This window comes from Alteromonas sp. KUL106 (assembly GCF_009811415.1).
GTDB lineage: Bacteria > Pseudomonadota > Gammaproteobacteria > Enterobacterales > Alteromonadaceae > Alteromonas.
Window position 1 is genome coordinate 57,672 of record NZ_BLIG01000025.1, and the last position, 57,671, is coordinate 115,342.

The following is a 57,671-nucleotide window of genomic DNA, read 5'->3' on the forward strand; positions in this document are numbered from 1 at the left end:
CGAGCTATTTCTAAATGGTAAATCTCTTGGCCGTGATAAACCGGGTAAACAAGCCGATGAAATGCAAGCAGAATGGTTCGTACCCTGGACGCCGGGATCAATACGCGCAGTGGGTTATAAGAACGGCGAAAAGATCTTAGAGAAAGAAATTAAAACCGCAGGCTCACCTGTTGGTCTTAAACACAGCATCGACACTTATACCGCTGAGGATGGTTTCAATACTGCGAAAGTAATCACTACTGAAACCGTAGATAAGGATAACAACTTTTACCCCTATGGGAGTCATAAGACCTATTATCACTTTAGTGAAGGATTAAAAGTAAAAGCACTTGAAAACGGCTCTCCTTATGAACACACCAATCGTGTTAAATCTAATTACAGACATTTATTTATGGGAAAAAACCGCGCGTTTGTTGAAGTTGTTTATCCAGATGCTCGTGAATTCGTAACTATAGCTGCTATCGTGGGTGACGAAGCGTTGAGACTTTCGAATAAAGTGGCTATTGATGTCCAAAATATTGCTATCACTGACACTTCGAGTATCGCGTCCCAACGAATTCAAGTTCTCTATAGCGTGAACAACCCCAATAATGAAGAAATGAAGCCTTATCTTACCCCTTTCGCAGTAAACGATGGTGACACAGTATACGCGAATGTAATTATTAATGGCCGACTAGTCTTGCAAATGAAACAAAAATTCGGACAGGGTGTGGGCCTTTTCTGGGGCGATGAAAACTCAGCCAATATGTGGGTAGGTCGCGGCTTATCATTACAGGGCGAAGACGCAGAATATGGCCAAGGGGCCGCAGCAGTGCGCGGCGCTCATGGGGTTCACGGAGGGGCTTATGGAACATTTAATGACGAAGAAGGCACAATGTATTGGTACCACGAAAACGACGGTGCTGAGGGCACATACACAGCTGTTTTCCGTTACACGCACAACGACATGAGCTCAAAACGGCCTCTTGCTATCTATGTAAATGATAAGAAGGCGGCTATGGTTGAATTTGAGCCTACCGGGAGTTGGGACAGTAAGTGGGACGAACAAGCCGTAAGCTTCACGCTGGTAAAAGGTGCCAACCATATAGAATTTCGAACCGTCGGTGAAAGCGGCCCCAACATCGACCAATTCACACTTGAGTAAACCCATTAAAACGCTACTTCAAACTACATTACCTGTTCAAGTTTGAAGTAGCCGTTTCTTTAGCTCTAAGGTTCTAATTTATGATTGGTGAAGCATTTAACTCACTATTAAGCAAAATAAAAAGCCTAAGTAAACTGTGTTTTACCCTACTTTTTATACCGTTTACTGCAATCTGCAATGATAATCCTCCTAACGTACTTTTGATCGTCGTGGATGATTTAGGGTGGGCGGACGTTGGCTATAATGATCGAAATGATGTTTTTCAAACACCCAACATTGACGCGCTTGCCTCAAAAAGTATGGTCTTTACCGATGCCTATGCCGGAGCCTCAAACTGCGCACCCAGCAGAGCGGTATTAATGAGCGGCCAGTACACACCAAGACACGGAATCTATACCGTATCACCGTCTGATCGTGGCCACCCCAAAACCCGTCGACTAAACGCGACAAAAAATACGGATGTTCTAGACGATTCGGTTGTTACTTTAGCTGAAATGTTTAAGTCACAAGGCTATACCACTGGCACGTTTGGAAAATGGCATTTAGGTCATGACGCCAGAAGCCAAGGGTTCGACCGCAATGTAGCAGGCAACCTAATGGGCCATCCAAAGTCGTACTTTAGCCCTTACAACATGCCATTTTTAGAAGATGGGCCAGAAGGCGAATACCTACCAAATAGGATAACATCCGAAGCAATAGATTGGATTTCCGAAGTTCGAGAACAGCCTTTTTTTGCGTATGTGCCTTACTATACCGTTCATACTCCACTAGAAACTATTGATACCTTCAAGCAGAAATACTTATTCCACCCTAGAGTAAGAAACGAAAGGCACGCTACCTATGCGGCTATGGTTGAGTTAATGGACTTAAATATTGGTCGCTTAATTACGTCACTAAAAGAACTAAACATAAGTAACAATACTCTTATTATTTTTACTTCGGATAATGGCGGTATAAGATCCATCTCTTATCAAGACCCTCTACGAGGTGGTAAAGGCAGTTACTACGAGGGAGGAACGCGAGTTCCCCTTTTAATTCATTGGCACAACAGAATTCCTGCCAAAGAAGTGAATATTCCCGTCATAAACGCGGACTTTTTCCCCACTTTAGCTTCTATTCTAGGGAAGACGAATTTCACTTATCCACTTGATGGTATTGATTTGTCGCCCATTCTTTTGAGTGATTCATCTATTGAGAAACGCAGTCTCTTTTGGCATTTTCCCATTTATTTGCAAAGCTACAATCCCAGCGCTGATCAATCACGTGATCCTTTGTTTAGAACACGGCCAGGCTCTACGATGAGAAAAGACAAGTGGAAACTACATCATTACTTTGAAGATGACAGTTATGAGCTTTACGACTTAGAAAATGATGAGGGCGAACATGTTAATTTAGCTCAATACCTCCCTAAAGTAGTACAAGCGCTTTCTGCAGAACTTCAACAATGGCGAGAATCAATAAACGCCCCGATACCTAAAACTGCAAATCCCCAGTTTGACGAAGTCTTTTCTGCTCAGTTAACAGAAAAGCACCTTAGCAATAAATAACAAGTATCTGACCTAAACTGTTATCCGACCGATTAGTAAAACTGTGGAATCATTATGAAAAACAAAACGGTTAGCCAAAGAACTATCAAGACTTTCGCGATGCTCTTAGGGCCTATATTTTTTATAGGATTTAGTAATTTTGTACAATCAGAAGAGCGTCAAGAAACTCCAGAAAAAAAGCCAAACGTCATTTACATAATTGTGGATGATATGGGCATTGGCGACATAGAACCTTACGGACAGGAGAAGATACGTACGCCAAACCTGATGAACCTGGCTAAAAACGGTATAACCTTTACGCAACATTATGCGGGAAACACTGTTTGCGCGCCTTCTCGAGCAGCACTTGTTACAGGAATGCATTCAGGACACAACCAAATCAGAGGCAATTACGAACTTGGAGATTTCACAGACGAAAAAGAATATGGTCAAATGCCATTGCTTCCAGGAACTACAACGCTCGGGACAGTAATGAAAGATGCTGGGTACAACACTGCATTGATTGGAAAATGGGGGCTAGGCGGACCCAATTCATACGGAGTGCCAACAAAACACGGTTTTGACTATTTTTTCGGATATTTAGATCAGAAGCAAGCGCATAACCACTACCCCACACATCTCTGGAAGAATGAAGAAAAGTTTCCATTAGAAAATGAGTGGTTGCATCCCCATCAATCGCTACCTGATGACGTCGACCCACACGACCCTAAAAGTTATCAAATCTACATCAGGGAAGATTACGCCCAAAATCGAATTACGAATGAAGCATTAAAGTACATCGAACAACAAAAGCAAGCGCCATTTTTTCTCTATTTAGCGTATGCCGGCCCCCATGCAGCGCTCCAAGCACCCGAAGCGGAGATAGATAACTACACGTTCGAGGAAACACCTTACGGTGTTGATTCACGTTATCTTCCTCAACGCCGTCCAAGAGCTGCGCGAGCTGCCATGATTACGAATATTGATTCTGCCATAGGCAAGATAACGACATTGCTGGCTACCCTTGGATTGGAGAATGATACGCTGATTATATTTACAAGTGATAATGGACCAAGCTTTGAAGGTGGTGCCGACTTGGATTTCTTTGATAGCAATGCGCAATTTAGGGGTTACAAACGGGACCTGTATGAGGGCGGCATTCGAATGCCTACAATAGCAAAATGGCCGGGCAAGATTAAGGCGGGGACCCAAACAAGCCATATTTCCGCCTTTTGGGATGTGCTTCCTACTTTTGCGGAGCTAAGCGGCTCTGGCGCGAAGCTGCAAACTGACGGGATCTCATTCTTACCCACACTGACTGGTATTGGGCCGCAAAAACAACACGACCATTTGTATTGGGAATTTCATCGTCCAAACGCAGAGCATACGCAAGCAGTTAGGTTTACCGTAGACAACGATCCTAACTGGAAAGCAATTCGTTTTTATTTTAAAGACAAAACAACGCCACCAAGAATAGAGTTATATCACTTAGGTGCCGATGTTTCCGAAAAGAACAACATTGCTCATTTACACCCCGATGTGGTAAAAAAAGCTCTGCAGCTTTTCGAAATATCTCGCTCTCGGTCTGAGTTTGATGCTTGGAATTTTGATTTTTAATTGACGCATGCTCAACTCATTATTAGCATTTTAAGGTATTAATGATAATTGTTTATGCGCCAGTCATACTCGATAAAGCGGACCTTGTAATTGTTCGGTATCTCAGATGCTAAGTACTGATTAATATATTGAGGCAGGTCTCTTGACTTGCCTGAATCAACAAAGTCCTCAGTATAAAACTCGAGTATTTCTGACACATATGCGTGTTTGCGCTTATTGTCTAAATAAAAATGCTTCGGATTAGCAAAGAACGCCTTAGTTAACGATTCGAGCACCCTATCAAGGTTATGCGCATAGAAAGGCTCTTGAGGCAGTCTCGGACAATCTTTTACCATGCAATTTAGCGCAAAATGTACCCTCGGCTCATCAAGCGGACGAATCACATCGTTCTCGAAGTCATAAAGATTTGTTACTTCCCCCCCAATGACGACATCGCGAAGTTTAAAAAAGCTCGCTCTTGAAAAGAAGTTTGTGAATCCGTCTGGGATCCCTCTTTCAATAACACCATACATAGCAAGCGCGTTATAAGTGTTGATATAAAACGCCAGAACGTCGTCTTTACTGGGAAAGAGTTGAGGAGTGGCACTTGGGCTCACAGCTTCAATAACTGACACCACGTATTCAAGTGGCACAATATCCTTCGCTAAGGCATGAAAATTTGTCCGCCCCTGTTCATCGACATACGTCGTTAACACATAGCGCCAATGCTGCATAGCGCGTTGATAACGCACTTCAAGCGGCTGTTCGCTATCAATTCCTGCATTTGCACTCGTCACTGGCTGCGCGGCTTCGCTATAGCTTGCCGCGGGTACAAGATCAACAAAAAACAATGACAAAAGCAGCAGTAGAAATGGATTACAGTGAAATAGCCTTGGTTGTCGCGTTAAGCTGGTCTTTGCCCTTATCATGATATCTTGCTTCCGGTTAGTTGGGTTGAACTCGCTGCACTTTCGTTTCGGTTGCCGTTTTGCTCGTCGTTCTGATCTCTATCAGAAAGATTGCGAATTGAAATAATGTTGTCGTGTTGATAACGTTCTTTTTTGTAGCGCTCACTCAATGGCTCGTAACGTTTTAATTGCCCACGAGCATTGGTATAAGAAAGCGGCTTTAAAATGTAGTCGTCTCTGCTTGCATTGTGCTGACACATAGACACTGGGCCATCTGCAGTCATCACCATAAAAGAGCACGCATCAATTCGCTCTTGTACTAAGCCATTGGCATCCATGAAATTTTGAACAAAAAAAGACAACTTATGAATTCGTCCGCGACCTTTTACGAGGCTTGCGCGCATTTCAAATAGTTTTTGCAACACAGCTTTGGCAAGTTTAGCTATCCAACGCGGCTGCATAAGAAGCGCTTTTGCGTAAGCCAATGCAATACGCCCTTTTCCGTGCTGGCGGGTAATTTGAATATGCTTGAACGCTTCAATGAATTGAGCGAATAGATGCGCATCGTCAACAACAGAAAAAACCGTATTATTGGTCACTAACGTTGGCATATAGCTATGACAGTCACTATGACCTATGCGCACTTTTTCCCATGGCAACGTTTTGTTTACCGCCGTTTCAATAGCGCCTTTCACCGTCATAGGGTCAACTACATCACTTCTTGCTCCCCATTCCCCTCGCCCGGTTTCGGCTTGGAGCTGAAATGACGCAAAGCTAACTACACTGGCATTGCGGACGAAAAAATCCACCAGCATAGGAAGTTCATGAAAATTGCTGTTATGCACCGTTGTATTGAAGATCACCATAAGACCGAGCCCTTCTGCGCGGGCAATATACTCTTCTCTAATGGCGTTTAATGACTTCTCGCTACTGTACCCTTCACGCTCTTGTGTGGTGTCAACGTGAAAAGCAACATCGTTGAGGCCAGCGTTGGCGAGCTGAGTAAGTAATACCCTCGACGCTGCTATTCCGTTTGTAAATAGCGCGGTATGCAGTCCTAACTGAGTGGCATAAGCCACAATTTCGATGAGTTCACTATGCTTTCTTAGCGTGGGGTCGCCCCCTGTAATCTGTACGCTAGTACCGGCCCCATAGTGCAGCAATATGCTATCTAATCGCAGGTACACCTCTTGTAGTGGAATATCACGAACTGCTTGCGAATGCTCAGACAAATAGCATAAGGTGCAATCTAAATTACATTTTTGCGTAATTTCTACGGCTACACACCCAATGGTATGAGTTCTTCCAAGGAGCTGATTCGGCGTGAAATGCTCGCCCATACGCTGTTTGGTATCGGCCAGCTGTTGTTGCCTTTTTTTTACTGGTGAACACGCCATGACTAAGCGCCTTTAGAAACTGCGTAATATCCCAAAAGACCTTTTGATATGAAAAAAAATTTCACAACATGGTGTTTATTTACGCTCGGGTTAATTGCGTTGCCATTTCTCTCATATGGCTCAGACAATGATTACAGCGCTGTGAGAGACTATTACCAGCGCGTTAAGCAAGCAGTATTTTCAGATCCCTATCCATCTCTGCCGCAATACAAAGTTTCCCGAAAGCACTTCGATAGGGATGGTGAAAACCTGTTACTCAAGCATGCTAAACGAACGCTCTCAAGTACCACCGACTTCATCGAACTTGAAGGTGGTCAAAAGCTGCTACAAGCCAACGGCATTTGCTTTGCCGGCAATTGGCGTATTGGTAAAAACTCGTCGTACACTGGTCTTTATTCGAAAGGTACCAATGTTCCTGTCATTGTGCGTGCATCAGTGAGCTTAAGTGGTACCAAGCAAAATGATAAAAGAGCCTTTGGTATGGCCATTAAATTGTTCTCTGAGTCAGAGAGTAAAGACGCTACTAAACCTCAAACGTACAATCTCTTTGTTATGCATTCTTTAGGGGGCACTCAAACCAAACACGTGCTTAGTTTGCCGATGACTAACGAACCGAGTCTTGGCGAGCTGCCACCTTTCAGTCAGTTTCTCACGGCTTATAGGCTAGAAAATGATCTAGGAACAGCAGATAAACTGTTTAGCCAAGAAAAAGCTAATGCACGATTTCGACCGGTTTCTCATATTGCTCGTATACCCCAAAGCGATCTTACTACTGATACACCTTTGTCACTTAATGGGCCGCACTGGTTAAAGCTTGTTGCCAGCACGGATACAACGCTTGTTGATAAATCAGATTTTCGCGACGAGTTGGCTGTAGCGCATTATCCCAATCATCGCATACAGTGGGATATTTACGCTGCCCCAAATAATGCACAAGGCATCGAGTCAGCAAAATGGCAGCATTTAGGTGCGATGACAGTAAATGAATCAGTCACCTCACTTACCTGTGATACACGACTGCACTTCGCGCATCCTGTCATCCAATAAACGTAGCTTGCTTTATCTTATTATCACGGTAGCTGGATAATTTACTACTATTTAGCAGGTAAATTAGTTTGATCACTCTATATCCGTCACCGTAATATTACCTTCTAGCATTTTTGCCAACAGTGCCTGCCACTCAGAAGTATCCCAGTTAGTACGCATACCCATTGAGATAGCTTTCTCTAGTAGCTCGACTGATTTTTTAAAGTCTCGCTGTGGCCGAAGTCTGTAAGAGATAGAAAGTAAGTAGTGGTATTCTGGATTTAGGTTTTGTGAATTAGAAATAGCGTCTAAATGTCCTATTGCGTCAGAAACATCAATCAACGATTTGTCTTTTGTTGTAAGCTTTATCTTTGCTATATGTAAGGCTGCTGCTTCATCCCCTTTCTCTGCCGCAGACTCAAACCAAAACAGTGCTTTTTTCTCATCGCTAATTATCCAAGGACTTTTGAGAAGTAGTTTGCCTAAACGATATTCAGCCCTAGAAAGTCCGTACTTACTTGCCTCAGTTATCCATTTTATTGCTTCAGGAATGTCTTTTTGTTGCATATATAACTGTAAGCCGTACTCATACATACCACCCGGATGCCCCTTAAGAGCAAGTTCTTTGAGTAATTGTTCTGCCTCACCATCTTCACTCTCCATCCAAGGGAAAATGATCATCGCCATTGCGTATTGATAAAGTGATTCAAGTGTCGGATTGTCTGTTGCCTCTCTCAGGACACGCCGAGTTTCTCTGTACAATCGTGGCAAGTTGTTATTTAAATAGAACTGATCATCTATCGCTGCACCCATAAAGGCGCGATGGACAAACTCGGTCGGCTTCTGACCTAGCTCAGGTTGCCCTAATGGAAACAGCCTGTATGCTTCAAGAAAACGTTTTGTATTTCCAGATTTTTGGATTTCACGTACGTATCGGACAGAGCCGTCGCTCGCGACATCGTTTTCTACGACCAAAAAGCCTGGGTTATTGACCACAATCGCAACGTCTAGCGCTTCTCCTCCGTCTAAATCATCAAAACCACCATCAAAATTCTGAAGTTCATTATCGAAGTTCTGAAACTCACTTAACTCTTCAAAATACACTCTTTGTTCTAGGCTGCTTTCGCCGCTAAAGGTTACTTTTTGACTAATAGTATGCTGGTTAATTTCAGGTAGAAACTGCTTTTGAAAAATAGTATGAGCAGATCTTTCCTCACCTATTGTCCTCATAAGAATTGAAAGTTCGGTTTCGTCTAAAGACGATTTCATCTTTTCTACAATTAACTGCGCATTGTGATACCCCTTTTCTGCAGCCAGAGAAAAGTAAATCATGGATGAAACCACACTTGGCTCTACACCTAGTCCTTTAGAGTACATCACGCCAAGTTGATACTGCGCATGCGCGTTACCTAATTTAGCGCCTTCTTCATAAAGTGAAAATGCTTGCGTATGGTTTCCTTTCTTAAACTCCGTATTGGCTTTTAGGACATTTACTCCATGACTACTGTGAGATACCAATGCAACTAGTACTACCGCAAAACATTTCTTGAGGCGCATAACAGTGCTTCCTTTCTAACGTGAAAGACCTGGTTGGTCAATCTGGTAATTAATAGGGCGCATACGTCACTACATCTGCCGCGGATAGTTTTTCGTATACAGAAATATTGTCGATTAAAGGTTTCTCACCCAGTAATAAGGCCATTTTGTTTATTTTCGGCGCAGCAAGATTCTGAAGCTGCTTTTCAGCGCCGCCGCCAGTGATCTGTTTCCACTTCCACATTTTTTCTCCCAAAATGTACGGCTCCAGAAAACTCATTGCAGCCTCAATGCTTGCACCGTGTTTGCTTTCAAAGTCCATTAGATCAACGGGAGTATGGCGACGGCCTAAATCAGTAATTCGCGTTAAAGCCCACAGATTATTAACGCTGTAATTAACCGATTTAGTTCTCGCTAATTCTAACGGCTGACTTCCATCCGGTTCTATTTGCGCTGCTATCCGCGTTGTTTTTACGGCATTCAACTTCTCTATAGCATCACCTTTTTTGCCTAAATAGATCATTAAACCTATCGCTTGATAATCGTAATTTGTTCCGTGGTTGTTTTTTCTTGTTTCTTCTAACTTTCCGAACTCACTTGTTGTCAACCATACGTAGTATTCCTCAAACCATAACCGCATTTTTGATGCTTCTTTCTCCTGCCATAGCCCTGTACGTTTCAACAACTGAGCGACCGTAGCTACTTTGCCGATGTCAGTCCAATCGATGATTGAAAAGTTGGTACCCGCTGACTTACCTGGAATAGCCTTTCCATAGTCGACGTTTGGATTCATTTTTGTGTCATTGTTGATAAACCAGGTCTCTACGACGTCTTTTGCTTTTTCTAGATAAACGATATCTTCGGAGAAATAGAAAGCAAGAGTGAGTATTTCTAATGAGTTAAGCATCGACTTTCTTCTAAGCCAATCAGTTTCTGGTCCATTAGAAATAGGATTAAACTGCCCATCTTTATAAATCCAGGGCAAACCGTCTTCCTTGGTTTCATCTGGCCAGTAGTACGAGCCCAACGTATAATAATCATGAATATCGCCACTGGCGGGCATCATCGTTTTGTTAGTGACGGGGTCTACGGTTTTTTGTAGTTCAGTATTAGCAAGGCTGAGTAATTCTTTATAAGCAGATTCATAGGCTTTATGACCCTCTGAAAGTCTTTGCTTTGATACAAGTAACCTTTCTTCATTTAAGTAAATAAGTGGTTCGTTTGTGTCTTTTCTCTCAGAAGCGATAACAAACCCAAGTAAAGAAAGAGCCAAAAAGAACGCTACATTTTTTAGCAAATAATGCCAATTACCCATTGTTTTTACTCACTCTGATAACGTGATGCCCAGCCGTAAACTCAAGGTTTTTACTGGTTTGCATTTCATTTTTTGAATCAACGTTAAGTACTGAACCATTTACTGTCATTAATCCGTTCAGTTCCTCTGTTTTACTTGTTGTTTCAGCAGTATTTTTAACGTAAACAACTGACGGCACTTCGACTTTAGCAGTGACATTCGGCGGTATTGTTATTTCCATGCGCAGTTCATCTTTGTTTAAAAACCAAATAGACTTAATTTCGCCATGTGGTGATTGATAAGACGCGCCAGCGTGTGATAAATGGGTGGTCACTACAGGAGCAATGTGAACTTTTTTATAACCAGCACTTAGCGGTGTTATACCTGCCAACCGGTCGTACATCCATTGACCAATAGCGCCATAAGCGTAGTGATTTAACGACCCCGCTTTTTTCGCATAGCCTTTATCATGCGTATATCCATCCCATCGTTCCCACATTGTTGTAGCCCCCTGAGACACTGGGAAAAGCCACGATGGATAGGAGTCTTTGAATAAGAGTTCTAGTGCAAAATCTTCCCGGCCAATTTTTTCTAACACAGGCGCTATTAGTGGTGTCCCTAAAAAGCCCGTTCTAAGGTGCCCGCCGGCAATTTCAAATTGCTCCATTAGGTTAGCTTCGGCAGCTTTTAAAATATCATCAGAGAGTAAGTCAAAGCCTATGGCTAGCAAATAGGAGGTTTGTGTAGATTGACCTTGTTTGATATTGCCTTGTTGGTCGAAGAAGGCTGCTTGAAAGTTCGCTTTAGCTTCTTCAAATAGAGAAGCGTAATGCTTTGCGTCAACTGTTTTCTGCAACACCTTAGCTGTGCGAGCAACTATATCGAGAGAGCGGGCATAAAAAGCTGTCGAGATAAGCCCATGATCAGTTTCGCCACGACGCGAATCCTCGCGCGTTGAATAGGGTTGTAACCAGTCCCCCACTGTCCACATTTTGCTTACGCCATTCTCAAGTTGGCTTTGATGATAAAGGATCCAACGTTTCATCATCGTGTAGTTTTCTTTGAGAACGCGTTCGTCTCCCGTACGCCAGTAAACGTCCCATGGGATAGTCACTGCGGCGTCTGACCAACCCGCTTGCACAATCTCGCCTACTTCGTTAGGTACCACGACAGGAATACCATGGTTATCAAACTGCTCCTCTCTTATCGACTGTAACCAAGCGCTCCAAAATGCGTGACTATCGGCAATGAATAGTGATGTGGGCGCAAAAGCAAGCGCGTCACCAGTCCACCCCAACCTTTCAGAACGTTGTGGACAATCGGTGGGAATATCCAAAAAGTTACCTTTAAGACCCCATTCTATGTTCGACTGTAGCTGGTTTAATTCGGGATCTGACGAGGTAAAATGACCAGTTAATTCAAAATCTGTGTACTGAACAATACCTTCTATCCAATCAAGTTGGGGCGCTTCTTTTTCGTCGAAGCCACTCACTTCAACATATCGGAAACCATGAAATGTGAATTGAGGTTGCCAATCAACAACACCGCTTTTAGCCGCAACATACGTATCTTCCTGTGCAGCACTTCCCAAGTTTTTTGTGTATAGGCTACCGTCACTGTTAATCCCCTCAGCAAATCGTATTTTGATCTTTTCTCCTTCAATCATAGGCAGGTTTACACGCGCGACACCCACCATGTTCTGTCCCAAATCAAATATAATCTTGCCATCAACTTCGTGCAGGGAAACGGGGGTCAACACTTGTTTATTCTTAGAGGTAAAATGACGCTTGGGCGCCAGCAAAACATCTCTATCTATGTTTGAAGATTGTACTGAACGCCATTTTTCAGGAGCGTTTTCTGTTTTATATTGAGGCTCATGCCAATTGGCGTTGTTGTTTTTAAGCGAAAAGTTAGCATCAAACATTTCACCATCGTACAAACTAGAACGCCTTAACGGGCCTTGCTGAGTCGCTTTCCAATTGTTATCCGTCACTACAATTTTGCGCGTACCGTCTGTATATTCAATCTCTAACTGGGCTAGCGCTTTTGGGGTGATGTTCCGTTTTTTGTGCCAGTGACGTTTTGGGCCAAATCGCCCTGCATACCATCCTTCGGCGAGTGTGATGCCTATAGCGTTTTCACCAGAAACAAGCAGATCGCTTACGTCATAAGTGAGGGTCTCGATGCGTTTATGATAAGGGGTATAACCGGGTGTCAGTACATCGTTTCCAACACGTGTACCGTTTATAAATGACTCGAATAGCCCTTTAGCAGTTATGTATAAGCGTGCCGATTTAATATTTTTATCCGCCGTAAACGAAGTTCTTAAATATTGTGGAATATGGATAGGCGTATCAAATTTATCTTGCATAAGCGGGGTGGACGCTTCTATTTCAATCCATTTTGCGCTCCAATCTTCATTAGACAGCAACCCGAGCTCAAACGATGCCAGAGCGCTCCAATCAGAGCTGATGCCTTGGTCATTCCAATATTTAACCTGCCAGAAAACCCGTTGCCGTGATTTCAACTCACTCCCTTCGTATGGAACGAAGTTTGTTGAGTCACTTTTAATAATGTTGCTATCCCACAAATCTGGTTTGTTAGGTAAAAGGTCTGGCGATGACGCAACGACTATTCGATATTGAGATTGCGCTTTTACGGCGGCATCAACAGGAAGCTTCCAAGAAAATGAAGGTTGAGCATCATAGAAACCAATTGGCTCTACAAAGCCTTCACTAACCGATAGTTGTTCAGGTTGCGCTAATGCTTGAACGTTTTTTCCTTTATTAGCACAAGCAAACAATAATGCAGTTGCTAGACATAAAAATGAGAAAGTTCGCCAGTCATGCAAAAAGGATGTTGAGCTTTTAAATAGTGGAAGTTTGAGCATAGGGTAAGTTCTCAATCAAACATTTTTTAGCGCTGTAGTTTTCGTTACTTAACATTAGTTCCAACTCCAGAGCTCCGGCTTATATGATCTATAAAATGTGTTTCTTATGAAGACAGAACTGAAACCTGAACGTTTTTATAAATCGCGCTTCGCGTAAACATATGGCGTAGGCCTATGTGTCCCTTGTGTATATTTGGATGGCTAGCCGTCGACCATTTATAAAGTTGAGTTTGCTCTTCGTTAGATACTTTCATCCATAGTGTGTCATCGTGCTTAATAACCGTTATATGGTGAGGAACTCCAGTCTCAAAGAAACCCGTGTTGGTGTAATCCCCCTTCAGTGCTGTGCCCATTAGGCGTTTGTTGGCAAGTGGAAGGTACCTGCGGGCACGAATGTAGTCGTCGGGTGCGTCCACTTCTCCTAAACCGAATGCTGCATAACTGATGTGATAAGCATCCATATTGTCAAAATAGTGGCGCATGTAGGGCTCGTCGCGGTATTCAGCCCACTCCATTATGTCTGTAGGAAACTCCTTTGTTCCTTCCCCAGAAGCGAGTAAATACAGAATGGTGACGTATAACTCGGCACTGTCGGTGCGGGTGTATTCAAAACTGACTTTTACATCACCTTCAAATGTGCGCTTGGTCCATAACACCATGTGGTGTGCATGATTATCCGCCTCAGGTCCAGCTTTGACATGCATACCCTCGGGCGAATTTTCAACGGTTCCCATTAAGCCGTCTTTTATCCAATTTTCTCGCCAGTTATCCGTTCCTGAATCGAAAAATACCTGTTGCCAATTAAGGCTCCGTAACTCTTCAAACTCTGAACTATCAGAAACAGAGTTATTTAATCCAGCGTCAGTAAAGTACGCAACAGTATCTGCATCGGCCGCTCGATTTTGAGAAAGGTAACTATGCCTATCGCTTACACATCCAGATAAAGCAACAACAATCACTGTAAGCGAAAAAGCACATTTTAAAAGCTTCAACATCGTAGAATCTCTTGCAAAAATACGTTATTTTTTGATTGTTCACATAACATTTATGCAACAATTTGACATATTTTGATTATTATTGAAAGGGGAAATATGAGGGCAGACAGTCGAGCAGTGTTTTCTTATATTCTAGCTCTAGCTACAAGAAGTAAATTTGGCTTTTACGCACAACTAAATAACACGCAATAGGCAGGTGTAAGAGGGATGGCGCCCTCTCACCTAACTTTTGCGACGTAGTCATAAGCATAGCGCTTAGGTTATATTTAAATACCCAAATCAATGACTTGTAAATAAAGCGGTAGCGCATTTCCAGCGCCTTTTTCCATTAAATAGTAGTACGCTTTGCCGTTTTCAATGTGAATAGTGCCATGGTCAAATTTAACGCCTGAGGTTTGCTGATAAACCACCTCAAAATCGTTCGTACCACCTTTTGCTTTTTCTACAAACGGATAACCGTTTTTGAGTCCGATGATGAAAATACTATCACCCGACGTGTAGATTGAATCAGCTCCGGTGAAGTCAGTAGTAATCGTAAAGTCTTCTGCGTTGGCAGGTTTGAAGGCATGTATCGAGACTTCTTGGTAGTCACTTCGCTTCGTATCTGTAGAACGAACGTGAGTTATAAAGTGAATATCGTTGTTTTCAGTAACCGTCCAATCAAAGCCTGTTACAATGTGTACAGAGTTAGGCTCTTTATGACCGATGTAGTCGCCAGGCTCAAAGATTTTAATTTCATCTGAGTTAACCAAAGGCCACGTCATGTCTTCGCCATTTACATTTTTCCATTCACCTAAGCCATTCGGATGATCAGAGTAAGCATAGTAAACACCATTCTGGTACTTATAGCGGTCATTGTTATTTGCACTACGTTGTTGAAACCCTACACGTAACTTGCCGTTTATATACTTCATTTGACCATATAAACCCCAGTTGTAAGGGTTACCGTGGTTTTTTTGGTCTTTATGATTGAAAGGCGTAAAGCGAGTCCACACTTGTTTTTCGGCGTCGTATTTATTGAAATAATAAGCACCATTGTTGTTGCCTCCCCATCGCATGTAATGCAACAGTTCACCATCTTTACTTGTGTAAAACTTAGGGTATGTCAGCGCAGAAAAATTCTCTTTGTCTGCCAAGTTACCGGTCATGGTCAAATGTTTGTAGTCATCGGCGCCTTGACTCACTTCACTGGTATCTTTTACGAACTGTTCTAATGTAAATTCGTCATCCGGTACATCTGCTGCACCGACCACTGAATAAGAGTAGCGGAAAAAGTCGTTAACAAACCGTCCTTTGAACCTGCCACTTGCATCGTCGTCGACATAGGCATGCATGTCGTAAACCATATGAATGGTGCCATTTAACGGGCTCACGGCTAAACCTATTGTGTTGTGAGACTCTCCTACCAGTGGATCGCCACGAAAACCTGTGTGTCGATGAGGAAACTGGATGGTCTTAACAACGCCAGTTTTGGCATTAAACCTTGAAAGCATAACATTGCGTTCTTCCTTGCCGCCTTTGTACCAGGTCATAAAAACATAATGCTTGTAAGGTTTTACGGCATCACCATGAGCCGAGATATTTCTTCCAAAGAAATAATCGTACTCGCGCCCTGACGAAGGGTTTTCAAAGGTTTTATGATTGAGCTTCTTGCCATCAAAATGGAGCGCGCCATCCGTTATTTTTGTCTGGCTCTCGAGAAATACCCCACTCTCTTTGTACATACCAGAAGATACATCCACAGTATCGCTCGAGGTGCAGGCTGTTAACATAGAAAGAGCAACTACAGCTTTTACAAAAGCGCTAATTTGCTGCGTTGAGCTACGTATTTTTAGTTTTAATTTCATCGGAATTACTCGCTATACACTTACAAGCAGTGTACATTTAATTAAAACCATTTTCACTCATTAATAACCAAATTCAGTCATACAAAAGCAATAAATGTAATGTAGGAAAGACCGAAGGTTATCCATATAACGCAAAACCGTTAAGCTTATTACGCTTACATGCTTTTGAAGAGAGGGTCGAAACTTGCTAATACATCACGCAAAAAAGTTTAAAAAACTAGGTATTTTTGTAAAGAACAACCTTGCTCCTCTACTTCTTATTAGTTCTATATCTTTCAGTATTAATATCTACGCTTCTGTAGAGTTAGATACTGAATTACTTGTCACTGACAACGCACTCTTTTTCAATGGGAATAAGGTCAAAGGCTCTTATATAGAAAATAACCCAGATGGTTATGATTATATCTTCGGCAATGCATTATCGCCTCACGGTGACTGTATTAAGGTGTACAAACACTTTGTGTTTATGACGTGGTATCAAGGCGGCAAAAACAATCGGCATGTAATGCTATCACGCCTCAATACAAAAACGGGTGTGCTCAAAACTATTCAGTTTCCTCACCAGCACACAGGATTTAGAGGCAAATGGTGGTTGGGCGAAACACATAACACGATTGCAGTGGGGATAAGCCCCGTAAACGACACCATTCACTTGTTATACGATATGCATCGCAATGGTAGAGTGGAAGCCTTTTCTCAAGATTATCTGCGATACTCTTATTCTCTTGAGGGCGCGGCCTCAGTGCCAGACGACAAGTTTACTTTGGAACAGTTCGTCAACTCACCTGCTGGCCACTATAAGCATTTATCCTTCGATGGCATTGACGACATCGATACAACAAAACTTCTTACCTACCCTGCCTTTTTCACTGGAAAGGATGGAGATTTGTTTATGAAAATGCGTTACGGGTTTTCAGCAAATGGAAAAATGCTTTTCGCGCGTTATGACGGTATAAAATGGCATGGATATTATGATTTCAACCAGGTTTTAGCTTCAGAGCATGGTAGCGAATACAACTGGGGTTTGTACGGTGACTTCAAGTACACCGGCGGTAAGTTTCGAATAGCGTTTCAACGCCGCTCCAAAAACAGTTCAGATAAATACCTATATCAAAACGGTATTTACTACGCTTATTCAGAAAATCCGCACGGGGTGTCGGACTGGAAAAATGCGTACGCTGAACCGATTGAAATTCCCTTAGCTATTTCTGAACGCATCCAAATTGAAGAGCCAGGAGATTGGGCTAAAACACAGAAACAGAACCAGGTTTCCATTGTTCACGGGTTTGACTTTACAGTAACAGACAATGGCGATGAGCACTTTGTAAGTAAAGTAGAAGACCTTGAGTTTAATAAAGAGATAAACCTGCACACATTCCGTAAATCCGGACAAAGAAGCTTTACTACTGTTCGGGTGCCTTTCGGTGGCCAACTATTTAGCAATGGGGATGACGTCTACCTTACCGGGTTGAAAAATGGGCATGTAGTAATCGCAAAGGCTGAGGACAACTCAGAAGCTTTCACTACTATCTACGAACACAAGCAAGGTCCGGTATTCGATAAAGCCGTAGTCTTTTTTAAAGACAATAAGGCCTACTACTACTTAAAGGAAGCGGGTGGTTCAGCCGACGAGCGTAGTCTGTATCTACAAGTATTTTCGTTGAAATAACGCTTCAGAAAATCAGAATAATATTGCTCAACCAATTGGTATAGCAATGTTTACTGTGCCCGATATCGTTTGTAGGTATGCGTATAAATGGCCAACGATTGAGTTATTGGCAAGAATTGGGTTCAGAGTATAGATTGTTTTGCTGTTAGCCTACTGGCATTAGAAATGAAAAATTCATTGCGACAAAGCCCGCTAAATAGTTTAGCGGACTTTGTAATTAATGATTATTCGAACATCACTTCCAGTTCATTGATATTTGGCCATTTACCAATTGCCTTCAACTGAACAAAACGACCTTCTGCATAAAAGTCAGTAACAGTTGGCTGAACGTCATCGTTTTTATTTTGATGTTTCGCTACTTTCATAAATTGTTCATCAAGTGAATCAGAAACATATACTTCATATTTAACGGGCATGCCTCCTGTCGTCCAAAGTCTAGTGCCAAGAATCGTTTTCACTTCACCCAAATCTATTACGACATTTTTTGTGCCATTTCGTGCTGCTGACCAGCTAGAGTCGTCGCTAGTAATACCATCAAATAAATTTGAGGCCTCGTAACCTTCCGCTTCAGAATCAACCGAAATAACACTTGGTTTGACAACAAAAGTCTTTATAACTTCAGAAGAATTACCGTTGTTATCTGTCGCTACTCCTTTAAAGGTATGAGTACCGGCAGCTGCACCAAGCAGCTCTGTTGGATAGTCATATCCTCCCCATGTGTATGGAGCTTCGTAAATGTCACGTACTAGATTTTCGTCTAGATACAAATCAACACGCTCAGTGCTGACCCAGCTAACAACTGATTCAGTCGTCACCGATGTTGATAGCGACTTATAACCAACCGCTAAATCTATTTCATCGTCATTGAAGGCCACATATGGCGCTGGTACTTCCTCAACAATAAGTGTCATGTCTACAGATGTTTGTAAGCCGATATTATCCTCTGCCACTGCGGTGAATGTATGTGTACCAACCCCTAATGGTGAAGGATTGGGTTGATGACATGGTTTCGGTACAGGATCTTGATCGCAGCTTATCCAGCCCATCGCGCCAAATTCATGAGGTGCGTATGGATGGCCAAAGTTCCATGAAGGCCTTGTGTCTACCCGCACTAACTCACCGTTGCGATACAAGGTGACTGATTTGATTGAGCCGTCTAGATTTGGTGATGAAGCTTTTAAAATGATCATTAATTGCGGATAACCTTCATATACAGTAACGGTATCTTCAGGCCATGTGATAACAGGAGGCTTAGGTTTTCCCTTAACAATAAGCTTCATGATCGTTTCGTTTGAATCACCAACACTATCAACAGCAACTGCTTTAAAAATATGTACACCTTCCGTTAGTGGGTTTGGGTTTGGCTGATGGCAAGGACTAGGTACAGGATCTTGATCGCAACTAATCCAACCCATAGCGCCTGTTTCATGGGCATTAAATTTATGACCAAAATGCCAAGAAGGTTTAGTGTCTTTACGCACGAATTTATCGTTAATATATAACGTGACAGATTCTATGGTGCGGCCTTCAATTGGACTGCTCGCATTTACTCTAAATTCTAGTTGTTTGTAACCTTCATCAACCGTCATTTCTGTTTCTGGAAATTCAACAATAGGCCCATTAGATTTGACCGTTAGATACATAGTAGTAATGCCTATATCGCCCTCACTATCGAGCGCTATGGCTTTAAACTCATGCGTACCAGCAGGTAATGGATTTGGGTTTGGTTTGTGCGTATCTAACCAGCCCATAGCGCCTGTTTCATGCGGTTTGCTTGAGTGGCCAAATAAGAATTTATATGAATCGTCAACGCGAACTAATTGATCATTAATGTATAACGATACTGATTCAATGGTACGACCTTCAACAGGTGTTGCGCTAACTTCTAAAATAAGTTTCTCAAAACCCTCATCAACAGTTTTTGATGGCCAAGGGAACTTCACTTCCGGTACGTTTTCATTGCTTTCGAGACCTAAATCAATGATTTGTACATGAACAGGACGAGCACTACCTTCAGCTTTTTCCATAAGGTAGTAATAGAGTTTTCCTTGGCTGATGTATGGAACACCGTGAGAAAACTGCGTTCCAGAATTACCATCGTATACGCGGGTAAAGTTATTAGTGCCACCCTCAGTTTTTTCTACAAAGGGACGTCCTGAGGCATTCAAACCAATAACATAGACATTATTCCCAGAAGTATAAAGACTTTTAGCACCAGTAAATTCTGTTGAATGAATAAACTCTGACGCTCCAATTGGCTTGTAGGAATGAATAAACACCTGTTGAAAATCTGAACGGCCGCGATTAGTAGAACGAACTTTGCTTATAACATGAATGTCGCCGCGATCAGTTACTGTCCAGTCAAAGTTGCCAACCATGAAAACAGAGTTGGCCTCTTCATGACTTACATAATCTCCAGGCTCGAACACTTTAATTTCGTCTGAGTTAACAAGTGGAAAGGTTATGACTTCACCTTCATGATTTTTCCAGCTGCCATTACCTTCAGGGTGATCAGAATATGCGTAAAACACACCATTCTGATACCTATACCTGTCGTCTGTTAAGTCTGTACGTTGCTGAAAACCAACGCGCAATTTTCCTGCGACGTATTTCATATTTCCGTACAGCCCCCAATTGTAGTCGTTTCCTTTATCACGAGCATCTAGTGAATTGAACGTCGTGTACTTAGACCACTTTTGGTTCGCTGCATCATAACGGTTAAATACGTAACGGCCATTATTGTCTCTGCCATTTCGCATGTAAGACAGTAGTACGCCGTCTGAGTTAGTAAAAAATTTGGGGTAAGTTAATCTAGTGTCATCAAGAACGTCCGCTAGGTTACCTGTCATCGTAACATGTTTATAGTCGTCAGGGCCTTGACTAATACTGCTGGTATCTTTAACAAATTGGCTAAGCGTAAAGTCGCTATCAGATACTTCCGCAGCGCCTGGAACTGAATAGCTATAGCGAAAGAAATCGTTTTTGAATGCCCCCTGATCACGATAGCTATGCATATCATATAATAGATGGATAGTGCCGTTAATTGGGCTGACTGCAACCGCTATGGTGTTATGTGACTCACCTATGTGTGTTTTACCGACAAATCCAGTGTGGCGATGCGGGAATTCAATAGTTGCTTTAGTACCGGTTAAAGTGTTGTAACGAGTTAGCATTACATGGCGATCGTATTTACCGCCACGATACCAAGTTGTGAATATATAGTGTTTATAGGTTTTAATACTATCGCCATGGGCTGATATCTGTGGTCCATAAAAATAGTCGTATTTTTCAGTGCCATTGTCGGGCGTGTTAGCACCTACTTTTACACCGTCAAAATGTAACGCATTGTCAGCTATTTTTATTGTCGATTCCAAAGTTACTTCTGCTTTAACTTGGTGGGCTAATGTGCTTAGCAAAAATGTTGCTAGCAATAGGCACCATACCAATGGCGCGTGCGTAATCAATCTTTGAATCATAGTGTACTCGTCTGTAAGTTTAACGTTATGGCTAATAGATTTTACGAATCCTTTGCGTGGCCGTTAAGCAACCGGCAAACAGAGGCATTCAATCTCTCGCTAATTCTCTGCGTGATGTTGGCAGAAACCAACTCAGAACTAACCATCACACAAAAGCTGGTACACACTACATAGCCCTTGTCTAAGACTAGAGAACCCATCCAAATTAACACTAAATAAACAACCCCTTTTCAATCACGCACGATCATTAACAATCTTATAATATTCCAATATACCGTACATTTCAATCAAAAGTAATCATTGAGCCCTGCGACACCCTAAGTGCATTTTGCAATAGAATGACAACTTAGATAGTTGGTAACTACTAGGATTAAAGCTGGATGTTGACAACTAAAGGAAAGTGAAGAGTGCACTCTTATATTTTCGTGTTGGCAAGAAGATGAGGGACAGTTATTAAAAACATTTTGCAAGCGAAAAGTTCATTGTACCGGAAAGCCTCTAAAAAAAAGTCTGATAAATGCTATCATCCGCAGTGCATGTCACTGGCTTAAAATCAAGCGAATATTAGAACAAAGTTTCAGTTTGTAAGAAATTGAGCGGCAAAATAAACGCTTGTTTTAATCGCGCAACTCTTGGGAACAAGCACTCCTCACATTTGAACGACAAATATTCTCTAAATAATAATTGTGATTCTCTTGCTGCGCCATATCGGTCACCGGAAGATACAGCAAGAATGGGTATTTGTAATTTATCAACGCTTCAGAATATACCGCGCAATGCAGCTACATTGCTAACTGATGAACTTATCTTAGTCTACCCTTGTTTATGATCTAATCAGTACTGGTCTTCACTTCCCCACCACCGGTTGTTGGGGTTGTAATCATTGTTCAGGTACTGATCATGCTGTTTATTCATTTTGGGCATAACTTCGCGCTCCAGACGTTCAAGCAATGCTTGACGCTTGGTAGGATCATACTCTGGATTTGGTGTTGGGAATTGGGCATTGGTTGCTAACAACCATGCATCTAATTGCGCCTTTAGTTGAGTGGTAATCAACTGTTGTTTCTTTGCCAAATCGCTTTGCTCGCCAATATCCTTGGCTAAATTGTACAGCTCAACACGTTGATCTTCATGATAATAGATTAACTTCCAATCGCCTTGTCTGATCATCGAAGACGGCTCTCCACCTTGATTACCATAGTGAGGGAAATGCCAAAAAAGTGGTCGCTCGGCTATTTTTTCACCGGCTAAAAGTGGCTTTAAGCTAACACCATCTAGCTGATGCTCAACGCTAGTCGCGATACCGACCAAATCCAACAGGGTTGGATATAAATCTATACCTGATACTGGAGTAGCAACATCAGAACCATTGGCAGCCATACCTGGTGCATAAATGTAATAAGGTACGCGAATGCCGCCTTCAAACTGTCTGCCTTTACCGCCCCGATATGGCAGGCTGGCAGTGCCATAACCATCGCCTGACGACAACCCCCCATTATCCGAAGTAAAGACCACGATGGTATTATTATCTAGCCCTGTCGCTTTTAGCTTATCCAACACTATGCCGACAGCGGTATCCATCGATTCCACTAAGCCCGCAAAAATTGGGTTGTCTTGAATTTGTCGTACGGCGCGGCGACGATCAAACTTAAACCGCTGGTGTTTTTCTGCCAGCCCTTGAGCTTCTGCTTTATCACGATATTTTTGCCAAAGTGTTTTCGACGTTTGGATAGGGGCATGAACCGCATAGAAAGACAAATACGCAAAGAACGGCTTGTCTGCTTTTCGCCTGCCAATGTAAGCAGCTGTCTCCTCTGCCAAACGCAGAGTTAACGATTCACCAACTGGCCCGTCTTCTAGTTTTGGGTTCTGATAAGGCGAAAAATAGCCGCCCTTAGGCGAGCCTGAATCCCAGCCCCCAACGTTTATGTTAAAACCGTGGTCTTCTGGGCTAGAGCCCTCTCCCCCTAAATGCCACTTGCCAGCAAAGAACGTATCGTAACCACTTTTGCGAAACTTCTCGGCAATGGTCACTTCATCTGTTGATACAAAGTGTTGATATAATGCGGGATCGTGACTGTCATTGCGATTGCGTGCTCGCCACTCAGGGCCAGCTTTGTCACCAATCCAGGTAGTCACCCCGTGATTCGTGACGTATTTACCGGTGATGATGGACGCCCTTGACGGACTGCAAACCTGCGAAGCAGCATACCCTTGAGTAAATCGCACACTTTTAGAGGCTAACGCATCGATATTTGGCGTTTCATAATAATTAGAGCCTTCAATACTAAGGTCCTTTATGCCAAGATCGTCAACCAAGACAAACAACACGTTTTTGGGTTGTATAGGCTCCGCTTGGACAGTATTTTTTGTTGGCTCACTAATACTACATGAAAATAAGCTACTACTTATTACCGCGTACAGGCATAACTGTTTAACATTCAATATTTTATAACGTGGCATATGTCACCTTTAAAAAACCGTGCTGCTTTGACTCTCAAATTAATTATCTATCGGCAATGCGTTCGCGCCAAAATCAATCGGCTCTTCTAGACCGGTTTCTTTCGAAAATACTTCGCTGATAACCTCGGGCTTAATCTGCCACTCTGGATTAAAGTCGTCTGAAGTTATATAAGCGACCAAGCTCCTACGCAACTGCCGAGTTGCCGGGCGATTTTGCAAGTCATTTTCCAAATCTATACTGCTGATTAATAATTTACCTTTGCCCACCTTAGCTTCAACAATCAGAGCCAACTTGCGGTTGATCTTCCAAGTATCAATTGGCTGTAACAAAGCACGATAGCCTTTGGGCCATGGATGAATAGAATCGTAAGAATCCAAAATCATGGGTTGCGCGTTGTTCAGAATGTCCCACCAATTCCAGTTTATGTGCGCATCGGTTGGAAAGTGGGCTAATAACGGGTGGTTGGGATCAATTAGCATACCCGATGCCGAAGACTGGCCACCTTTATCGCCAATGGAAGTCCAAAAGTGATTGGTGAACATGCTAGGTAAATCGCCTTTCATATCACCTATATTTGGAAGCAACAACACTGTTCCTCCAGCTTCGAGGCGCTGTTGGGTAGCTTTATTCCATACTTTAGTAACATAAATATTCGCCGGGAAACTTGGAGCTTTGGTATCGGGATATACCCAGATATTCCAGTCGTTTTTCAGGTTATTTTCCGGCGATTCCACCAGCAAATTTAGCTTCGCAGGAGCGGCAATGTCAGCCAAAGCAAGCTCTATCGTGGCAATAGCTTGCGCGCTATCTTGTTGAAAGCTGTTGGCGGGTAGATTCCAGGTCTTAACAACTTCGCCACTTTCAGTACGAAGGCTTGCCACTAAATCGTTCAGCACTAATTTATGTCTGTCAAAGTGAGTCACTTCAATACCCGCGGTAAAGGTCTCGCCCTGAGTAAGCACGCGTTTTGGCATACGCGCTAATAATACTGTTGGTGCGCTCCACTGGCGCACATAATCGATGTCAACGTAGCTATGGGGGTCGTAAAATGGGTCAACCAAACCAACAGGCGCACTACTTTGCCCAGTAAAATCGGCCAGGGAAAGCCATGAAAACCCTGCCATGTCCGGCGTGCGGTAGTTGGCTTCAAAGGTCTCGCGGATTAGCTCAACTTGCCATTTTCCCGACGACTCTACCATTGCAGGTAACAGATCATACATGCCCCTCTCTTTTAGCTGATCGCGCGCAATTTCTAGGTAATCAGGGTTTAAGTACCCCTTGTACTTATCAATCTCGGCATCGATATTGGGATAAGTACAAATTTGGCCAATTTCATGAGAAATAAGCGGAACATCAAAACTAGAGCTAGCTTCGCGCCAATCAATAGCAGTATTAGGAGGCGATAAATTAAACTCTGTGCGATCCGGCTTAGGTGGCCAGCCAAATTGGTGGCGCAGTTTTATAGAGCGCTCAGGCCATATGCCCCGCTGAACTTGAAAATCGGCATTATCAGGGCTCCATGAATTAGCTTTAACAATATATAATTTCGAATCGTCATAGGCTTTCCACTCGTTGATAATGGCTTCGAAAAAGGCATGATCCCCGTCATATTCGTTGCCAAGGCCTAATTGCACAAAACTTGGATGGTGCCCAAAGGTATCCAGAATTCGCTTGGCTTCTGCTCGCATAAAGTCGAACTGTTCTTGAGTTTTCACGGGCCCCCATTCACCGACTTCAGGTTTTAAATAGATCCCTACTTCGTTTGCTGCTACAAACGCGGCTTCAGGTGGCGCCCAAGAATGAAAGCGCGCCAGATTCAAGCCAAACTCTTTGTAGGTTTGCCAAACCTTGCGCCATGATGCTACATCCATCGGCGCATATCCTGTGGCAGGCATTACCGCACAGTCATCAACAGAGCGTATGTAGGTTTTAAAGCCATTTACCCGAAAATGGCGGCCATCCGTGGTCATGTCACGTAAACCAAAGGTAAGTTGACGAGAATCGTTTACCGTGGCAGTTTCCAGTTTTGCGTCGATAGTGTATAAGTTTTGCTCGTATTCGTCCCATAACTTGGCCTGTGCAGTCATAGGGTAATCAATGCGTAGTAACTCATCATTCAGTTCTGCAACATCACCTTCTATCACTAATTCTTTTGGGTCGTGATTGTTACCCTCGCTAGCACCAATTGCGTCCAAACTAAGACTGTATCTACCTGTAGCGGCATTAGTTTTACCCAGCTCAAGGCTTACTCTTAACATTCCATCGACAGGTTTAGGCGAAACCGTAAAACGCTCAATCCACACATCGGGGTGAGCTGTCAACGTGAGGGCACCCACCACTCCATTCCAAGTCCCTGCGGTTTGCTCAGACACTGAATGCGCGTTGTAACCCATGTGCACATATTCATCATTGTCTACGCGTAATGTGATCTTATGCGTTCCCGGTTCGAGAACCCCGAGCTCATATTGATGCGGGGCCGCTAAACTGGTTTGTTGTCCTAGATGTATGCCATCCAGCCAAAGTTGCGATACCCAATGAACACGCTCAAACGAAACGGAAACTGGTCTACCCCGCCAAGCTTCGGGAACTTCGAAAGTACGGGTAAACCATGCCGCACCAATGTAGTGACGATCAGGACGCAAAAAGTGATGCATTCTGAACACCCCTTTCTTCTTATAGTTGTCCAGCCACTCAGGCCCCCAACCATTTAACCCCCCCTTCCCGGCCCACTCGGCGTTGCCATACCATTCTGTATCAGGGCCGGGAACGTTACCATAACCTTGCGCTTGCAAAGCTCCTGGCAACTGGAAAGTGTCGGAAAATGTTTGATCTTGCCAGTTCTGTTCGATACCCACATTATCGGGGTCGAGTTTAATTTGCCATGTGCCCGCCAAATTAATGGTATGCGTAGTTTGAATTGGCGCTTGTTTAGTGCATCCGGTAAGTTGCAGCATTACCGCTATTATCACCCAAGCAACAACCTGCAAACTTGTGACTTTATATTTCATTATTTTGGTTCTCCACATAAAGAAACCTGCTCCAATCCTTTGTTCGCCAGCAGTATCAGATTATTCATTTGCTGTTGCTTAATTAGCTCTAAGTCATCTTCAAACACCAACAGCAATGGTAACGATGTCGCAAAATAATCAATCTTTGTCGGTTGCTGTAACTGTTTTTCTGCGTATTGTTTTAGCTGGATAAATAGTGCAAAAGCTTCTTCTTTTTCCCCCATCGCCAGCAATGACAGCCCACGGAAATATGACAACTCAGAGTGTTCAGAGACCGCCATCGAAACAAAGTCTCCAGCCTCGTTGGCACTGTCGGTGAAGCAAACGAGGGCCTCTTTTTCTCTGCCTAACATGCGTAATGCTTTACCTTTCCAATAGTTCACATCAGCCTTTGCCTGCAGCAAATGATAGGCCTCACCGAGATTTTCTTGGGTTTGCATCGCTTGACAAAAGTGCGTCAACGCTTGCTCAGCATTATTAGCCATTAGCGCCGCCTCACCTAACATGAGATGTGCTCGGGTATATTGCTTTAATACCTTACCTTCACCGCCTTCCCACGGATGAAAACGCCGACTCATCAACCAATCTAACGCTTTTTGTGGTTGGTTGGTGTCGTTATAGAGGGTTGCTAAAGCTACCGAACAATCGTCGCGTTCAGAAACGAGCTCCATCCTCGATTCCAATGCAACTAATCTCGCCGAGGCTTCATCACCTAGCTTTTCTCGTAGCTGATCATACTCAGTAAAAATACGCGCATCATTAGGCGCTAATTGCAGAGCTTGTTTATAAGCTCGTCGGGCAGCCATAGCATCTTTATTCACACTCCATTGTGCAATACCCAAATTACGCCAAATAGTGCCTGTGTCTGGGTATTTTTGCCATACAGCAATGGCTTCCTGATGACGCTTTTTGTCGTAATAATAATTACCTAAACCAAAGGCTGCATTGGCATCTTTGCCCGATTGCGATAATGCCCATTCCAGCATTATTTGATCATGCAAGCGCGAGGGAAATAAATAGTCAGCCGATAAGCTGCGGGCTTTAGCAAGATAAGCCAAATCATTGCTTAACCAAGCAAAAGCATAGTGAGTTATCTGCGACGTTTGTAAAGGGTTCGGCACCGCTACGTCCAACACGGTATGTTGGTGATGCAACGTTAATAGCTCCAATGCGCGAGCTTTAAATCCCGCATCTACGAAGTCATAAACCAAGTCGAGAACGGTTTGCGCATCATTGCGAGATTTTTGCATCATTCCCTCAACATCGCCAGACACGTAACGAGCCCAATGATCCAGCGGGTCGCGCATGAGAATATCCGCTAAAACTTGGCGGTTGTCCATGCCCAACTCAGCCATTGCCAAAGCCTTTAAAACAAGTACTTTATTGTTCTGTCGATTGGTATCGAGCGAAGCTTCTATATGAGTCAACGCCTGTTGATAATCTCCTTTTCGACAATCTAGCATTGCCAGTTCATGAAACGCTGCTGCGCGCCAAGCAAAGTCCCATGTTGATTTGTAGAACACTTGGTAAGCGACTTCAAACTTGCCCTGGAAGCGATAAACTAAACCTAAATAATAGTGTGCCTCACCGGTATAGGGATTGGGGTGACGAAGAGTTAAACGCTCAATAGCTTTGGTAAAATATCGGGCAGCATCTGCTAATAAACCTTGATTGAGTTTTTTACGGCCATAGGCAATATTGGCGCGACAATCTAATGGATCGCGTTTGAGCATTTCATCCCAATACAGATCAGGGTAACGAGTTGGGTGACGGTATTGCTCGAGGTGTTCTGCAGTTAAAAATAGCTCATCAACGGAGTCTATTTCATGCGGTAAAGGGGGTTCAGTTGCCACATTTCGGTTGCGTTTGAGATCATCAACGTTTACCGGCCTGTAAGTAATTAAATCAACAACCGTCAACTCAAGGGCGCAGAAATCTGTAAACTCAAGATTGATAGAGGGCTTATGCCAAGGTTTATCAGGCGTTAGCTCAACGGTTTCATCCAAAAGCACCTTATCGCCTTCGCGCAAAACTATATGGGCCATAGCAATATTACGAGAGACTACTGCGCCTATATCCAGACTACCATCAGTATTTTTCGCCAAGCGCACCGCAGCGTCTCTATTGGCATTTTGCACTGGCCCAATTTTCTTATAGGGCCACCAATATTGCGAAAAGGTTTTGGTTTCATAGGGCTGCAAATAGGTAAAGTCGGGCTGATTATCTGTGTACACCCCCGCCATTAACTCTATATAAGGTGCAGGTCGTCCGTTTTTCCCAATACGATCGGTTAATTCGCGGTCCCATGCCCAGCCAAACTCATCATTACCCCATGTCCATTGCTTTTTTCCCGGTGCAACATGCCTGTTAGCAACGTGAATAAACCCACCTTGCGCATCAAAATCGTAGCCGCCGAAAAAGTTAAACTGTGTATCGCACACCATATAACTTGTAGGAACGGGGATATTTTTATATTGGCTTAAGTCATTGGCACCGGGACGATTGGCATAATTCACACCGTAATAGTCATTATTGGCGACAGGAAAGCTACTCATTGCTCGTACAGCGTGGTCGGCCACATAATGCACATCGGGAGGAAAGAAACTTTGGAAGTTATCATGCACTTCGGCGGCAACATTAGCCCACCATAAAAAAGTTTGGGTATAGGGGGTGCGATTATACAAACGTGCTTTTAATTCAACTAAAGCACAACCCTGCTCCAGCCGTATACCATGCATCCCTTTCATTCGATTTAATGGATCGTGCTCAGACATCCAAACGATTTGTGCGCCATCAGCTTCTTGCTCAATATGCACATCTGTTGGCATATAGGTACCCGGCCGATGATGCTGCGGCCAATTAAACTCCACGCCACCAGAAATCCAAGGGCCGGCTAGGCCGACCAACGCGGGTTTAATTTCATCTTGGCGATAGAAGAAATCGTAATCGCTATTTACCTTGTCTTGCCCCAATAAGATACGACCGCCAATTTCCGGCAGCATGACCAGACGAACATAGTCATTTTCCAATGTGACCGAGTCGTAATCCACCGGTTCAGGATGGTCGAACACCTTGTCGATAAAAGGGACCGGGTAAACTTTGCCACAAGAGCCTTGATACACCCGTTTTTCAAAGAATAAAGGGTTCTTTTCTGGATCACCCAGTTTATAAGTAGGTAATGTAATCGCCTGCCTTATTGCAGTTACTAATTCCATATTTTTTCTCATTGGTAAACAACGCTATGCTCATACGATTTGCAAGAAGACTCTGCTGCTGTTAAACACTCAACAGCAACTAATGCTGTAAGTTAGTCAACTAGCTCCCTCTCGATGTCTTCTAAAGACTTACCTTTAGTCTCAGGAACCATAGCTTTAAAGAACATGAACCCAACAAAACAGATAACCCCGTACAACCAAAATGTCCCTGCTGCGCCGAGTATCGCGTTAATAGGTTTGAAAGTGATGGTTAGGCCAAAGCTGGCTACCCATAAGGCTGAGACACAGATACTCATAGCTGCACCGCGAATGCGATTGGGGAATATTTCAGATAGCAGCACCCAAGTGATAGGAGCGAGTGTCATGGCGTAACAGGCAATGGCGACCAACACCACAACTAATACAAAAACTCCTTTTATTTCATAGTAATAACACGTGCCGAGTACGGTATAGGTAACCATAAGTCCAGCAGCGCCAAAAAGCATTAGCGGGCGGCGGCCCCAGCGATCTGCGGTTATAATCGCAATAAAGGTAAATGTGAGGTTTACAACTCCGGTGATAACAATATTGAACATCATGCCACTTACGTCGTAGCCTGCTTCAGCAAATATTTCTTGAGCATAATTGAAGATAACGTTGATCCCGCACCACTGTTGAAATACGGCTATGAACACCCCAAACCCAACTACTTTTTTCAACTTGGAATTGCGCAAGCTACGCCAGGAAAACACATTGTCACTGCCTGTATATTCGCGACCTTTGACAGTTTTCTCAATGCCTTTTACTTCAAGGGCGGCGTATTGCTGCCCACCTATTCTTTGTAAAATGCCGTACGCTTGCGTAGCTTTATTTTGTTTTAACAACCAGCGTGGTGATTCTGGTACCAGCAATGCCAGCACAAAAAACAACCCAGCAGGTATCGCTTCCGCCCCAAACATCCAGCGCCAACCATACTGACCGTTCCAAGTGTCAATTATGGCCTCTGCCGACGCTTGCGTTTCTAAGGGATGAGAATTGTAAATCGCCAAATTCACAATTTGTGCAGCCAGCACCCCAAATACAATCGTGAGTTGGTTAATGGAAACAAACCGCCCGCGCAAGTGTGAGGGCGAAATTTCAGCAATGTACATGGGCGATACGTTGGAGGCTAAGCCAATACCTATTCCCCCCAAAATACGCGCAGCAATGAAACTGTCGAAAGTCTGAGTAAGTGCAGTCCATATTGCTGATGCCGTAAACATCAGACCCGCTATGACGAGTATTTTTTTTCGCCCCAACTTGTCGGTAATCGCTCCCGACAGTAAGGCTCCGGCTAAACATCCTATTAGCGCTGAACTCATCGCCCAACCCGCTAACCACTCCTTACCTATACCGTGTAAACCAAAATAGGCTTCATAAAAGGGCTTTGCTCCCCCGATAACGACCCAATCGTAGCCAAATAAAAAACCGCCCATTGCGGCAATTAGGCTAACCATCCAGATAAATTTAAAATTAAAGCGAGTCGCCAAAGTCGCAGGTTCACTTTTTATTTGACCCGGATTGGCTGAATTCATTGTTTCACCGTGTTGGTTTCTCATAAGTTTGCCCCATAAGGCACATTTAACAATGCATTAACGTCAAACCAAATGCCAAATCCAATTCATTTTAATGGACTATATTACTATCCATGATATACGCTATGTCTTATGAATGATTCGCTCCAAAACAGCCAGCGTAGAATTGAAGAGGGCTTTCCTCATCAACGCTTAGTGATCCTGTCACCAAATATCATTAATCGTTGCAAGAAATCACCAATTGTCAGTCAGTTATACATCACTCACATCGGCGCATATCCATCGGCCCCATATCATTATGTTGCGCGCGAAAAAGGTGTTAACCAAGCAATTTTATTGTTTTGTTTAAAAGGCAAAGGTGAAATAAAACTGGATAATATTACGTTTAACGTTGAAGAAGGTTGTGCCGTAATTATTCCGCCATATGTTAGCCACTTGTATCAGGCCGACGAAAAAAATCCGTGGTCTTTGTTCTGGATCCATTTCGATGGTCATCAAGTAACTAAAATGCTAGAGCAACTAGAAGTAGATGTTTTGAAGCCTTTACTTTATGTCGCTAACTCCCAAGTCGTGCGTCAAGCATTTGAAGATGTGTACGCCTGTTTAAATTATAATCATTCTGAATCTGGTTTGTTTGCAATGCATGCAGAATTCTTGCGCTTGTTGAGTAGGATTAAACTTGAGCACAGCAGTTCAAGAGCCATAAGCCAACGTAAACAAGATGGAATTACAGCCAGTATTCAGTTTATGGAAAATCACCTCGATATGGCTATTCCGTTATCCGATCTAGCCGCGCAAGCTGGATGGAGTGTCGCCCATTTTAGTAAGCTGTTTCGTGACCGTACTAATCAATCACCAACGGCTTACTTTATTCAATTGAAAATTCGTCGCGCCTGTGATCAGTTATATCAAACCAATTCAAGTGTTCAAGAAATTGCGGAGCAACTGGGCTACAGCGATCCGTATTATTTCAGTCGCATTTTTAAGAGGGTTCAAGGCGTATCGCCCATTAAATATCGCGCGATTGCCAGAGCGGGTTAAAAAGGGTCTGCCTAATGGAACTATCGTACGCTTTAAAAATCCCGAACGTCTGATATTAACATGTTGCAAATTGGTTTACGCCTTAGGTTTAGCGATTGCACCATCTGTAAAAACATTCTTTTAGCGGATAAACAATAGCAAACATCACAGGCTGGGAGCCTGTGATGCTTTTATCTATTTTGCGTAATACAACAATAAGTCTTCCGCGGATAATGTAGGCTTAACTTTGTGGTAAATATCATCAGCTACTGCGCTTTTACCAAAATGAGCCCTTGCTATATGCAGCATCGGATAGGTTTTTAATTTATATGCTTGTTCAACAGTCTTCCAAATTTGTTTGTGCTGCCAAGTTTTATCACCGCGCAAATAAGGGTAAAAATACTTAATTGCTTTTGGCAAACTTTGTCCTTGGCTGCCTTCAAAATACCACAAATTTTCCCCTAATTTTTCCGCTAAAAATGCCACTTGAAGCAGTGCTTGCAAATTCATTGACGTATAGTTAACCGACTTTGTGCGCTTGAGTTCATGTGGTTGAGAACCGTCTGGTTGAAATTGCTCTTCAATACGTTGTCTAGTTTCCGCTAAGTAGCTTTTCGCTTGTGCTTTTTTGTTTAAATACATCATTAAGCCAACAACTTGATAGTCATACCATGAACCATGATTATTTTTACGTGTTCTTTCTAAGTTACCCAACTCACTGGTTAACAACCAAGTTAAATAGTCATTTAACCAAGCGTTTACCTGAGCAGTGAAACGTTTGTCAACTGTATTGGTGGCTTGCAACAATTGCATGGCTGTTACCACATTACTAATGCCGGTCCACTCTATCACCCCAAATGATGTACCACTGTTCGTGCCTGGCCAGCCTTGCGCATAGTTTAAATGCGGGTTCATTCTGGTTTCTGGGTTGACCATCCAAGTATCAATATAACTTTTCATGCGTTGTAAGTATTTTGAGTTGTTCGTGTAGGTGTAAGCTAGGGTTAAAATTTTTAACGCTTTCAGAAAATTTGACGAACGCGCTTGGTCAGTATGTTTTCCGCGTGTCATTGGGTTAACTTGACCATCTTTATTTATCCATGGCAAGCCATCTACCGTATCAGGGTTTGGCCAAAAATATGGAGCTAAACTGAGGTAGTCTTGCTTATTACCGCTAGGACCAGCGGTGGGTTTGTTCAGCACTGATTCAATGGGCAAAGTTAAATCGTTTTGGGCGGCTTTTTCATAATTGTTAACCGCAGTTACATAAATTTTATTGCCCGCCGAAACTTGTTGTTGAATGGTTTGAATATGTTCTCTGTTGTAATAAATATAATCTGGTACCACAGCTAAATTGCTTTTAGCTATCTGTAAGGTGTGTGTTGTATTAGTGCAACTAAAAATTGCTGCACTCAGTGTAAGACTCAGAGCACTTTTGATGATAGCGCTTTTTTTTCTTAGCCTGCTCATGAACATAATAGTTGCCCTAATATTTTGAATAAGAGAGAGAATAACCTCAACTCACTCTCCTCGAAGCGATACATTCGCTTAATCACAAAACTCTATGTACGGAGTGGATAAAAACAATCGGATTTGTAAAACCCCCACCGGAAAGCTCACTACCAGCCTTGATTAATCAATTATAATCAAGGCTAATAGATCGCGTAAGGGCTTGCTTAAGTCAAGTGACCTATACCTCACACCCCGTGCTAAAAGCGCTGACTTAGTAGCTTTACTTAAAGCTACTAATGCTATATTGCCTTACAGCGATTTAAAGCTTGCAAATAATAATAATCACCGTAATTTAAAGCCGAATTTAATTCATCATTTGCAGGGAAATTACCTGTCGCCTGTTTCAACAAGAAATGGCCGTTTTCGCCTATATCAGCCAAATACGCAGGAGAAGATAATGTCCTTAGCATTTTCATAGCGGCATCGTAATAACGCTCTGACTCAGCACCTTCAACAAACGTGGATAGCTCTAGTAGCGCACTAGCAACCAATGAAGCTGCCGATGAATCTCGGTACAACGTCGTACCTTCATGTTTCGGTGCATCGTAATCAAAATAAGGCACTAAATCATCGGGCATATTCGGGTGGCTGAGGATATAGTTAGCAATACCTCGAGCATGCTCTAGGAACTTTTCATCTTGAGTAAATCGATATGACATGGTGTAGCCATATAACCCCCACCCTTGTCCTCGTGACCATGACGAATCGTCAGCAATGCCTTGGAAAGTTTGCTTCCAATTAGGTTTACCCGTATCTCTATTGTAATTCACCAAGTGAAAAGAACTGTAGTCGTCGCGGAAGTGATGCTCCATAGTGACTGTTGCGTGACTGATGGCAGCGTTACGGTAAACAGGATCACCAGTAATTTCAGATGCACGGTACAACAACTCCAGATTCATCATGTTGTCTATAATGACTGGGAATTCCCATGTTCCCCAACTCCAAGAGTAGGTTACGCCGATTTTTGGGTTATAACGTTCCATTAATGTTTTTGCCGCGTTTACGATTACTGTTTCGTATTCTTTGTTGTCTGTTAAGCGAAGGCCGTTTCCGAAACTGTCATAAATAATAAACCCAATATCATGGGTTTTACGGTTAAATTGATTTTTTTCTAGCGCAATGGTCCACTCGGTGGCCGTATCTAACCAACTTTGATTTTGATTGTGTTCATATAGATTCCAGAAACTGCCAGCAACAAACCCGGTCGTCCAGCCTAACATTGGCTCTAACCTTGGTTTTCCTTGGCTATATGACCTAGGCACCTTTTTAGGGTCAGTATATGCTTTTCTAAACCCGTCATACTGAATAGTGGCATGATCTAACGCTGCATCGCAAAATTTAGCGTTGTTTTCCGGCCAATCAATCTTTTTAGAATAAGTAACTGAGTTGGGCACTTTTTCTTTAACTGCCGGTGCGCTGGCTTGCTCATCTGTTGCACTGCAAGCTGATAAAATGCAAGCAACTAGAATAGAGAAGATCGCTTGTTGTTTTTTGTTCATCCTATACATACCGTTAGTAACTAATCTATCTTTGCAGAATAAACAAAAACCCATCCAATTTCACCATTAACAATCACATTTAATCAAATTGAATCTTTTCGTTACAGCTTAGTTTGGCCAAGTCTCGCTCAAACATTGTTTTTATGCAGTTCGTAATTTTTATATTTCTTCCGATACCCACCGCACTTCATACTTCTGCACGGAAAATGAGGGTATTGACGCTTTGATTGAAACGGTCGATGCTTCGCCGCTTTCTTTTGTCGTTCCCTGTATCCAGTCATTCCATTTTAAAGAGGTGAGATTTCCATACTTCGCTCGCTGTTCGCGAAAAATATTTTGCCCCGTTTCGTTTAAAGCATCGCGCACAGATGCGGTAGGGTGAGCATCGGCTTTACGCCATCCGCCTTTACTTTCCATAAGCATGGCTTTAGGAAAATCATTCAAGAACTGCTGCTCAATATTAGTTTCGCCATCAATTTGCGCCACGCGATACTGGAACCTCGTGCCAGCGGGCTTGTCGACGCGAACACGAAGCTGAAGTAATTCAGGCGTTAGAGTATCCATGTTTTCGTTGTTAAAATTGAAGGCAAGTACGTCAATTCCTTCATCTGATTTTCTTTTCGTAAATATTCCGTTTACCGTGTTTCCAAAAGGCGGTTTAGAGACGCTCGAGGTATTTTCATATAGCGTGTTTCCCACCATTGAAAACAGTGCCAACTGTGTCATTGCCTCGGGACTGTATGACCCTTCTTGAACATTTCCCCACTGAAAAACTTCTTTAATGTTGTGGGTTAACATCATTTTAGCGAGCATGGCAAAAAACGCTGAATTGTGCGAAGTCGCGACACTAACAAACCCTGCACGCTTCATTTTCACAATGAATTTATACTCATGAATTTCAAAGCTAGCTGCTGGGTTATAATGCGGGTGGTCTACGATAGGTGCGATTTGGCTAGCATAAACCTTATCCATATCCATTTCATGAGGGTGGGTTATGTGTGGATAGTAGGAAATTGCTAGGAAATCATAGGGCACATTATTTTCTTTGGCCCAGGTGACGAAATGCGGTGCATAAGCCTTTTCTGTATTGCCTGTGTAATCAACATACCGGCTTTCATGAGAGGCTTCTCTGAAGTGAGCCCCTACTTTTACACTGGGAAGAACAGATTTAATTGCTGCTACTGTATTGCGATAATGTTCAAAAAACTCTTCACGAGTGGCCGCCCAGTGTTGCGGCCGAGTATCTATTTCAGAACCCACTCTGAATCGCCAGTTAAGCACTCTTTCTTTGCCATAACGTTCAGCAAGTTTAATTATAAACGCGCGTATATAACTATTCCATGCTGTCGCATCGTTTGGCGGTAGCCCGTTTCCATATACGCTCACTTTATCTTTCAATAAGTAGTTCTCTCCATCAGCCTCTTCAACAAATTTATAACCACGCTGAAACGCCCAAGGGGGATTGTCTAGTACAATCTGAAATATATCCCAGTCGCCATCTAACCAACTATCGAGTTTGGCGAATGCAGCCTCAAAGTTATAGACGTATTTCTCACCATCCCATAAGTAGGTATCGCCCGATAAATCTTGGTTAAACCAGCCACCTAACATTCTGACTGTATTCACCTTTGGCTTGCGGCCAAACGTTGCTGGTTTTGAATTTGGACTCCCCCTTTCCGTTCTCACAGCAACGTCGAAAAAATCATACACTTCGCCTATTTGTGAAAGATTATCCGTGAGATCCGCAGCCAACGTTACTGGTATATTCGTATTATTAACGTTTCGCTTTTGATAAAACGATGGCGCATTGAGAGGAAACTTTGCCTGCAGTAGTTCACGTAGCTTTGCTTCTATTTTTTGCAACGCTGGCTTTCCAGACTCATTGACCCTTGCAACATCAGATGCGATGTGATCATATAGTTCTGTAAACTTTATCTCCTGTGTCGCGGCATCTCGCCACTGTGTATATCGCCATTGTCCGTCTGTCACTGTAACACCCATTATCTTGCCTCGATTAAAGAGGCTATAGGCGGCATGCTTGAATGAATGGTTGGGGTTGTCTACAACAGACAGCATACTTTCCCCGTCCACTTCAGGCATAGTAAGACCTGCAGCTTCGGCGAGTGTCGGAAAAATATCGATATTTTCCACCAATGCATCAGAGGTTTTATTCGCTACTCGCGTAGTATGAGAAAATTCTCGACTAATAATCAGAGGCACCCGAGTATCTAGCTCCATGTTGGTATGCTTGTTCCACGCACCATACTCACCAAGCTTGTAACCATGGTCGCTCATCAACACAACCATGGTATTTTCTCGTAGGTCCATTTCTTCTAGAGCTTGCATTACTCTGCCCACTTGGGCGTCCATATAACTAACCGATGCGTAATATCCATGTATGAGCTTTTTGGTCAGTTCATCATCAACATTACCTTCTTTAGGGATGCCACCGTACATACGAAGTTCCCCCCAGTTCGTAAGTGCAAGGCGGTACATATTTTCAGGCTTATTTCGGCTTGGCACAGCAAATTCGTTGCTATTATACAAGTCCCAGTAACGCTTCGGAGCGTTAAAAGGAAGGTGAGGCTTACTGAGACCAACGAACATCAAAAACTTATCGTCTTTTAACCCTTTCAATGTATCTATGGCATCACTGGCCACTTTACCGTCTTTGTAAAAGTCGTCATCTACCTCGCCCGCTTCATACGCAAATCGCTTCTCTTTATTTCCATCAATGGCATAAAAGTTATCGAGCTTTTTGATATGAGTAGACCAGTTTTCTGCATCGTCTGTTGTACTGTGGTAAACCTTCCCAATACTAATGGTCTTGTACCCATTAGCCTTAAACAGCTGCGGCATCGACATCACATTAGGTTGATTGGGTCGAAGTCGACCATCTTGTCTAATGGTATACAGCCCTGTCGTTTGAGGTCGCAAACCTGTCATAATACTCACACGTGAAGGGCCACATATAGCCTGTTGTGCGTAGGCTCGGGTAAATTTCACCCCTTGACTTGCTAATTCGTCGATATTCGGGGTTTTTGCGAAAGGGTGATCATATGTGCCTAATTCAGGGCGTAAGTCATCGATAAGGAATACTAGTACGTTAACTGACCTTTCTGTTTCAGCGATACAAATAAAGGGAGAAAACAATAAGATTGCTGTGATAATTAGATAAAAACTTTGTTTCATCGATAATATTCCGCATTAGGAAAAGTTTTAGTCAACTACTGCTGACCTAGTTGAGCTTTTCGCTTATTGTTTTCAGATGTACTAGCCACAGATGAAAAAAACTCGCCATCGCAGTCTCATGTTCTCATATAGCCATCATGTTGTGCGACATTGAACATGGCGACCTCTTATGGAAAATGCTTAGCTCATTACATATGAACCAGTCAGGTAATAAGCCTAGAACGTGACACTCTACTCACCAGTATCTATTTTTCCTATTTCAAAATCATAAACATATATAGGGCTGGGCTTACCAATTGAGGCTGGTGCATGTTGCCAAATGACACTAGCTCTGCCCTCGTTCAATAAACTGAGATCCCATGTAATATACCCCCCCTCAATTTTGCTAGACTTACTATCTATGCTTGGCATTTCTACTTCATGCCACTTAGTAAAGTTATCGGTTCGATCAGAATAGTAAATCTCAGCACTTTCTCTACCGGCAAAAGCAAACAACCTATCTCCTAAAAACGTTAAGGTCACATTTGAAGCGGTAAAACCAGAAACTCGTTTCTGCCAGTTGCCGGATGTATCACGAACATAGTGATGGACACGGGCTGGGCCGTCTGGGGATATGTTATGACTAAGTAAAAGGTGGTAGTCACCTGTTTTCGTGTCTATGACGGAGTTGTGAGAAACATTTGAAGGCCTCAATGTTGTAGGCACATGGACAGCTTCTAATCCAGGCGTTTCAACAGATAACACCTCGCCTTTTCGGGTATCAGCTACTAGATTGCCCGCATTATTGTACCAAGTGAGCCCCTCATCATCGCTGTAGGTGTAGTAGATACCATGGTTACAATCAGAACCGTTAATCTTACCGGGGTTGCAATTGACAGGCCGTTCTCTAAATACCCAGCTAATGTGCATGCGACCATTGGCGTCAAATTTTGGTCCACCACCGGCTAAATAAGGCCCTCTTGTTGAAGGTTCTTTGTTGCCGTTCACATTTTGAATATACACCCCCTCGCTTGACGATATATTGCGAATGAACTGCCACGCGCTCTTCTTCGCATCATAAAGTGCAAGCTGCATTTCACCTTTTGCTGCCCCACCCTCCCGAAAATACATAAGTACATTACCGCTTTCTAACGAATAAAATTTTGGGTAAGTAACGCGCTCTACCGCGTCGTTAGGAAAACCGAGATTACGCTGAAACGTAAAAACTTCATCATTCCAATCTAGGGTTTCTGGGTGATCTGCGACTCCCGAAGCAGTACGTGCGTAGTTGATGCGATCTAAGTTGTGATGATCGAAGGAAATATGAATGGCGCCGTCGCCTTTTGATATCTCAATGGCTTGGCGGTTATGTGCGTCATCAGAAGTCAGTCGATATACCGGTAAGGTGGCGTGCTGCCAGTCGTGCCCTGTTACTTTTCTACGTGCGACGACAACTTCAGCAAAAAGGTCACCGTAACCTCCCCTGTCTTTTGCTGTGTAATAAATCACATATTGATAACCTTTATAGGTAACTGCTTGAGCCCCCATAACACCCGCAAAGAGAGGCTTACCATTTTGCGCACGATCTGAGCCATCTGAAGTATGAGATTTATCAACCAAAAGACTACTCCCCAACAAAATTGGCGTCGAGTGGAGAGACAACGAAGCTACGGAGGCCTGCGTATCTTGACGTGTTGAAGCTCCTTTATCATCCGCAAAAGAAGTGCAGCCAAATAGGTATGCAATTACCATAGCTAAAAGCAGCTTATTTTTCATGTTTCTATGTTCCATATTTTGTTCAATTGGAAGACCGTTGGTCTATCGACTCCGTAAATCTATTTAGTCAATATTTGACCGCTCAATTGCTTATAAGAAGCACCAAGCTTTAAGGGGTTTTAAAAGTCACTGGGGTGAAGCTCGTTGAAAGTGGGTCGTCCAAATCGAGCATTTTCTGTTTGATAGTGTCATCCAGCCTTTTCAACGTCATCTTTTCAGCAGGTGTCAATTCTCTCTCAAGCAGGTTGTCAGTCTCATGAGGATCGACAACTAAGTGATAAAACTCGTCTCGTCCTTTGTTTTTGAAATCTCGGACTAATTTGTATTGACCATCGCTGTACATTCTCATACCCGTGATTGACTGATGCAGCGTTGAATAAGCGGCAAAATAGTCAGTACTCACTACTAAATCTTCATCTTTTAACGCTTTGATTACACTTTGCCCTCTAATGACTGCTTCACTAGGTAAATCCAGTTTGGCGATATCCATAAGAGTAGGGAAGAAATCAAGATTTGATACGGTAGAGGCATTTTCTGTGCCTGCAGGCACCTTACCTGGCCAACGAACAATAAGAGGTACCTTAAGCACCGCATCATACAGATTTGGGCGCTGGCCTTTGGGTATGGTTTCAGTGCCTTTAGGTGGAGTGTTCAACAACCAAAAGCCATTGCCTTTATGCCAAATACCGTTCTGTCCAATAACGTATCCATGGTCAGACGTAAAAATGACGACAGTATTTTCAGATAGCCCCAGATCGTCTAAATGACCCAACAGTCTTCCGACATTTCTATCTACACCTTTAACAGAAGCTAAATATCCGCGTAATAACTTCTTAGCTCTTTCTGTATTTAGGTCCGGGTAATCAGGATGTATTAAATCTACATCTTTACTAATAGCATCTAAATCACTCTCTGAAACAGGCTCAAATGGATAGTGAGGTGCCCTATAGTGCAGTGATAAAGCAAACTTCCTGTGTTTATTCCTACTTAAAAAGTCCATGGCATGGTCAGTGAGAAGGTCCACGGTTAATCCCTCTTCATTTTTCGAAGCACCATTTACAAGAAGTTGAGGGTCTATGGGTGAAGTTCCGCCTCCTAGAAAGCCCGTAAACTCGTTGTAGCCAAAGTTTTGAGGGTGATGTTCAGGTTGCTTTCCTAAGTGCCACTTACCGATCAAGCCATTATAATAACCGTTTTCTTGCAATCTTTTCGGCCAGGAGTCCAGTTTTGCCGAAAGCCCTAAATCTAACTGGTGACCCGTGAGCGTCTTACTTTTAAGGTGGTCATTTATCCAATCGTCAATACCCACTTCAAAGCCATAGCGCGAGGTGAGTAAGCCTGCTCGGGAAGGACTACAAACTGGCGTGGTGGTATAAGCATTTGGAAACGACATTCCTTGTTCTGCTAACGCATTCAGGTTAGGCGTAACAGCATTAGGGCTTTTGCCTCCTATGGCCCATGGAGCTTGGTCGTCTGTATATATGAAAAGAATGTTAGGCGGTTCGCTTTCACCGATCTTTTTGACTACATTCGACACGTCATCTAAGGCGTTTACTTGTTGAGTAAAAGTAATAAGGTAAAAGCTTGCCAGTAACGCAATACGGAATACGGTTAACATTACTCGCACTCCTCTTTAAGAGAAGTAATAACTTTATCAATACCGGCTTTAGATGCCGCTAGTGCTTGAATAGGACTAAGGTTATCTGGAAACTCTTCTTGCTCTATGACGAACCAGCGTGTACCTCCAATAGAAAGGCCATTTTTCACTAGCTGATACCAATCGTATCCATCTCTACCGATTATTGGTGATTTATCTTCTCCATCGTGAGTTCGAACTTTAAGATGCGTCGAGGCAATTCGACCAGCATACCTTCTGAACTGCTCAATGCTATCTGCGCCGGCATAATTTGCCCAACCTACATCTAGTTGGAGAGCAAGCATTTTGTTTGTATTTGAAGCCAAATAATCCCAGAAAGTTGACGACCCAAACACCTTAAACTCTTTTGCATGATTGTGGTAACCGAGTGTCATTCCATATTTTTGTACTTTCGCGGTAAGAAAATTTAGTTCGTCAATTAAATAATTGATATCGTCAACAGTATCCACTCGGGGATCATGAGGTACAATAACAAGCTTCGCTCCTATGTCTTTAAAAAACTGTAAATTGCTATTTCCTACGTCACCGCGCAATTGTGATAATCCAGCATGAACACCACTAACCTCAAGCGATAGATTATCTAGGTACAATTTGAGACCTTTCGGATCTTTTTTGAATTTTCCGTAGCGCCCTGCAAACTCAACAGCGTCAAAACCTGCATTCTTCAATTCAACTAGCGTTCCTTCAAAATCTTGTTCAATTAGTTGTCGTACTGAGTGAAGCTGGACACTAACAACATTGTTGTTCAATACGCCACAAATACGTTCGCTTGCATGGGCAGAAACAACGACACCGCTTACCAAAAAAAAGAATATTACAAAGGAAAAAACGCTTCTCATTACACAAACAACTTATATGACCTATTTTGACTATAAAAGCACATAATAGACATGTAGACAATCTTGTCGCAACCTAAAAATTAACAGAGCCAAACTAAAAAACTCAAAAAATAAATATATATATCTATTTTAATTGGAATTAATTATTTTATTACCATTTCACAACACACAAAGTGCAGCGATGAAAATTTACATTAATTTGATTTTTTGTGAACATTTATGATTGTTAATGAGCATTAATGAATGTATCTTCATATAGACTAACTTAAGCTTGTTGGCGGTGAAAAAAGTGAAGATAAATAGACGGGTATTTTTGGGTTCAATGCTTTATGTTGTCTCAACTGCGGTTCTTCCAACCGAACTAAAGAACACATTAAAGCTTACCATTTTCAAGTCAGATGCATCTTTTTTTAATGCGGAGCAAATGACATTAGTTCATGACATCGCTGACATCATAATACCTACAACTAGTACCCCAGGCGCATCGGACTCTCATTCGGCACAAGTACTCGATGAACTCATGGTGTCTTGGGCATCTAAATCTACTCAGCAACAGATTACCTCCTTTCTAGCTCAGCTAAATGAAAAAGCGCACAGCATAAGCGGCCAAGAGTATTTGCTCATGCCAAGAGAAAATCGCCTAGCCTTTTTAACCGAAATAGACCGAGATGCTTTTAAAAAGACAACGTCGCCGTTTTTAGTTGCTTATAAACGCTTTAAAGAGCTGATTTTTCATATTCATTACACGTCGAAAGAAGCGAATACAAATTTCATTTTAGTCCCCGGAGGTTACAAAGGAAATTTAAATTGGGACGAGTTGCAAGCAATACATAAGAGGCAATACCTATGAATGAAGAATTCGATGTCATCGTTGTTGGTTCAGGAATAACCGGCGGCTGGGCTGCCAAGGAATTCTGTGAAAAAGGGTTTAAAACACTTATCATTGAACGTGGGCGTAACGTCGAGCATAGAGGTCCTGAATATAAAGATTTTGAAGCTCCGTGGGAGCTTCAAAACAGGGGGATGCCAGAGGAAGAACTTGCCGAAGACGGGCATTACTCAACCTTAAGGAAAAAGGGACATCTATATAGAACAGATGCGCTTCACTTCTTCACTGACGATAAAGAGAGTCCATATAGCTTTCCTGAAAACAAACCGTTCATGTGGGTCAGAGGACATCAATTAGGAGGGCGCTCTCTCACGTGGGGAAGGCAAGTATTGCGTTGGAGCAAAAAAGATTTTCAAGCAAACGCAAATGACGGACACGGAATACCTTGGCCTATTGATTACGAAGATCTAGCCCCTTGGTATAGCTATGTCGAAACGTTTATCGGCGTCGCTGCTAACAGGGATGGACTTGAAACATTACCTGATGGTGAATTTCAGCCACCATGGGAGATGAGCTATGCCGAACGTTTCATTTCAGAAAATTTAGCGAAACGATATAAAGATAGGCATCTGATTATAGGGCGGTCAGCAAACATTACCCTGCCAACAGAAGAACAGTTGAAGCTAGGCAGAGGGAAATGTTTAGCTCGTTCATATTGTCGTAGAGGCTGTTCATTTGGCGCCTATTTCAGTACACAATCAGCAACCTTACCCGCCGCGCACAAGACTGGGAACCTAACAGTCGTCACTGACGCCATAGTTGAACGTGTTGACTATGATGAAAAAAACAAACGCGCTACTGGAGTGACCGTCATTGATGCAAATGCTCTGAAAAGAAGGCAGTACAAAGGCCGAGCCATTTTCATGTGCGCATCTGCGTTGGGAACTGTGCAAATTCTATTGAACTCAAAATCAGTGTCATTCCCTAATGGCATTGCAAACTCCTCAGGCGCGTTAGGCCACTACATTATGAGCCACTTTACGGGTGTTGTCGCAAGTGGAGATGTTCAAGTGAAAGAAGATAAGTTTGCATTCGGACGACGGCCTATAGCAACGTATATCCCCAATTATCGTCATGACAAACTCGCCGATGCTGATTTTGTGAGAGGATTTGGTTTTCAAACCACGGCCCAGCATAGATCTTCAATTAGCCCACCAGCAAAACGTGCAGGCATAGGTATTGAAGAAAAAGAAAACGCCGGTAAAGCCGGACCATGGCGGTTTAGCGCCTTTATGTACGGCGAAATACTACCCTATTTCGACAATTTGGCTACATTACATCCAACCAGTAAAGATAAATGGGGTATGCCGATACTACATATCGATGCAGAAGTGAAAGAAAACGAGCGAAAAATGATCAGGCAAGCTGCGAAGGATATCGAAGAAATGCTTGAAGCAGGTGGATGTTCTAATATCGTCGTAAACACCACCCCTGATAGCAAGCACATACCGCTTGGCAAACAAATTCACGAAATGGGCGGAGCTTGCATGGGCAGCGACCCAAGAACCTCTGTACTAAATGAATGGAACCAAGCTCACGATGTGGCGAACTTATTTGTTACGGATGGAGCTTGTATGTCTTCGAGCGCAACTCAAAACCCTTCACTAACCTATATGGCTATTACTGCAAGAGCCGCCAATTACGCCGCCAACCTTTTAAAGAAAGGTCTAATGTGAGCATACACAATGAAGAGGTTATATAGCTTACATGGAAAAACGTGCGTAATTCTAATCGGCTTGCTTGCTTCAGCTGAACTTTGCGCGAGTGTTCTTTCCCCTCAACCGAAAGCTCAGTGGTTCCCAATTTTTAACGGGAAAAATTTAGAGGGTTGGACACCCAAGTTTGCTGGCTATGAGTTAGGCGTCAATTACAAAAACACATTTCGCGTCCAAGATGGTTATCTCACAACGAACTACGACCAATATGATGAGTTCAACTTCGAATTCGGACACTTATTTTATCAAACGCCCTATTCGCATTATAAGTTGCGGGCAACGTACCGATTTCTCGAGCAGCAGCTACCAGGCTATAAAAACGCATGGAAAAATAACGGCTTCATGATCCACGCTCAGCCTCCCTCATCCATGAGTAAAGAACAACGTTTCCCCGTAAGTTTGGAAGTTCAGCTATTAGGAGCTAATCAGGACACCGATAGTCGACCCACAGGTAACGTGTGCACGCCTGGCAGTCATATTAATATCGGTAGTGAAAAAATTACCAAACATTGCGTTTTATCTGATTCAGCGACACTTCCAGGCGAACAATGGGTAGATGTTGAGATTACAGTTCGAGGTAGTGAGCAGATAACCCATACAGTTAATGGAAAAGAAGTTCTTACGTACAGTAATCCCACTTTGGACGAAAAACATCAAAACCTTTCATCGCTATATGGTAGCGCTACCATGCAAAGCGGCTTCATAGCCATTCAAGCAGAAAACAGTACCGTACAATTCAAAAGCATCGAAATTATGCCCTTAAGCTATGTTCAATCTGAAAAGGAAGATCAATGAAATCCCTACTTAACGTGCTAAGAAAGCCTCGAAGAAAAATAGCTATTCTCACAATTTCATTCCTTCCAATGTTTGCCGTTGCATCGAGCAACAATGCTCCTCAGTTGCCAACACAAGAACATGTGATGGCACAAATGGAAAAAGTCGCAAATTGGCAAGTTGCGCGCACTCAATACATGAATCATGTCGGTCGTGCTAGAGCTGGTTCTGAAGCATATGGAAGGTGGATCCAAGGCGCCTTCTATAAAGGTCTTACCAAACTTGCTGAACGGTCAGATAATCCTTTTTACGAAACGTGGATTGGGTATGTCGGTAATGCTCACAACTGGAAAATGGGTAAAGTTAAATATTTCGCCGATGACCATGTTATTGGGCAAACCAACCTTTGGTATTACCGGAGACATAAAAATGAAGAAGCGCTTGCGCCAGTAAAGGAAACGTTTGATTGGCTGATTGAGCAAGCTCCAGATAATAGCCTCGAATTCGTCGCTGGCAGAAATGAAGATAACATACACAACTGCCAATGGAGATGGTGCTGGGCTGACGCATTATTTATGGGACCGCCTGTACTGTTCGAACTTTCTGCTATTACAGGCGACTCCAAATATGCTGATTATGCTCACAAAGAGTTCCAAGCAACCATCGACTATCTACAGGACCCGAAATCAAAATTACTTTTTCGGGATTCTCGTTACTTCGATAAAAAAGGTAAGTTTAGTGAACAAGTTTTCTGGTCTAGAGGTATGGGATGGGTATACGCAGGCGTAGTACATGTATTAGAAAACCTACCCCGAGACCATCAATATCGTTCTTATTATGAGTCACTCTACCATGAGCTCACATTAGCAATCGTTAAACTGCAAAAGGAGGATGGCGCTTGGCCTATGTCACTGCTAGCAGGAGAGAAATATGTCGAGCCAGAAACCAGTGGCACTGCCTTTTTCACATACGGCATTACATGGGGCATTAATAACGAGCTACTAGACAAAAATACATATCTACCTAGCGCAATAAAAGGATGGCAAGTGCTTTCGTCAGCCGTACATCCTGATGGTAAATTCGGATGGGTACAGGGAGTAAATGAAAAGCCTGATGTAGTAACAAAAGATGACTCCCAGCTATTTGGCGTCGGCGCATTTTTGCTTGCCGGAAGCGCTATGTTTGATCTCTTAGAGGCTCAATAGTGTTTGTCTATTTTGGTGTAAAAACCAGGAGCTCGATGTGAAAGCAAACATAAAAATCTCGTTACGACTATTAACTGCGTGCGGCGCTATGCTGTTTGCAGGTCAGGGGCTCGCCGCAGATTGCAGCAGCAACCCAGTTAATCCGAAAGGAAAAGCGTCCAAACTTCAAGATGCATTGCAACAAGCTACAAACACTGGAATTCCTCTTAGACTAACCGGAACCTACTATATCGGTACTGATAAAGACACAACAGATGCAAAAACGGTACTAAAAGGTATTGATGTAACATTGCGAAAAGACCTATTAGTAGATGCTACAGGTGCTCGTTTTATTGCAAAAGCTGATTTGGATGGCGACTTGTTTAGCTTCGACACTAAAAATGATGATAACGTTTGTGGAAATAAAGGACAGCTCGCAAACTTTAAATGGAAAGGTGGGGACTTTGATATGTCTCGCGCAAAGGTATCTACGGTTGTTCCTATCACACGCTTAACCCCCTATGGACGTGAGGGTGAAGACAAAACTGCCGATGCGCTTTCTATCCGTGGTGTTGTAAATACAACCAACTATCATAAGTTAAATGACCTCATTATCGAGTATGTTAACTTTTATGGAACACGTAATGGTAGCGAGCCGTTCTACGAAGCTGGCGGTGACAGTGGCATTTTAATGACAGGCGCACTTAAAGCGACCATAAGGTATAACAATTTTTATGGCGTTCGCGATGCTGCGGTTTACCTATCTGCCGGCGGGAACAACGGACAGTTTGGCGATCACTTCACTATTCATAACAATTATGTAGAGCGCGCGTTTGATGGCTTTACCTCAAAAAGGGGCGCTGACAATATAGTTATGCGCAACAACGTACTGAAAGATGTCGTTGTTGGTCTTAGCACAAAAAGCGTTTATCCAGGCTGGCAAGCTACAAACGTGAAGATTCTAAATAACACTATCGATAACGCCATGCGCGCAATCAGCCTTGAAACAACTAACAATGTGACGGTCGAGGACAACGAAATACATAAACTTGGCGATGTTGTTGCAGGCCAAACTTCAACTAGTAAGGCTAATTTCAATGCTTATGGTGACGCTTTTGAAGGCATTTCGCTAAATGGCGTTCAAGGAACAAACACTATAAAAAATAATAAAATAAGAGGCGTTACCAATAGTTCGAGAGAAAGCGCCACTGCTACATGGGGTATTGTACATCGCAGCTATGAAGGTCGAGATACTGAAAACATCAATAAAACCAACAATGCATTTTCAAATTTAGACAAATGGAGCAAAAACCTTTAATTGCTCATTACTACACTTTCTGTAACCAGCAAAATATAGAAACCCAATTAGGTTGATGATGGATAGTTGGGATTGACGAGACATTCACATTACAGTGTATAAATATGTAAAGGCCATGCAAGGTGACCGCATTATTCAATTAAAGAATTATTGCACTTTGTTTGCGCTTGTAGCTATATTTGGATACTTTTATTTGTCTTTAGTGTTAGATTAATGATTACGGTTCTCAACCTACGTACCCTGTCCATTTTGGTGCTTATTTTCGTAAGCACATCTAGCTTAGCCCAATCCTCCGTGCCGACGATCAAATTTGCATGTTCTGATATACCAAAGCACATTGAAAATTATTTTCGACAAGTTTATTCGAACGCCTTCGCGGAGTTAGGTATGGATTTCGAGATTGTTAATCTAGGCTTAGCCAGGGCAATGCAGGAGGCTGCCAAGGGACGGGTTGATGGTTTATGCGGTAAAATAAGCAGTTTGAGTGAAATGAACATCTCGTCAGACCTAACAAAGATCCATGTACCGGTTTTAACCTCAGATATCGCTCTTTGGAGTCTCGCAAAAAATGTTCATAAAATCGAACAATTGGGTCATCTAAACCATAATTTAATAACTGCTCATCAACGCGGCTCCTTGGCTAGCGAATACTACGTAAAACAATTAGATATAAAGAATGTATTAACGACCTGGTCTAAATTCGACGCATTAGAACTTTTGTTGAAAGAGAGAGTCGACATGATTGTTTCGGGTGAGCATTTTGTTAAACAACATAATAGCGTTGCGAATCAGGAAGTTTTGAAGAGAGTTGCGGAGCCTTTCACAATAGCTTTTTATCCCTACTTACATAAAAAACATGCTCTCGCATCTGAGAAGTTTGAAAACGCTTTACGAGCCTCAATTGAAAAATATAACTACTTATTAGATATTTAGCGATTGCCTTTGACTATGGAGACACCTACATAAGACATAGCCTCGGTTTAAGTCGATCCCCCTTGAAAAGCCCATTATTTGCAAGCTAAGTTCAATTCTGCAAACACCAATACCGTAGCTTTCCTCCAAACAAATCTTTGCAGCTATATTGAGTCGTTCGTATTTGACAACTTACATTCAGCATTCAATTTTGTTTGACTATTTAATCATAACACAATACTTACGGAAGCCTTGTCCTGACGCGATGCCAATATAGTGTTACTAATTAAGACTAGTGCTTTTTTGAGATCGTTGCTGCCGTCTGAGTTTTGTAAGGTTCCGTTAAAAGCTCGGTCTTTTAAGCAAAGCGAAAGTTGGCCATAGAAGTTAAGGGGTAAAGCTAAACGGGCAAAACTTCCCGCATTTCTTGCTCTGTAGAAATCTATAACGAGGTTCGTTGCATTAAGCTCACTACTATTTTCCATACTCTTGAAACTTGGAGCGCAATGGCAGAGGTCAACGATCTCTTTTACCGTATTCGACGAGAGTTGCTCTACTATGTCTGAAGGCCACTCATCTAAATATCGACCGTTGACCACTTGCTGTAAATGCTGGTCGGTGAAATCCAAATAATTTTTTGACGACAAAATACTGTTGTCCCAAGTGGCTTGCTGACTTCTATGAAGAAAGTCCCACTCCTTTTCGTAAATCGAAAACCATTTTGAAAAATTCTTAACCTCACGAACGATCACTGTCTCTATTAGTGAATGCCCCTCTGTATTGATCGTCACAATTGAATAGCCAGGCTGGTAAGCAGCCAAAGATGGCACCTGAACATTGGTTAAACCGTGCTTTGAAGATTGGCTCACATCAAAAAGGTGCATGTGACCACCAAGATGCAGTTTCAAACCTGTTGCCGCTAGCACAGCTGTAGTATTTTCACTTGGTTGACGTGACATTTGCAGTGAATTTTCGCCAAGTAGTTCAGCTATACTTTGTGTGTGTTGGTCTGAGAATTCAGCCATAGGAAAATGGCTAAAACTGACTAATTTTTTGTTCTGCTTTTTAGCGCGCACAACAACATCTTTAATCCAATCTAACAGTTTTGGCTTGTACTTTACTAGCGCATTGTAGCCAGCATTGCTCGACCCATAAAACTGCTTGTCCTTCAGGCTACCTTTCGGCCTGTAAACATTGGCATCTATCGCCAAGAGCCAAAGGCCTTGCACTGGCTCTACCAAATAGCTCATATCAGGCATGTCCACACAAAATTCTTCCGTGTCACACCATCGCCAGTGGCGCTCATCTAAATCCACTGTATTAAATGGCGTTTCGAACAACTTGTCTGCAGGCGAAGGTAAAAAACCATGTTCAGATAGTGATTGTGCAATCTCTTTATACCCCCACTCTTTCAGTAGATCTGAGCAAAAATCACTTCTCCCAGACATACACTCTTGATGTGATGGGCTCATAACACTGATTTCTGCACCTTCACGGTTTATAAAGTCGCGTTTACCACCTGGTTGCGTGAAAGGCCTGACTGGGTCGTGGTTTCCGTTGATAGCGAAAAACCGCAGTCCGTACTTATGTCGGTATTCGTCTAGTATTTCCTTTAATGCATGGATGTTTACTGGCTGACCGTCGTCTGTAAAATCACCCGGTAACGCTACTAACTTGATATTTCTTTCTACTACATCATCAAGCGCTTCTTTAAACACCATAATATTTTCATTAAACAGTCGAGTAGAACCCAATTGAGCCCGCATACTTCTCAGTAATATTGGAGCGTGGCTTACAGGGTCTTTTGGCAAGGCATTTTTGGGAAGCCTTGCTGCAGCTGCTTCAGGTGCGTGAAGATGGATATCTGCTATGAAGGCGATTTTTAACTGCGGAATTTCGTTTTGGGCAACGGTACTAGTAGAAATAAGTGAAAAGGAGTAACAAATAACTAGCAACGCGCCAGACATTACATTCAATATGCTAGCGTCACATACTCTTATTTCTTTCGCTCTCTTTTCATTTTTACCCACAACGCAGTCCTTTTCAGCAAGTCACTAATAGTAATAACAGCGCTTCGCACTCAGTGGGGACAGTGGTTCACAAAAACTAATTTAAAACGTTTTGGAGTATGACACTTTTGTGAAGTTTAGCGCTTCGCAAAAATTTCCTGTCCCCTTTTGCAAACAACACCGCTCTACCCTTAAAAATAGTCTTTGAATGTGTACCTATGCGTTATTTCTTACTTTCTTTAACTCTGGTTTTTAGCGCTATATCTTGCGCGAAATCACTGAACCAGTATCAAATTATTGGTTCTCACAATAGCTACAAAAAGGCGCTACCACCAGAGGCAGAGCAATTCTTAGCAGGTACGTCACCTGAACTTTTAAAGAAGATTTCTTATAGTCATCCCTCGCTTCAAGAACAGTTGAATTTAGGAATTCGCCAAATTGAAATTGATGTGGTTAACGATCCGAATGGACATCAATATGACACACCAGAAATAGAAACGCTTTCCAATAGCAACTGGTTTACAAAGAGCGAACGTCAAGTGTTGGCAGAACCTGGGTTTAAGGTTCTACATATTCCACACGTCGATGTAATGACGCACTGTTCGACCCTGCAGCTTTGTGCAAGGCAACTTCTAGAATGGTCAGAAGCGAACCCTAACCATTTCCCCATTACCGTTCTTTTGAATGCGAAAGAATCTCAGCCAACGTTTGTAAATAAGGCGGCTCCCGTCGCTTTTTCCTTTTCAGACTACAAACGATTAGACAACGAAATTGCGCGTTTATTTGGGAGTAAGTTAATTACGCCAGATCGCGTTCGGGGTAGTTACCACACATTAAGGGCAGCAATAGCTGAGACTGGCTGGCCAAGTGTTGAGGCACTTCGAGGTAAGTTCTTATTTTTATTCGATGCTAATGAAGAGCAAAAACAGATATATCTTCAACAGGGTTCAACCCTTCAAAAGAAAAGCATGTTTCTCTCTGTACCCAGAAATTCCGACGCTGCTGCAATATTCATTCGAAATGATCCAGTTAAAAATCAACAAGAAATTCAAGCGCTAGTCAAAGATGGCTTTCTAGTGAGAACACGCGCAGATGCTGATTTATCGGCTACGACAGAAAGTTTGCGAGAGCAAAAAGATGCGGCTTTTGCCAGTGGGGCTCAGTTCATCTCAAGCGATTTCTATAATCAGTCTCCTCAATCCACTAATCGCAGTTATTCAGTGTCTTTCGAGAATGATTGCTTGAAAAGATTTAACGCTGTTACACATCAGAATTTAATCAATAAAAGGTAAACCCATGCATACTAACTTCAAAAAAACACTCTTAGCTACAGCTGTCCTATCAGCCACCTACATGACGCAATTTACTGCTCAAGCACAGCAGACTGAAGATGAAATGATAGAACAAATTGTAGTGAGTGGTTTTCGTGGCTCGCTGATAAAAGCTAAAGATTTAAAAAAAGATGCGCTAGGCTCGCAAGACTCAATCCTCGCTGAAGATATTGCTGACTTCCCGAGCCTCAATTTAGCGGAATCTATTCAGAGAATACCAGGCGTAACCATAACCCGTGAAGCGGGCGAAGGTAGACAAATATCTCTACGGGGCCTAAACGCAGATTTTACTCAAGTGCAATTAAACGGCATGGAAGCACTGGGAACATCCTCATCTGCAATGGATAGTAGAGGTACAACTAACCTATCTCGCTCTTTCGACTTTAACATTTTTGCGTCCGAGCTATTTAACCAAATTGACGTTCAGAAGAGTTATTCTGCAGAAATGGATGAAGGCGGCATAGGCGGCACCGTCAAGCTCTATACCGCAAAGCCATTTGATTATGATGGCTTCAAAAGTGTAATTAGTGCGCAAGCAGGCGATAATTCGTTAACCGACGACGTAGCCCCGAGAGTCGCAGCCTTAGTTTCAAACACATGGGGTGATTTTGGCGCTCTTGTCTCACTAGCACTTAGCAAGCGTGATACGGCTGAACAAGGTTATAACACCTATCGTTGGCGACCTCGCAACGCCCAAGGCTCAGACATATCTTTACTATCACAAGCAGATCAAGATGCTGTAAATAGCGGCAATCTGCGTTTCTCACGAGGCAGTAGATACTCCCAATTTAATAGTGAACAAACTAGGGTTGGCGCTACATTAGCGCTCCAATACAGACCGTCTGATGCATTTTCACTTGGTCTTGATGCACTATACGGCACACTAGATAACGATCGCGGAGAGTTTCACTTACAAAGCAGAGGTTCTAGTTCTACCGCACTTGGCTGCACGGGTGCAGATTATGACGGTGCGCGTAATTTTTGTTCTAGGTTAACTGACATAGAATATAACCAAAACAACGAAGTTATATATTCGTCGTGGGAAAATACCGCGCTACACTCAGAAAGTCGCGATCAACAAGCAAAGACAGACATTTCACAGTTGGTGTTGAGCACTCAGTGGCGTGTGACCGATGCACTCACAATTTCAGGCCTACTCGGCCATATGCAAAGTGAATACGAAAGTAATAGTGCAAAAGTCTACTTAGAATCTTTCGCGGATATGACCATAGATTTCAGAGAAGACCGCTTTTACGGTACCAATTCTTACATCAACGGATTTGATCCAACAGATATCAATGAGTTCCGTTATCACGAGATAGACCTTCAAGAGGACGAAGTAGAAAATAGCTTTGATATCGCTAAGCTTGATGCGGATTACTTGCTGTCTGATAACGCTTCTTTGAAACTTGGTGGCTCATTTAAAAAGTTCGAACACAGCAACAACAGAGAACAAGTCGGCAATGCATTAAGGAGTGAATGGCAAAGTGGCGAAGTAAGCGATGTGATTAATCCTGAATTTATTTATGTAAACTCAATTCACAAGAAACAAGATTGGCTAAGTACTGACGTTGGGGCTGTACTCAATGCGTTCGATGTTGAGCGCGACATCATGTATAGCGATGCGCCTAATGAAGTGGTAGAGGAGACCATGGCGCTATACGCAACATATGAATATGACTTTCTATTGCCTGATTCTGAGCTAAGAACTAGTATTGGTTTACGCTATTTTGATACCGACATTCAATCGAGTGGCATAGTAAATGGTAGCGAATACGTAACTGTAGAGAGGGACTATGATGGACTGTTGCCCACGCTAAATGTTGCATGGTATGCCACTGAGAGCCTTGTGTTAAGAGCGAGCGCTGGGAAAAACGTGACGCGACCTACACTGGGAAGCTTATCTGTATCAGGTACGGTAAATACTGACCCATTATTTGGTTCAAGTGGTTTAAGTATCAATGCGGGTAATCCTGGTCTTCAGCCCTTTGAAACGATTAATATGGAAGCAAGTGTTGAGTACTACTTTGATGAAGTCGGTTATGCCTCTATCACTTACTTCCAAAAAGAGATTGATAATTTTATCGCTACTAATGTATCTCCAATAGCCTATGGTGATACAGGATATCCGCTTTCGTTAATTGAAGGCATGGTAGACGAAAATGGAAATGCGCAAACGCCAGATACACTGTACACCTTCTCACAGCCTCAGAATCTAGCAGAAAGCGACTTTTCAGGCTGGGAAATAGCGTTCCAGCGTGATTTCGATTTTCTGCCAGCACCGTTCGATAATCTTGGCGCTATTGTTAACTATACCTATTCTGATGGCGAGTCTTTACACAATATTTTAGTCGATGGTGAAAGCGTGGAGGTTTACCGCCCCTTTTATGGTTTGTCTGAGAATATCTACAATGCAACGGTGTATTACGAGACTGATAATTGGGGAATGCGCGTTTCTGCAGCCTATCGTGATGATTACCTAACGCAGGTTGAAACGTCGAGCAGTGACCAAGATGAGGCGGGCTTTCACGGCACCACTTACTGGGACTTCTCAGCATTTTACAATGTAAATGATAACCTCAAGGTGACACTCGAAGGAATCAACCTTTCTGATGAGCGCGAAGAGCAATACAGCGATTCGGATGACCGTTTGTACAACACAACGGTAAGTGGAAGAACCTTTTACTTAGGTTTTACTTATTCAATGTAAATAGATGTGCTCGAAGGGCCCATAACAATGAGCCCTTCGAGCTTTTAAAAGCGATAAGAAATGGCAAGAGAGTAGTTGCGACCACTTACCGTAGTATTGTATGGACGATAAGAAGAATCGGAGTACTGAATTTCTCGTTCATCAGTGAGATTAGTTGCTTCAATCCTTAGCTCTACACTGTCCGATATTTGATAAGCTACTACCGCATCCATATATAGCGTTGCTAGAAATCCTGTCTCATTTTCATCAACTAAGGTTCCTCCATCTACCCTTGCAATATACTCATCGCGAAAGGTGGCTGAGAACCTCAGGCTCAATGCGTATCCCTCAAGATAGGCGGTAAGATTGGCCAATAGCGGAGAAAGATAAGGCGCAGTCTTTTTATCTAGGCGGTCGCCAGTATTAGTGTTGTAATACTGAACATTTCCAAATGTAAAACTAGCATTTGCCACTATCCCAAAGTGAAATACGTTAAGGCGCGACATATAGTCGCCCAATGGCCACTCTAATTGTACACTCCCTTCTACGCCATATAAAAAATAAGTGCTTTGGTTCGTTGGCGTTACAACATCTATGTAGGCACTGTCAAAATCACTAGAGAATAGTTCAGGATAATCGCTAGCTACATCAGTTAAAAGCAAGCGTTGACTACTGGAAGCTAAACTGTTTTTTATCCATTTACCAAATATATTAGCTGAGTATCTATCGGTTTGTCCCGGATAGGCTTCGAAGCTTAGCTCGAGATTGTAAGCACTAATAGGCTTAAGCCTATCATTGGGAAGAATGAATACATTTTCGTCTTCGATAAGCTGAATATTTTTTGTCAAAGTATCCAATTCTTGGTGGCCTATCGTTCTGTTCAGTCCAACTTTAACTACTTGCTCACCTTTTCTGTAGTTAAATTGTATTGAGGGGAGAAACGCAATATTGCTTAAGTCATAGCGATTTCTAAGACTAGGCTGAAACACCGAAATAGAAGACGCATCACGCTCTGCTCGTAGTCCCGCATCGAATGTCCAATCAAGACCTTCGACAGAGTATTGAGTAAAGAAAGACGTTCTTTTTTCTTTTATCAGGTTGTCAATTACTCTATCGGGAGCATAAGAGAGTAACAGTGAATCCACCGAAGAAGGTTTGTTGTAAAAAGAGAATACCTCTTCTGGTCTAAGGGCTAACCAATTTAAATGCTGATGACTATCAAAAACATAAGCTGTGCTTTGAGGTACTGACTCTCGTGTAGATGACCAGCGTTCTTTTAGGATGTTTTGAATATCCGTATATTTGGCCGTATTTTCAAACTGCACGAATTCCAAACCCAGCTCCCAGCTGCTTCGGTGGCTTGTACTTACCTGTACTTGACCTTTCGCGTAAGTAAAATCAGACGTGGAGATAAACTGCTCAGAGTCGAGTTCGTTCATTTGCCATATATCGGGATGGGTCAACTCAGCGCTATATTTTATGTTAGGGAAGTAATAATCGTCTCTGTAGTCGATGGAAACATCACTTTCTCCTCTCATGTAAGCTCGAATACTCTGAGGCATTCTATAAATAGCACTTTGCATACCTAGCACGCCATCAAATACAAGACTGCTCGACAGTCTATGCTCAAAGTTCAGCACGGTTTGTTGAAACTGTGTTGATACCTCCTGATGACGGCTTTCTGTTCCAACACGAGCATTTCGGTAATCCGCATAAACGAGTTCGTTCTTTGAGTTAACCTCTGCATCAGTTAAAAAAGTTTTGCCCTCGATTATTGGCGTAGACTGAAAACCCCGTGGGTAGAGATGATTCTCTTGTCGTTGGCTATCGAG

General features: G+C 42.7%; 34 protein-coding genes (2 of these 34 cut by a window edge). 14 read left to right on the forward strand and 20 right to left on the reverse strand.

All coding sequences use genetic code 11. From position 1 onward, the window contains the following. The 3 genes from GVO63_RS09345 to GVO63_RS09355 all read left to right on the forward strand — a co-directional run. Window positions 1-1,144, forward strand: partial view of a glycoside hydrolase family 2 TIM barrel-domain containing protein gene (locus tag GVO63_RS09345; protein WP_159579353.1) — the 3' portion only. Its footprint begins 1,952 nt before the window's first position; only the last 1,144 of its 3,096 coding nucleotides appear in the window; the start codon falls outside the window, past its left edge; its stop codon occupies window positions 1,142-1,144. Between the two features lie 80 nt (window positions 1,145-1,224). Further along, window positions 1,225-2,691 (forward strand): sulfatase, encoded by a 1,467-nt coding sequence (locus GVO63_RS09350; RefSeq protein ID WP_159493067.1) that lies wholly within the window; start codon window positions 1,225-1,227, stop codon window positions 2,689-2,691. Between the two features lie 54 nt (window positions 2,692-2,745). Next, entirely contained in the window at window positions 2,746-4,287 is a 1,542-nt protein-coding gene (locus GVO63_RS09355; protein ID WP_159493066.1) for an arylsulfatase, read from the forward strand. Between the two features lie 38 nt (window positions 4,288-4,325). Here the strand turns inward: GVO63_RS09355 and GVO63_RS09360 are convergent, their stop codons facing one another. Then, complete coding sequence (locus tag GVO63_RS09360; protein ID WP_159579355.1) at window positions 4,326-5,195, reverse strand: DUF547 domain-containing protein; 870 nt, start codon at window positions 5,193-5,195, stop codon at window positions 4,326-4,328. Beyond that, window positions 5,192-6,571: a radical SAM protein gene (locus GVO63_RS09365; protein WP_159579357.1), complete on the reverse strand. Its 1,380-nt coding sequence runs from the start codon at window positions 6,569-6,571 to the stop codon at window positions 5,192-5,194. The genes GVO63_RS09360 and GVO63_RS09365 overlap by 4 nt, the downstream gene beginning before the upstream one ends. Window positions 6,572-6,619: 48 nt before the next feature. On the opposite strand from GVO63_RS09365, the gene GVO63_RS09370 reads away from it, so the two are divergent. After that, window positions 6,620-7,618 carry a hypothetical protein gene (locus GVO63_RS09370; RefSeq protein WP_159579359.1) on the forward strand — a complete coding sequence of 333 codons (999 nt, stop codon included), beginning with the start codon at window positions 6,620-6,622 and terminating at the stop codon, window positions 7,616-7,618. A gap of 72 nt (window positions 7,619-7,690) precedes the next feature. Here GVO63_RS09370 and GVO63_RS09375 read toward each other — a convergent pair whose 3' ends face one another. The 5 genes from GVO63_RS09375 to GVO63_RS09395 all read right to left on the reverse strand — a co-directional run bounded on the left by GVO63_RS09375 (window position 7,691) and on the right by GVO63_RS09395 (window position 16,084). Beyond that, window positions 7,691-9,154, reverse strand: a complete 1,464-nt coding sequence (locus tag GVO63_RS09375; protein ID WP_159579361.1) for a tetratricopeptide repeat protein — start codon at window positions 9,152-9,154, stop codon at window positions 7,691-7,693. Between the two features lie 49 nt (window positions 9,155-9,203). Then, on the reverse strand, window positions 9,204-10,448 hold the full coding sequence (locus tag GVO63_RS09380; RefSeq protein ID WP_159579363.1) for an alginate lyase family protein: 1,245 nt from the start codon (window positions 10,446-10,448) through the stop codon (window positions 9,204-9,206). Beyond that, the gene (locus GVO63_RS09385) at window positions 10,441-13,317 is read right to left on the reverse strand and encodes an alpha-L-rhamnosidase (RefSeq protein WP_159579365.1); all 2,877 of its coding nucleotides are present in this window, start codon (window positions 13,315-13,317) and stop codon (window positions 10,441-10,443) included. Before GVO63_RS09385 ends, GVO63_RS09380 begins: the two co-directional genes overlap by 8 nt. A 104-nt stretch (window positions 13,318-13,421) precedes the next feature. Continuing rightward, on the reverse strand, window positions 13,422-14,312 hold the full coding sequence (locus GVO63_RS09390; RefSeq protein ID WP_159579367.1) for a DUF1961 family protein: 891 nt from the start codon (window positions 14,310-14,312) through the stop codon (window positions 13,422-13,424). Between the two features lie 266 nt (window positions 14,313-14,578). Beyond that, window positions 14,579-16,084: a BNR-4 repeat-containing protein gene (locus tag GVO63_RS09395; protein ID WP_159579497.1), complete on the reverse strand. Its 1,506-nt coding sequence runs from the start codon at window positions 16,082-16,084 to the stop codon at window positions 14,579-14,581. A 259-nt stretch (window positions 16,085-16,343) separates the two neighbouring features. Here GVO63_RS09395 and GVO63_RS09400 point away from each other — a divergent pair, with 259 nt between their 5' ends. Then, window positions 16,344-17,828, forward strand: coding sequence for a BNR-4 repeat-containing protein (locus GVO63_RS09400; RefSeq protein ID WP_236552109.1), 1,485 nt, complete (start codon window positions 16,344-16,346; stop codon window positions 17,826-17,828). Window positions 17,829-18,052: 224 nt separating this feature from the next. Here the strand turns inward: GVO63_RS09400 and GVO63_RS09405 are convergent, their stop codons facing one another. The 5 genes from GVO63_RS09405 to GVO63_RS09425 all read right to left on the reverse strand — a co-directional run bounded on the left by GVO63_RS09405 (window position 18,053) and on the right by GVO63_RS09425 (window position 31,568). Then, window positions 18,053-21,304 (reverse strand): BNR-4 repeat-containing protein, encoded by a 3,252-nt coding sequence (locus GVO63_RS09405; RefSeq protein ID WP_159579369.1) that lies wholly within the window; start codon window positions 21,302-21,304, stop codon window positions 18,053-18,055. An 834-nt stretch (window positions 21,305-22,138) separates the two neighbouring features. Next, window positions 22,139-23,767, reverse strand: coding sequence for a sulfatase (locus GVO63_RS09410; protein WP_159579371.1), 1,629 nt, complete (start codon window positions 23,765-23,767; stop codon window positions 22,139-22,141). 39 nt (window positions 23,768-23,806) lie between these two features. After that, window positions 23,807-26,776, reverse strand: coding sequence for a hypothetical protein (locus tag GVO63_RS09415; protein ID WP_159579373.1), 2,970 nt, complete (start codon window positions 26,774-26,776; stop codon window positions 23,807-23,809). Further along, window positions 26,776-29,991, reverse strand: a complete 3,216-nt coding sequence (locus GVO63_RS09420) for a DUF5107 domain-containing protein (RefSeq protein ID WP_159579375.1) — start codon at window positions 29,989-29,991, stop codon at window positions 26,776-26,778. The genes GVO63_RS09415 and GVO63_RS09420 overlap by 1 nt, the downstream gene beginning before the upstream one ends. Window positions 29,992-30,083: 92 nt before the next feature. Then, complete coding sequence (locus GVO63_RS09425; protein ID WP_201281896.1) at window positions 30,084-31,568, reverse strand: sugar porter family MFS transporter; 1,485 nt, start codon at window positions 31,566-31,568, stop codon at window positions 30,084-30,086. A gap of 108 nt (window positions 31,569-31,676) precedes the next feature. Here GVO63_RS09425 and GVO63_RS09430 point away from each other — a divergent pair, with 108 nt between their 5' ends. Next, complete coding sequence (locus GVO63_RS09430) at window positions 31,677-32,585, forward strand: AraC family transcriptional regulator (protein WP_159579377.1); 909 nt, start codon at window positions 31,677-31,679, stop codon at window positions 32,583-32,585. A gap of 174 nt (window positions 32,586-32,759) precedes the next feature. Here the strand turns inward: GVO63_RS09430 and GVO63_RS09435 are convergent, their stop codons facing one another. From GVO63_RS09435 to GVO63_RS09460, 6 genes are all read right to left on the reverse strand, one after another. Beyond that, the gene (locus GVO63_RS09435) at window positions 32,760-33,911 is read right to left on the reverse strand and encodes an alginate lyase family protein (protein WP_159493054.1); all 1,152 of its coding nucleotides are present in this window, start codon (window positions 33,909-33,911) and stop codon (window positions 32,760-32,762) included. A gap of 404 nt (window positions 33,912-34,315) precedes the next feature. Continuing rightward, window positions 34,316-35,575 carry a glycoside hydrolase family 88 protein gene (locus GVO63_RS09440; protein WP_159493053.1) on the reverse strand — a complete coding sequence of 420 codons (1,260 nt, stop codon included), beginning with the start codon at window positions 35,573-35,575 and terminating at the stop codon, window positions 34,316-34,318. A gap of 159 nt (window positions 35,576-35,734) precedes the next feature. Continuing rightward, a complete protein-coding gene (locus GVO63_RS09445; RefSeq protein ID WP_159579379.1) occupies window positions 35,735-38,767 on the reverse strand; it encodes a sulfatase-like hydrolase/transferase in 3,033 nt (1,010 codons plus the stop codon). Between the two features lie 231 nt (window positions 38,768-38,998). Continuing rightward, a complete protein-coding gene (locus tag GVO63_RS09450; RefSeq protein ID WP_159493051.1) occupies window positions 38,999-40,522 on the reverse strand; it encodes a BNR-4 repeat-containing protein in 1,524 nt (507 codons plus the stop codon). A 109-nt stretch (window positions 40,523-40,631) separates the two neighbouring features. Further along, window positions 40,632-42,140 (reverse strand): sulfatase-like hydrolase/transferase, encoded by a 1,509-nt coding sequence (locus tag GVO63_RS09455; RefSeq protein WP_159579381.1) that lies wholly within the window; start codon window positions 42,138-42,140, stop codon window positions 40,632-40,634. Further along, on the reverse strand, window positions 42,140-43,018 hold the full coding sequence (locus tag GVO63_RS09460) for a sugar phosphate isomerase/epimerase (RefSeq protein ID WP_159579383.1): 879 nt from the start codon (window positions 43,016-43,018) through the stop codon (window positions 42,140-42,142). The genes GVO63_RS09455 and GVO63_RS09460 overlap by 1 nt, the downstream gene beginning before the upstream one ends. A 424-nt stretch (window positions 43,019-43,442) precedes the next feature. Between GVO63_RS09460 and GVO63_RS09465 the strand changes: the two genes are divergently transcribed. From GVO63_RS09465 to GVO63_RS09490, 6 genes are all read left to right on the forward strand, one after another. Then, entirely contained in the window at window positions 43,443-43,868 is a 426-nt protein-coding gene (locus GVO63_RS09465) for a gluconate 2-dehydrogenase subunit 3 family protein (RefSeq protein WP_159508738.1), read from the forward strand. After that, window positions 43,865-45,583 (forward strand): GMC oxidoreductase, encoded by a 1,719-nt coding sequence (locus GVO63_RS09470; protein WP_159579385.1) that lies wholly within the window; start codon window positions 43,865-43,867, stop codon window positions 45,581-45,583. Before GVO63_RS09465 ends, GVO63_RS09470 begins: the two co-directional genes overlap by 4 nt. A 9-nt stretch (window positions 45,584-45,592) precedes the next feature. Beyond that, entirely contained in the window at window positions 45,593-46,417 is an 825-nt protein-coding gene (locus tag GVO63_RS09475) for a DUF1080 domain-containing protein (RefSeq protein ID WP_159579387.1), read from the forward strand. Next, complete coding sequence (locus GVO63_RS09480) at window positions 46,414-47,601, forward strand: glycoside hydrolase family 105 protein (protein WP_159579389.1); 1,188 nt, start codon at window positions 46,414-46,416, stop codon at window positions 47,599-47,601. Before GVO63_RS09475 ends, GVO63_RS09480 begins: the two co-directional genes overlap by 4 nt. Window positions 47,602-47,638: 37 nt before the next feature. After that, complete coding sequence (locus tag GVO63_RS09485) at window positions 47,639-48,898, forward strand: right-handed parallel beta-helix repeat-containing protein (RefSeq protein ID WP_159579391.1); 1,260 nt, start codon at window positions 47,639-47,641, stop codon at window positions 48,896-48,898. Window positions 48,899-49,111: 213 nt separating this feature from the next. Then, window positions 49,112-49,831, forward strand: a complete 720-nt coding sequence (locus tag GVO63_RS09490; protein WP_369008762.1) for a transporter substrate-binding domain-containing protein — start codon at window positions 49,112-49,114, stop codon at window positions 49,829-49,831. A gap of 206 nt (window positions 49,832-50,037) precedes the next feature. Here GVO63_RS09490 and GVO63_RS09495 read toward each other — a convergent pair whose 3' ends face one another. Then, entirely contained in the window at window positions 50,038-51,840 is a 1,803-nt protein-coding gene (locus tag GVO63_RS09495; protein ID WP_159493042.1) for a metallophosphoesterase, read from the reverse strand. A gap of 197 nt (window positions 51,841-52,037) precedes the next feature. On the opposite strand from GVO63_RS09495, the gene GVO63_RS09500 reads away from it, so the two are divergent. Together GVO63_RS09500 and GVO63_RS09505 are read left to right on the forward strand one after the other, a co-directional pair. Then, window positions 52,038-53,111, forward strand: a complete 1,074-nt coding sequence (locus GVO63_RS09500; RefSeq protein WP_159579393.1) for a Ca2+-dependent phosphoinositide-specific phospholipase C — start codon at window positions 52,038-52,040, stop codon at window positions 53,109-53,111. A 4-nt stretch (window positions 53,112-53,115) separates the two neighbouring features. Further along, a complete protein-coding gene (locus GVO63_RS09505) occupies window positions 53,116-55,860 on the forward strand; it encodes a TonB-dependent receptor (RefSeq protein ID WP_159579395.1) in 2,745 nt (914 codons plus the stop codon). 44 nt (window positions 55,861-55,904) lie between these two features. Here the strand turns inward: GVO63_RS09505 and GVO63_RS09510 are convergent, their stop codons facing one another. Then, window positions 55,905-57,671 carry the 3' portion of a TonB-dependent receptor gene (locus tag GVO63_RS09510; RefSeq protein WP_159579397.1) on the reverse strand. Its footprint extends 1,101 nt past the window's final position, so 1,767 of the gene's 2,868 nt are visible here — the last part of the coding sequence; the start codon falls outside the window, past its right edge — the gene reads right to left on this strand; its stop codon occupies window positions 55,905-55,907.

Excerpts from the sequence above, each read along its gene's own strand:
- GVO63_RS09350 (WP_159493067.1), top strand. The coding sequence starts at position 1,225 with ATGATTGGTGAAGCATTTAACTCACTATTAAGCAAAATAAAAAGCCTA.
- GVO63_RS09355 (WP_159493066.1), top strand. The coding sequence starts at position 2,746 with ATGAAAAACAAAACGGTTAGCCAAAGAACTATCAAGACTTTCGCGATG.
- GVO63_RS09360 (WP_159579355.1), bottom strand. The coding sequence starts at position 5,195 with ATGATAAGGGCAAAGACCAGCTTAACGCGACAACCAAGGCTATTTCAC.
- GVO63_RS09365 (WP_159579357.1), bottom strand. The coding sequence starts at position 6,571 with ATGGCGTGTTCACCAGTAAAAAAAAGGCAACAACAGCTGGCCGATACC.
- GVO63_RS09370 (WP_159579359.1), top strand. The coding sequence starts at position 6,620 with ATGAAAAAAAATTTCACAACATGGTGTTTATTTACGCTCGGGTTAATT.
- GVO63_RS09375 (WP_159579361.1), bottom strand. The coding sequence starts at position 9,154 with ATGCGCCTCAAGAAATGTTTTGCGGTAGTACTAGTTGCATTGGTATCT.
- GVO63_RS09380 (WP_159579363.1), bottom strand. The coding sequence starts at position 10,448 with ATGGGTAATTGGCATTATTTGCTAAAAAATGTAGCGTTCTTTTTGGCT.
- GVO63_RS09385 (WP_159579365.1), bottom strand. The coding sequence starts at position 13,317 with ATGCTCAAACTTCCACTATTTAAAAGCTCAACATCCTTTTTGCATGAC.
- GVO63_RS09390 (WP_159579367.1), bottom strand. The coding sequence starts at position 14,312 with ATGTTGAAGCTTTTAAAATGTGCTTTTTCGCTTACAGTGATTGTTGTT.
- GVO63_RS09395 (WP_159579497.1), bottom strand. The coding sequence starts at position 16,084 with ATGTTAACAGCCTGCACCTCGAGCGATACTGTGGATGTATCTTCTGGT.
- GVO63_RS09405 (WP_159579369.1), bottom strand. The coding sequence starts at position 21,304 with ATGATTCAAAGATTGATTACGCACGCGCCATTGGTATGGTGCCTATTG.
- GVO63_RS09410 (WP_159579371.1), bottom strand. The coding sequence starts at position 23,767 with ATGCCACGTTATAAAATATTGAATGTTAAACAGTTATGCCTGTACGCG.
- GVO63_RS09415 (WP_159579373.1), bottom strand. The coding sequence starts at position 26,776 with ATGAAATATAAAGTCACAAGTTTGCAGGTTGTTGCTTGGGTGATAATA.
- GVO63_RS09420 (WP_159579375.1), bottom strand. The coding sequence starts at position 29,991 with ATGGAATTAGTAACTGCAATAAGGCAGGCGATTACATTACCTACTTAT.
- GVO63_RS09425 (WP_201281896.1), bottom strand. The coding sequence starts at position 31,568 with ATGAGAAACCAACACGGTGAAACAATGAATTCAGCCAATCCGGGTCAA.
- GVO63_RS09430 (WP_159579377.1), top strand. The coding sequence starts at position 31,677 with ATGAATGATTCGCTCCAAAACAGCCAGCGTAGAATTGAAGAGGGCTTT.
- GVO63_RS09440 (WP_159493053.1), bottom strand. The coding sequence starts at position 35,575 with ATGAACAAAAAACAACAAGCGATCTTCTCTATTCTAGTTGCTTGCATT.
- GVO63_RS09445 (WP_159579379.1), bottom strand. The coding sequence starts at position 38,767 with ATGAAACAAAGTTTTTATCTAATTATCACAGCAATCTTATTGTTTTCT.
- GVO63_RS09450 (WP_159493051.1), bottom strand. The coding sequence starts at position 40,522 with ATGAAAAATAAGCTGCTTTTAGCTATGGTAATTGCATACCTATTTGGC.
- GVO63_RS09455 (WP_159579381.1), bottom strand. The coding sequence starts at position 42,140 with ATGTTAACCGTATTCCGTATTGCGTTACTGGCAAGCTTTTACCTTATT.
- GVO63_RS09460 (WP_159579383.1), bottom strand. The coding sequence starts at position 43,018 with ATGAGAAGCGTTTTTTCCTTTGTAATATTCTTTTTTTTGGTAAGCGGT.
- GVO63_RS09465 (WP_159508738.1), top strand. The coding sequence starts at position 43,443 with ATGACATTAGTTCATGACATCGCTGACATCATAATACCTACAACTAGT.
- GVO63_RS09470 (WP_159579385.1), top strand. The coding sequence starts at position 43,865 with ATGAATGAAGAATTCGATGTCATCGTTGTTGGTTCAGGAATAACCGGC.
- GVO63_RS09475 (WP_159579387.1), top strand. The coding sequence starts at position 45,593 with ATGAAGAGGTTATATAGCTTACATGGAAAAACGTGCGTAATTCTAATC.
- GVO63_RS09480 (WP_159579389.1), top strand. The coding sequence starts at position 46,414 with ATGAAATCCCTACTTAACGTGCTAAGAAAGCCTCGAAGAAAAATAGCT.
- GVO63_RS09490 (WP_369008762.1), top strand. The coding sequence starts at position 49,112 with ATGATTACGGTTCTCAACCTACGTACCCTGTCCATTTTGGTGCTTATT.
- GVO63_RS09500 (WP_159579393.1), top strand. The coding sequence starts at position 52,038 with ATGCGTTATTTCTTACTTTCTTTAACTCTGGTTTTTAGCGCTATATCT.
- GVO63_RS09505 (WP_159579395.1), top strand. The coding sequence starts at position 53,116 with ATGCATACTAACTTCAAAAAAACACTCTTAGCTACAGCTGTCCTATCA.